Source organism: Allolucifera butyrica (genome assembly GCF_900476375.1).
Classification (GTDB): Bacteria; Bacillota; Negativicutes; order Sporomusales; family UPPP01; genus Lucifera; species Lucifera butyrica.
Window position 1 is genome coordinate 1 of sequence record NZ_UPPP01000054.1, and the last position, 57,671, is coordinate 57,671.

Annotated in this window: 48 protein-coding genes; 29 read left to right on the top strand and 19 right to left on the bottom strand. The window is 48.6% G+C overall.

Features of this window, described 5'->3' with window-relative positions; all coding sequences use genetic code 11:
• Both LUCIF_RS02000 and LUCIF_RS02005 read right to left on the bottom strand, forming a co-directional pair.
• On the bottom strand, positions 1 to 297 hold a 297-nt coding region (locus tag LUCIF_RS02000), incomplete at its 3' end, for a hypothetical protein (protein ID WP_207856847.1).
• A gap of 102 nt (positions 298 to 399) precedes the next feature.
• Positions 400 to 1,725 carry a YjgB family protein gene (locus LUCIF_RS02005; RefSeq protein WP_122626203.1) on the bottom strand — a complete coding sequence of 442 codons (1,326 nt, stop codon included), beginning with the start codon at positions 1,723 to 1,725 and terminating at the stop codon, positions 400 to 402.
• Positions 1,726 to 2,193: 468 nt separating this feature from the next.
• On the opposite strand from LUCIF_RS02005, the gene LUCIF_RS02010 reads away from it, so the two are divergent.
• The 12 genes from LUCIF_RS02010 (at position 2,194) to LUCIF_RS02060 (ending at position 11,502) form a co-directional block, all read left to right on the top strand.
• On the top strand, positions 2,194 to 2,793 hold the full coding sequence (locus LUCIF_RS02010) for a DedA family protein (RefSeq protein WP_122626204.1): 600 nt from the start codon (positions 2,194 to 2,196) through the stop codon (positions 2,791 to 2,793).
• Positions 2,794 to 2,936: 143 nt separating this feature from the next.
• Positions 2,937 to 3,158 (top strand): hypothetical protein, encoded by a 222-nt coding sequence (locus LUCIF_RS02015; protein WP_122626205.1) that lies wholly within the window; start codon positions 2,937 to 2,939, stop codon positions 3,156 to 3,158.
• 140 nt (positions 3,159 to 3,298) lie between these two features.
• Positions 3,299 to 3,607, top strand: coding sequence for an anaerobic ribonucleoside-triphosphate reductase (gene nrdD, locus LUCIF_RS02020; RefSeq protein ID WP_122626206.1), 309 nt, complete (start codon positions 3,299 to 3,301; stop codon positions 3,605 to 3,607).
• Between the two features lie 101 nt (positions 3,608 to 3,708).
• Positions 3,709 to 3,867: an aspartyl-phosphate phosphatase Spo0E family protein gene (locus LUCIF_RS02025; RefSeq protein ID WP_122626207.1), complete on the top strand. Its 159-nt coding sequence runs from the start codon at positions 3,709 to 3,711 to the stop codon at positions 3,865 to 3,867.
• A gap of 98 nt (positions 3,868 to 3,965) precedes the next feature.
• Positions 3,966 to 4,172 carry a hypothetical protein gene (locus LUCIF_RS25785; RefSeq protein ID WP_126720564.1) on the top strand — a complete coding sequence of 69 codons (207 nt, stop codon included), beginning with the start codon at positions 3,966 to 3,968 and terminating at the stop codon, positions 4,170 to 4,172.
• 378 nt (positions 4,173 to 4,550) lie between these two features.
• A complete protein-coding gene (locus LUCIF_RS02030) occupies positions 4,551 to 5,282 on the top strand; it encodes a FadR/GntR family transcriptional regulator (RefSeq protein ID WP_122626208.1) in 732 nt (243 codons plus the stop codon).
• A gap of 247 nt (positions 5,283 to 5,529) precedes the next feature.
• The gene (gene dcuC / locus LUCIF_RS02035; RefSeq protein WP_122626209.1) at positions 5,530 to 6,888 is read left to right on the top strand and encodes a C4-dicarboxylate transporter DcuC; all 1,359 of its coding nucleotides are present in this window, start codon (positions 5,530 to 5,532) and stop codon (positions 6,886 to 6,888) included.
• A 15-nt stretch (positions 6,889 to 6,903) separates the two neighbouring features.
• Positions 6,904 to 7,497, top strand: a complete 594-nt coding sequence (locus tag LUCIF_RS02040) for a DUF1847 domain-containing protein (protein ID WP_122626210.1) — start codon at positions 6,904 to 6,906, stop codon at positions 7,495 to 7,497.
• A 37-nt stretch (positions 7,498 to 7,534) separates the two neighbouring features.
• Positions 7,535 to 8,701, top strand: a complete 1,167-nt coding sequence (locus LUCIF_RS02045; RefSeq protein ID WP_122626211.1) for a MalY/PatB family protein — start codon at positions 7,535 to 7,537, stop codon at positions 8,699 to 8,701.
• Positions 8,702 to 8,715: 14 nt separating this feature from the next.
• Entirely contained in the window at positions 8,716 to 9,096 is a 381-nt protein-coding gene (locus LUCIF_RS02050; protein ID WP_122626212.1) for a RidA family protein, read from the top strand.
• Between the two features lie 40 nt (positions 9,097 to 9,136).
• Complete coding sequence (locus LUCIF_RS02055; RefSeq protein WP_122626213.1) at positions 9,137 to 11,104, top strand: methyl-accepting chemotaxis protein; 1,968 nt, start codon at positions 9,137 to 9,139, stop codon at positions 11,102 to 11,104.
• A 113-nt stretch (positions 11,105 to 11,217) separates the two neighbouring features.
• On the top strand, positions 11,218 to 11,502 hold the full coding sequence (locus LUCIF_RS02060; protein ID WP_122626214.1) for a hypothetical protein: 285 nt from the start codon (positions 11,218 to 11,220) through the stop codon (positions 11,500 to 11,502).
• 187 nt (positions 11,503 to 11,689) lie between these two features.
• On the opposite strand, the gene LUCIF_RS02065 is transcribed toward LUCIF_RS02060, so the two are convergent.
• Positions 11,690 to 12,298, bottom strand: a complete 609-nt coding sequence (locus LUCIF_RS02065) for a hypothetical protein (protein WP_122626215.1) — start codon at positions 12,296 to 12,298, stop codon at positions 11,690 to 11,692.
• 253 nt (positions 12,299 to 12,551) lie between these two features.
• On the opposite strand from LUCIF_RS02065, the gene LUCIF_RS02070 reads away from it, so the two are divergent.
• From LUCIF_RS02070 to LUCIF_RS02090, 5 genes are all read left to right on the top strand, one after another.
• Positions 12,552 to 13,421, top strand: a complete 870-nt coding sequence (locus LUCIF_RS02070) for a tetratricopeptide repeat protein (protein WP_165865850.1) — start codon at positions 12,552 to 12,554, stop codon at positions 13,419 to 13,421.
• 36 nt (positions 13,422 to 13,457) lie between these two features.
• On the top strand, positions 13,458 to 14,282 hold the full coding sequence (locus tag LUCIF_RS02075; RefSeq protein ID WP_122626217.1) for an LPP20 family lipoprotein: 825 nt from the start codon (positions 13,458 to 13,460) through the stop codon (positions 14,280 to 14,282).
• 207 nt (positions 14,283 to 14,489) lie between these two features.
• Complete coding sequence (locus LUCIF_RS02080) at positions 14,490 to 16,808, top strand: xanthine dehydrogenase family protein molybdopterin-binding subunit (protein WP_243638653.1); 2,319 nt, start codon at positions 14,490 to 14,492, stop codon at positions 16,806 to 16,808.
• On the top strand, positions 16,805 to 17,629 hold the full coding sequence (locus LUCIF_RS02085; protein ID WP_122626219.1) for an FAD binding domain-containing protein: 825 nt from the start codon (positions 16,805 to 16,807) through the stop codon (positions 17,627 to 17,629). The genes LUCIF_RS02080 and LUCIF_RS02085 overlap by 4 nt, the downstream gene beginning before the upstream one ends.
• An 11-nt stretch (positions 17,630 to 17,640) precedes the next feature.
• Positions 17,641 to 18,132: a (2Fe-2S)-binding protein gene (locus tag LUCIF_RS02090; RefSeq protein ID WP_122626220.1), complete on the top strand. Its 492-nt coding sequence runs from the start codon at positions 17,641 to 17,643 to the stop codon at positions 18,130 to 18,132.
• A gap of 10 nt (positions 18,133 to 18,142) precedes the next feature.
• Here LUCIF_RS02090 and LUCIF_RS02095 read toward each other — a convergent pair whose 3' ends face one another.
• Positions 18,143 to 18,457, bottom strand: coding sequence for a hypothetical protein (locus LUCIF_RS02095; RefSeq protein ID WP_306438781.1), 315 nt, complete (start codon positions 18,455 to 18,457; stop codon positions 18,143 to 18,145).
• Positions 18,458 to 18,647: 190 nt separating this feature from the next.
• Here LUCIF_RS02095 and LUCIF_RS02100 point away from each other — a divergent pair, with 190 nt between their 5' ends.
• Positions 18,648 to 19,202, top strand: coding sequence for a hypothetical protein (locus tag LUCIF_RS02100; RefSeq protein WP_165865851.1), 555 nt, complete (start codon positions 18,648 to 18,650; stop codon positions 19,200 to 19,202).
• A gap of 631 nt (positions 19,203 to 19,833) precedes the next feature.
• On the opposite strand, the gene fabG is transcribed toward LUCIF_RS02100, so the two are convergent.
• On the bottom strand, positions 19,834 to 20,586 hold the full coding sequence (fabG, locus tag LUCIF_RS02105; protein ID WP_122626223.1) for a 3-oxoacyl-[acyl-carrier-protein] reductase: 753 nt from the start codon (positions 20,584 to 20,586) through the stop codon (positions 19,834 to 19,836).
• Between the two features lie 539 nt (positions 20,587 to 21,125).
• Between fabG and LUCIF_RS26425 the strand changes: the two genes are divergently transcribed.
• The 7 genes from LUCIF_RS26425 (at position 21,126) to LUCIF_RS02130 (ending at position 26,605) form a co-directional block, all read left to right on the top strand.
• Positions 21,126 to 21,470 (top strand): DUF4172 domain-containing protein, encoded by a 345-nt coding sequence (locus LUCIF_RS26425; RefSeq protein ID WP_207856851.1) that lies wholly within the window; start codon positions 21,126 to 21,128, stop codon positions 21,468 to 21,470.
• Positions 21,431 to 22,231: a Fic family protein gene (locus LUCIF_RS02110; RefSeq protein WP_243638662.1), complete on the top strand. Its 801-nt coding sequence runs from the start codon at positions 21,431 to 21,433 to the stop codon at positions 22,229 to 22,231. The genes LUCIF_RS26425 and LUCIF_RS02110 overlap by 40 nt, the downstream gene beginning before the upstream one ends.
• A gap of 79 nt (positions 22,232 to 22,310) precedes the next feature.
• The gene (locus tag LUCIF_RS02115; RefSeq protein WP_122626224.1) at positions 22,311 to 23,333 is read left to right on the top strand and encodes a LacI family DNA-binding transcriptional regulator; all 1,023 of its coding nucleotides are present in this window, start codon (positions 22,311 to 22,313) and stop codon (positions 23,331 to 23,333) included.
• A 220-nt stretch (positions 23,334 to 23,553) separates the two neighbouring features.
• On the top strand, positions 23,554 to 24,333 hold the full coding sequence (locus LUCIF_RS02120; RefSeq protein ID WP_122626225.1) for a hydroxypyruvate isomerase family protein: 780 nt from the start codon (positions 23,554 to 23,556) through the stop codon (positions 24,331 to 24,333).
• A gap of 120 nt (positions 24,334 to 24,453) precedes the next feature.
• Positions 24,454 to 24,702 (top strand): Gfo/Idh/MocA family oxidoreductase, encoded by a 249-nt coding sequence (locus LUCIF_RS26940; protein ID WP_207856855.1) that lies wholly within the window; start codon positions 24,454 to 24,456, stop codon positions 24,700 to 24,702.
• Positions 24,669 to 25,463 carry an inositol 2-dehydrogenase gene (iolG, locus tag LUCIF_RS02125; protein WP_279386941.1) on the top strand — a complete coding sequence of 265 codons (795 nt, stop codon included), beginning with the start codon at positions 24,669 to 24,671 and terminating at the stop codon, positions 25,461 to 25,463. Before LUCIF_RS26940 ends, iolG begins: the two co-directional genes overlap by 34 nt.
• Before the next feature lie 38 nt (positions 25,464 to 25,501).
• Positions 25,502 to 26,605, top strand: coding sequence for a uroporphyrinogen decarboxylase family protein (locus LUCIF_RS02130; protein ID WP_122626226.1), 1,104 nt, complete (start codon positions 25,502 to 25,504; stop codon positions 26,603 to 26,605).
• On the opposite strand, the gene LUCIF_RS02135 is transcribed toward LUCIF_RS02130, so the two are convergent.
• The 3 genes from LUCIF_RS02135 to LUCIF_RS02145 are packed head-to-tail and all read right to left on the bottom strand — an operon-like array spanning position 26,602 to position 30,666.
• On the bottom strand, positions 26,602 to 28,494 hold the full coding sequence (locus LUCIF_RS02135; RefSeq protein WP_122626227.1) for an ABC transporter ATP-binding protein: 1,893 nt from the start codon (positions 28,492 to 28,494) through the stop codon (positions 26,602 to 26,604). The two genes, LUCIF_RS02130 and LUCIF_RS02135, sit on opposite strands and share 4 nt — an antisense overlap.
• A gap of 2 nt (positions 28,495 to 28,496) precedes the next feature.
• On the bottom strand, positions 28,497 to 30,218 hold the full coding sequence (locus tag LUCIF_RS02140; protein WP_122626228.1) for an ABC transporter ATP-binding protein: 1,722 nt from the start codon (positions 30,216 to 30,218) through the stop codon (positions 28,497 to 28,499).
• Complete coding sequence (locus LUCIF_RS02145; protein WP_122626229.1) at positions 30,211 to 30,666, bottom strand: MarR family winged helix-turn-helix transcriptional regulator; 456 nt, start codon at positions 30,664 to 30,666, stop codon at positions 30,211 to 30,213. Before LUCIF_RS02145 ends, LUCIF_RS02140 begins: the two co-directional genes overlap by 8 nt.
• 222 nt (positions 30,667 to 30,888) lie before the next feature.
• Here LUCIF_RS02145 and LUCIF_RS02150 point away from each other — a divergent pair, with 222 nt between their 5' ends.
• Positions 30,889 to 33,447 (top strand): alginate lyase family protein, encoded by a 2,559-nt coding sequence (locus tag LUCIF_RS02150; protein WP_122626230.1) that lies wholly within the window; start codon positions 30,889 to 30,891, stop codon positions 33,445 to 33,447.
• A gap of 94 nt (positions 33,448 to 33,541) precedes the next feature.
• Here the strand turns inward: LUCIF_RS02150 and LUCIF_RS02155 are convergent, their stop codons facing one another.
• From LUCIF_RS02155 to LUCIF_RS02170, 4 genes are all read right to left on the bottom strand, one after another.
• On the bottom strand, positions 33,542 to 41,851 hold the full coding sequence (locus LUCIF_RS02155; RefSeq protein WP_122626231.1) for a glycoside hydrolase family 94 protein: 8,310 nt from the start codon (positions 41,849 to 41,851) through the stop codon (positions 33,542 to 33,544).
• Between the two features lie 161 nt (positions 41,852 to 42,012).
• A complete protein-coding gene (locus tag LUCIF_RS02160) occupies positions 42,013 to 43,029 on the bottom strand; it encodes a Gfo/Idh/MocA family protein (RefSeq protein ID WP_122626232.1) in 1,017 nt (338 codons plus the stop codon).
• Positions 43,030 to 43,080: 51 nt separating this feature from the next.
• Complete coding sequence (locus tag LUCIF_RS02165; protein WP_122626233.1) at positions 43,081 to 44,067, bottom strand: sugar ABC transporter substrate-binding protein; 987 nt, start codon at positions 44,065 to 44,067, stop codon at positions 43,081 to 43,083.
• 376 nt (positions 44,068 to 44,443) lie between these two features.
• Positions 44,444 to 45,490, bottom strand: coding sequence for a LacI family DNA-binding transcriptional regulator (locus LUCIF_RS02170; protein WP_122626234.1), 1,047 nt, complete (start codon positions 45,488 to 45,490; stop codon positions 44,444 to 44,446).
• 213 nt (positions 45,491 to 45,703) lie between these two features.
• Here LUCIF_RS02170 and LUCIF_RS02175 point away from each other — a divergent pair, with 213 nt between their 5' ends.
• Both LUCIF_RS02175 and LUCIF_RS02180 read left to right on the top strand, forming a co-directional pair.
• Complete coding sequence (locus tag LUCIF_RS02175; RefSeq protein ID WP_122626235.1) at positions 45,704 to 45,940, top strand: hypothetical protein; 237 nt, start codon at positions 45,704 to 45,706, stop codon at positions 45,938 to 45,940.
• Positions 45,941 to 46,319: 379 nt separating this feature from the next.
• The gene (locus tag LUCIF_RS02180) at positions 46,320 to 47,633 is read left to right on the top strand and encodes an amidohydrolase (RefSeq protein WP_122626236.1); all 1,314 of its coding nucleotides are present in this window, start codon (positions 46,320 to 46,322) and stop codon (positions 47,631 to 47,633) included.
• Between the two features lie 393 nt (positions 47,634 to 48,026).
• On the opposite strand, the gene LUCIF_RS02185 is transcribed toward LUCIF_RS02180, so the two are convergent.
• The 7 genes from LUCIF_RS02185 to LUCIF_RS02215 form a co-directional block, all read right to left on the bottom strand.
• Entirely contained in the window at positions 48,027 to 48,332 is a 306-nt protein-coding gene (locus LUCIF_RS02185) for a carbohydrate-binding protein (protein ID WP_122626237.1), read from the bottom strand.
• A 210-nt stretch (positions 48,333 to 48,542) separates the two neighbouring features.
• Positions 48,543 to 49,517 (bottom strand): ABC transporter ATP-binding protein, encoded by a 975-nt coding sequence (locus tag LUCIF_RS02190; protein ID WP_122626238.1) that lies wholly within the window; start codon positions 49,515 to 49,517, stop codon positions 48,543 to 48,545.
• Positions 49,514 to 50,521: an ABC transporter ATP-binding protein gene (locus LUCIF_RS02195; RefSeq protein WP_122626239.1), complete on the bottom strand. Its 1,008-nt coding sequence runs from the start codon at positions 50,519 to 50,521 to the stop codon at positions 49,514 to 49,516. The genes LUCIF_RS02190 and LUCIF_RS02195 overlap by 4 nt, the downstream gene beginning before the upstream one ends.
• Before the next feature lie 12 nt (positions 50,522 to 50,533).
• Positions 50,534 to 51,439: an ABC transporter permease gene (locus tag LUCIF_RS02200; protein ID WP_442404494.1), complete on the bottom strand. Its 906-nt coding sequence runs from the start codon at positions 51,437 to 51,439 to the stop codon at positions 50,534 to 50,536.
• Between the two features lie 9 nt (positions 51,440 to 51,448).
• Positions 51,449 to 52,381, bottom strand: a complete 933-nt coding sequence (locus LUCIF_RS02205; RefSeq protein WP_122626241.1) for an ABC transporter permease — start codon at positions 52,379 to 52,381, stop codon at positions 51,449 to 51,451.
• Between the two features lie 72 nt (positions 52,382 to 52,453).
• Complete coding sequence (locus tag LUCIF_RS02210; protein ID WP_122626242.1) at positions 52,454 to 54,058, bottom strand: peptide ABC transporter substrate-binding protein; 1,605 nt, start codon at positions 54,056 to 54,058, stop codon at positions 52,454 to 52,456.
• A gap of 453 nt (positions 54,059 to 54,511) precedes the next feature.
• Positions 54,512 to 55,564, bottom strand: a complete 1,053-nt coding sequence (locus LUCIF_RS02215; RefSeq protein ID WP_122626243.1) for a hypothetical protein — start codon at positions 55,562 to 55,564, stop codon at positions 54,512 to 54,514.
• Positions 55,565 to 56,494: 930 nt separating this feature from the next.
• Here LUCIF_RS02215 and LUCIF_RS02220 point away from each other — a divergent pair.
• On the top strand, positions 56,495 to 57,622 hold the full coding sequence (locus LUCIF_RS02220) for a radical SAM protein (protein ID WP_207856857.1): 1,128 nt from the start codon (positions 56,495 to 56,497) through the stop codon (positions 57,620 to 57,622).
• The last annotated feature ends 49 nt before the right edge of the window (positions 57,623 to 57,671 follow it).

Below are 57,671 nucleotides of genomic sequence, written 5' to 3' on the forward strand. Positions count from 1 at the left end.
TAACACCGGAAATATCGGAGAAATATCATTAGGATAATCCCATAAAGTCAGTTCCCCGCCATACTCAACGATGCCCATGGCTAAAATTAAAGTCAGTACGGCATATAACATGATTTCGGGTAATCTTTTTTTATCGAGCAGTTTCCACCAGACAAGTATAAAGAATGTAAGCAAACCCAGTAGAATCCACCACTTGAAGTGAAACAGGTCTTCATCCAGCCATTCGTTAATCCGAACGGAGGTTAGTATTTTTTGTATGTTAACATCAACCGACACACCTGAAACGGTAAATAACATAGTTGTCTCCTTCAAGGGTTTGTAGCATAGTAAGGTTATTTTCACTCCATACTTTTGCCATTTAGGGGGTTTTCTATCCACGGCCCTGCCAGGCGAAGGGGGTTACCATTCTCGTCCGGGATCATCCGCCATTAAGTTGACGGTACCTTGCGGATATAGAACGGAATACTGTTTCAGCGAAGGAGCCGCACTGCCATTGGCAGGCTGCGAAAAAAACAGCAATAGTTTATAGTCTCGTCCGGCAGTATAACCGAGGGTTTCCTGGCCGTTAGATTTTGCATTATAGTTAGGACTTCCCAAAGTTTCTTTTACCATAGAAAGGGATATATTTTTCAATCGGCTGTCTAATGATATTACTTCAAAAATTTGCGAGCCTTTATTATAGCCAAAAACTACATTATGTTTTGAATAGGTGGCGTAAGTCCCTTTTGCCGCCGGTATCCAATTCGTTTTATCCGGTTTCCCCCATTTTTCTTCAACATCTTGGATTGTTGTAGTATTAGCCGGAAATTCACAATTGATAACTTTTCCTTCCCGGGCTAATTCCGTACTGTTTAAAAGGAGTGCTATGGGGGCATCCTGTTGGTTTTCCCCATAGCCTAAAAGCACCGACGAGACCTCGATTTGCTGGGTGGTCCATTTTTGATTCCTGTATTCCCAGATTGAATAGATATGGGCAACCGTATCGGCATTATATATTCCTGTCACCCGTTGCACGCCTTTAAGTTCGTATGTGCCGCCGGGGGTTACCTCGATAGAATCAAGCTCTTCCAGCGGGCTGACGGAAAGCTGCTGCTGGCGTAGCAGCTTTCCGCCGGTATTATAAATGTTTGCCTTAATATACATGTCCTTTTTGTTGCTTAAATCTATAATTGCTTTGCGTTTCGTTGAAGCCTCTGTGAGCTCGGCGCGAAACCCGTCTAGGAAACGGCCGGTTGCCACGATACCTTTGTTTTCGCTTTCGCCAAAAATTACTCTAGGTTCGCCAACAAATGTTACGATTCGGTGCTCAACATAACCGCCGCTACCGCCGCTCGGAATGGTAACGAATACGTCGGCAATTTTGTCACCGGTAAAATCACCCAAAAAAAGTTTGCTGTTGTACCCTCCAACATTAGGTAACTTCACCGTAAGTACATTCCGGGTTGTTTTATCTTGAACTAAGATACTTATATCGTCGGCAAAATTGCTATCCATGCCAGGTTTCCTGCCAAGCAAAAAAATGTCTTTGGGCTTTTTATCGCCCGTAACATCACCGGTTTGCCGGTCTAGAATCACATAGCCTGCAGGTAAGACAGGACCATAAAGCGACCCCGCGGGAGTTTGTCCATCACCGGAAGGAGCGGGAGTGGTTTTGCCCGGGCAACCGGCGGTGATTACCGGGATAAGTAGTAATGATAGTACAAAGTACAATCTTTTATACTTCAAATTAAAAACACCTCGGTTCAATGTTTGTATTTATAGTATTTATCCAAGGCTAACTATTTATTAGAGAATGGTCTGTTAATCTATTTAGTTTTATTTTGCAATAGGTACCGAAGTTTTTCATTTAACATAAGATATATAGGGGTTATTATTTAAAAAGGAGGAATTCATATGGGCTTCGATGGATTTGGTCGCGGTGGTGGCATAATTATTATAATAATTATTCTGCTGCTATTTTTCTGCTGCTTCGACAACAATAGTTTTTCCTCAAGCTCAAGTAGCTGCTCAATTTGCTAATCCGTTAATAGACTTTCCTTTAGTATCCCAATCTTCTTTTAAGATGCCCTTTATCTTTGTAAAGGGCATTTTTTATGGGGCGAGCCTGCAAAAAGCGCACTGCTTTTTGCATACGATATTTTACCCTGTGGGAAACTAAAGTGTCCAGTTCATGTACGCTAGGGAGGGAGCATTTTGTCTGAAAGGGTTCTTGAAATTTTGAGCAGCCTGGGATTGCCAGGATTGTTTGCAGGCGTTTTTTTAGAAGCAATCGGATTGCCATTTCCGGGCAGCGTGTTGGTAGCTCTGGCAGGATTCTTGTCAAAGCAGGGGCAGTTTAATATTATTATAGCCTGGTCCGTATCTTTGCTGGGCTACTTGCTGGGTTCAATCTCCGCCTTTATGATAGGATGTAAAATTGGAGAACCCTTTATAGAGAAATGGGGTAGATATATTAAATTAACTCCGGAACGGATTGACAAGGCGCAGGAACTTTTGCGGAAATCGACTCCGGCTTATGTTATCGGTGGGCGTTTCCTGCCGACAGTAGGTAATATTACCCCATACATAGCCGGCATCAGCGGTATTTCCATAGTTAAATTTCTTATTTACGACATGATACACGCCGTTTTCTGGCTAACAGCTTTTTTAAGTATAGGGGCTGTACTGGGCAGTGAATGGCATCGGATGATAAATAACCCGTGGTTTAAGTGGGTTGCTATTGGAAGTGGCTTACTGATATTCATTTATGTGTTTAAGGAATACCTTCCCGAACGAGGTAAAAATAGAATATAAATTTTATAATAGAAAGTTATGTAAGGCTGGTCTTATGGTTATTCAGTATCCGTGGCTACCGACCTTTTTTATGTGATGTAGTACAATCAATTTTAGGAAGAGGCATACGGGTTATAAGCCATTGCCGGAAAGGGGGGCGGGCCATGAAGATCTGGGATTGGTTTTGCCGCTTGGGGACGAAAGATGAAAAAGAAATGAATTCGGAATTTTGGCGTCGAAAGAGGGTCCAAACTTCTGGCAGCGCCAATACAGAAGCGGCGGATGGGACGGAAATGTTCTGCACCAGAATGTGTGGCGGCCGTTGCCAGTGCGGCAGTACGGTGAGAGGGATCCATTGCATTTGGTCTTATTACCGCAAAATGTAAGACCCTTTAGGTTGTTCTGAAACGATATGTTGTGATGTTTGGTGAAAATATATACCATATATTGTGCATTCGGGGAAGGAATTTAACTTTTCATAAAGAAATTAATAAAATAGATTGCAAAATGGAGGATGATCTTAATCATGATGATGGATGATGTACTGGTTGAATCTGCGGGAGGGTTATCCCAAGAAGAAATAAGATATTATGCTGCGGAAGAGATTGGCCGCTGGCGGAGTGAAGGGAAAGTACTGAACCGGGTGATGCTAACGTTAGACGGTAATGAAGTTGTTATCAAGACCTTCGAAAAATCACCAATATCGAGAGTTCGGCGTATCACCGGTTATTTGAGCAACATGAATAACTTCAACGATGCCAAGAAAGCTGAGCTGCATGATAGGTACAAGCATATGAGTGCAAGCCGGCGGGCAATACGGGAATATGCTGAATAAGTAAAAGCAGCGGGAATAGAGTAGTTTTCGAGTCTTTTTTTATGCAACCGGCTGTTCTAATGAAATAATAAACGAAAAGGCTGCTAGAAAGCAGGGGATTTATGCACGACCGGAAAAAATTGTGGCGGGAAATAGAACAGTTGCAAGAAAAACTTCACGAAATTGTTAGCAAAAAAGGGATTAATTCACCCGATGCAATGCGGGTCAGTCAAGAATTCAGGAATAAGATGAAAGAGTATAATGAATTAAAAATGATGTGAGCCGTGAGGCTCTTTTTTTTATTCCGCATTCATAAGAATTAACATAACATTTGTAATATGCATAAGATATAACAAATACAGATAAGGAGGTTAGCGTAATGGGATATGGCTGTTATAAGCCGTGCATGCCGAAATGTCACAGAAGATGTGTAGGAGAAATGATCGAGAAATATCGCGTATACGAAACATGCTGCTATAACGTAGTTAAAGTATGTCAGCGGTGCGGCTGCGAGTACGAGCATCGTTTTCATCCGGTGTGTCCCCGTTGTGGTGGGATGGATATGTACGACGATCCTGATATGTAGATGCAGGACTGAATTTCCAAACAAAGGCGCCCGGTTGGGCGTCTTTTACTTATTGTCTTGGAAAAATAGAGTCTCCGTTTTTATCCAAGTATTAAATATTTGACAAAGTTTTCTCTGATTTTTATAATTATACTCAGTGGGAAACGGTAAAAGAATCCTGACTACTTTCTTGCAGATTCAGAAATTATAACTTTTCGGGTTTAGTTTCACTAAAGAATTATATGTTAATATCCGAAAAGTCCCATGATTTCCTTCTGTTGTAAAACGCTTCGTGTTTTTCTTAGTATACCGGTATTCCGACTGATGGGCTGACGAAAATACTAAGATATTGAGGCTGAGCAGGCTTGTTTGCTGACGACGGCATAAGGGGGTGTACGGATGAATAATTTTTTTGTCGAAAAACCGTTAAATAAATTTGCTGAAGATTCGTCTGACGCTCTTTATGCGCAAATTGTAAGCCGCATTCAGCAGCTTATGCGCGAGGGTCATTTAAAAGAGGGGGATAAACTGCCCTCAGAGAGGGAATTGGCGGAGATGTTTGCTGTCAGCCGTGTGCCGGTAAGAGAAGCGCTAAAAGTTTTGGAATTTTTGGGCGCTATTCAGTACATACGCGGCCAGGGAGTATTTGTAAAAAAAATTGAACTGAAACGTATTTTGCATACCCTTGATTTTCTTATGACCGACCCGGCAGATCAACTGATGAACTTGTTTGAAGCGCGGGAGGCTTTTGAACTTCAGGCTGTCCGATTCGCTGCACAGCGGAGGACGGAAGCGGATATTGAAGCCATACAGCAGGCCTTGCTGGAAATGGAATTTTTAATTTCTAACGGGAAACCGGTTTGTGAAGTGTCAACCAAATTTCACACGGCGATTATTGCGGCTGCTCACAACGAAATTATAAGCGAGGTCAATGAATTCTTATCCGATTTGCTGACTTATTCGCGGCAAAAGTCATTAAGCGATTTTAGCAGACACCCAACCTCTTTACGGTATCACCAGCTTATTTTACAGCATATTATTGCCAAAGATGCCCAGGCAGCAGTTGCTGTTATGCAAGAACATTTAAACAATGCTAAGCTTGCCATTCAAAACATGATGCATGCTGAGTAATATAATTTGCCATGTTGCTGGATAGTTAAAAATCCAGCTATTTTAACTCATTTCATAAGGAAGAAATGTATTGCACCTGGTATACCAGCATGCCACTTTTGGTATACTGGTATACCAGAAACCGAAAGATTGATTAAAACAATTTGGTGAAATTCAAAAGCCAATTGAACATAGATGAGTGAAGCGGTTCTAATATGATGGGCAGCATTTAAAATTGTCACATTAAAAATTTCAACGGAGGGATACCATGGGGATTTTTATTACGATGTTAGTAGTTGCCTGGGTTATTTACATGATTGTAAAAAAATACTATCCGCAAGCTGTTCTTTTGACTGCCGGTATCATTTTGCTTCTTGCTACCTATTTTTTGGGCACGAATCCGGTCCTGCCCGCTAAAGAATCTTCCGGTTCCGCATTACTGGATATTTTTCATACAATTGAGGTATTGCTAAGTTCCCGTGTTGCCGGTCTGGGCCTGACGATTATGTCAATTGCCGGTTTTGCCAAATATATGGAATATATCGGAGCCAGTAAAGCGTTGTTTGCTGTGGTGGCCTCTCCGGTCAAACGGATTAAATCACCCTATTTGCTTCTGGTGCTTAGTTTTTTTGTGAGCCAGATTTTAGTATTATTTATCCCTAGTCATGCCGGATTGGCCTTACTGCTTATGGTTACAATGTATCCGGTTCTCATAAGGGCGGGCGTTAGCAAGTTATCCGCTCTTGGCGTAATTGGGTGTGCACAATATATGGATGTTGGTCCTGGTTCGGGCAATGAAATTCTGGCAGCCCATATCTGCAATATAAATCCGGCTGTATTTTTTGTTGAATATCAATTGCCGATTTTTGCCACAACCACATTGATCCTTGGCGGTGTGCACTATTTGGTACAAAAATGGTGGGATAAAAAGGAAGGCTTTACCGGCTATGATAATTCTGTTGAACTGATTAAAGAAGATGAAAGCCGTCCCCCTTTGATCTATGCTATTCTTCCGATTATCCCAATGATCTTTATTCTGGGTTTTAGTCCCATTTTCAAAAGCAAAATCCGGATGGACGTTGTTACGGCAATGTTTTTAAGCACTTTTATCAGTATGATGTTTGAATATATAAGGACAAAGGACTTTCGCTCCACTTTACAAAGTTTAAAATATTTATATGAAGGTATGGGAAATAGTTTTGCGACGGTTGTCAGCTTGATCGTGGCCGGTGAAGTATTTGCCGCCGGATTAATGAAGATCGGTGCGGTCGATGTTATGACTGCGGGTGTACAAAATCTGGGGCTGGGCATCAAAGCTTTAATTATTCTTTTTTGTATCGTAATTGCCTGCTGCGCTTTTTTGATGGGGTCAGGCAATGCCGCCTTCTTTTCTTTCGCGGCCCTTGCACCTAAAATCGCATCAGCATTAAACATTGAGGTTGTTACTCTGTTACTGCCCATGCAAATTATGACCAGCTTCGGTCGCGTTGTGTCGCCAATTACCGCAGCCATTGTCGCGATTGCCGGGGTAGCCGGTGTATCACCGGTTCAGGTGGTAAAACGGACGGCAATTCCTATGGGGGTAGCTGCCCTCGTAAATGTAGCGTTTATATTAGCAAAATCATAGAGGAGATGGTTTGTTTTGAAATGTGCAAAATGTACTCACAAAAAGTGTTACTTAGAAGGCCAAAACTGCACCCGGATGGATCTTGCCGAGGTCAAGGAAGCCTATGTGGACGGGCGTCTCAAGATTATGAAAGCGGCTGCCTGTACGGAAGGCCGTTTTTATAACAATCTTACCCGCCTGGAGGAGACGGTTGAATTTTGCAAATTGATGGGATACCGGAAAATTGGCATAGCCTTTTGCATTGGTCTTAGCCAGGAAGTCAAATTAATTGAAGAATATTTTGCTAAATTTTTAACAGTCGATTCGGTCTGCTGCAAGGTCTGCGGGATTGCCAAGGATAATCTGGAATTGGAGCAAGTAAAAGAAGGGGTGCGGGAGACGATGTGCAATCCCTTAATGCAAGCTAAAATCCTTATGGCCCAGGAGGTTGAATTCTGTGTGACCGTCGGTTTGTGTGTGGGACATGACGCTTTGTTTACCGGCGCCTGCACGGTTCCTGTATCTTGTTTGGTTGCCAAGGACCGGGTACTCGCCCATAATCCGTTAGGGGCAGTATACTCCCGCTACTGGCGTAAGAAGTTAGGGATTCATCCCAGTGATCAAGTGTAAGCATCCTTGTGTAATTTATAAAATGGAGGAGGTCGCAATGATGAAGCATGATTTTGACGAACTTGTCAATCGTAGAGGAACGGAATGTAAAAAGTGGGATACCTATACTGAAGATGTGCTGCCGATGTGGATTGCCGATACGGACTTCAAATGTCCCCAGCCGGTTATTGACGCAATGGTTAAAAGAGCGGAACATGGTATTTACGGTTATCCGGTGAATTGTAAAGCCTTTGAGCAGTCTGTTGTTAACTGGCAGAAAAAAAGATTTGGCTGGGACGTTGACCTTGACTGGGTGGAATATACGCCGGCAGTCATACCGGCTATTGTATATGCAATGCGGGCTTTTACGAATCCAGGAGACAACATCGTGATTCAAATGCCGGCTTACCATCCTTTTCATGATATCATTCCCAACAATGGCCGGCATATTCTGGGAAATAACCTTATTTTAAAAGCAGATGGCAGCTATGAAGTAGATTTTGAAGATTTGGAGAAACTGCTTAGCCAAAAAAGAACCACCATGTTTTTATTATGCAATCCGCATAATCCGGTGGGAAAATGTTTTACCAGGGAAGAATTAACGAGAATTTCCGAACTTTGTTTGAAACATAATGTATTTGTTGTAGCCGATGAAATTCACTCCGACATTGTTTATAAAGGCTATAAACATATTCCTTTTGGCAGCCTTTCCCGGCAGGCCGCCGACAACTGCGTGGTTTGCGTGAATCCGAGCAAAACCTTTAATATTGCCGGCGTAAGAACCGGGGCCGTAATTGTTCCCAACCGGAATAAGCACGATCTTTTTTATGCGCCGCTGGAAGATAATAAAGCCTACGGCAGAACCGTCTTTGGCACATTGCCGGTGGAAGTTTCCTATAACCAATGTGATTACTATGCAGATCAATTATTGGAGTATTTAGAAGGAAATCTTAGCTATCTGGAGAATTCTCTTTCGGCCAGAATTCCTAAAATCAAAGTAGGTAAAACGCAAGCGACCTATCTTATCTGGCTGAACTGCAAGGCGCTGAATATGGCACCGCAAGAGCTGCAAAGCTTTTTCCTGGAAAAGGCGAAAGTAGCCATGAATGAAGGTTCAACCTTTGGACCCGGCGGAGCCGGCTTTATGCGGATGAATATTGCGTGTCCCCGGTCCCGGCTGGCAGAAGCCTTAGCAAGAATCGAAACAGCAATTAATAATTTATAAAGGAGCTTGATACTATGAAACAAGTTATAAATACGGCGAAAGCACCACAGGCCATCGGCCCTTACTCGCAAGCAATTCAGGCCAACGGCTTGCTCTTTGTGTCAGGGCAACTGCCGGTAGTTCCTGCTACCGGAGAATTTGCCGCAGGGGGGATTGCGGCGCAAACGCGACAATCCTTGGAAAATGTAAAAGCGATTTTACGGCAAGCTGGAGCCACTCTGGATGACGTCGTCAAGACGACGGTATTTATCAAAGACATGAATGACTTTGCTGCGGTAAATAATGTATATGCCGAATACTTTTCCCGGGAGTTTCCGGCCCGGTCCTGCGTTGAAGTCGCCCGTTTGCCGAAAGACGCTTTAGTGGAGATTGAAGTCATCGCCGTTTGTCAATAGCTTTACATACTATTATTTCCAGAATTGGGGGCGTTGAAATATGGAAAGAAACACGTTGCAGAACCGGTTGATTTTACTGCTGGTTATATTTTCACTTTTTGCGGCAATTGTGATTGGCGGCGTCAGCTCCTATATGAATGTTGTCAACATAAAGGAAGAGGTCGCCAGGAATGACCAGGCCATAGCGAATCAGACCGCTCATGCAATTGAACAATTTATGAATGGCGACAAAATATTGTTAGAGGTACTAGCGCTGTCACCTACCGCATATTCCATGGATGCGGCCAAAATTCGGGAAATGATTATAACTGCCGGGAAAAAGAATCCCGAATTTGAGACAATTTACGTAATGAATGCAGCGGGTATGCAGATTGCAAAAACAACCAATTCAGCACTAAATAATAAAGCGGCGAAAGATTATTTTAAAAAGGCCATACGCGGCAATACTTTTCTTACCAACTCCTATATCTCGCAATTGACAAATGCACCGACAATTACCATTTCCACGCCGATTAAGGATGCCAAAGGGACGATTGTCGGCGTTTTGGCCGGAGATGTAAGTTTAAAAACAATTGGTGAGATTGCCTCCCGTACTGCGGTTGGTAAATCGGGCTATGTAGATGTAGTGGATGAGCAGGGAACCTTATTGGCCAGTGTAAATCAAGATAAGGTAACCAAGCAGGAAAACATTGGACAGGCGAAGTATGCGCAAAATGTTATGGCCGGTCAGGCGGGGAGTATGGAAGCCGTATCATCCACGGGAGTGGAATCCTTGATCGCATTTGCGCCTGTAAAAAGTTATAACTGGGGTGTTATTACCTACCTGCCCAAAATTGAAATTACCAGTCAAATTATTCACAGTTTGCTGGTGATGGCGGTATGGGTCTTCTTTGTTGTGCTTATTGCGGCGGGAACCGCAATTTTTGTAGCGAAGGGAATGGCTAAGCCGCTTAATGAACTAGTACGGAGCGCGGCGGAAATCTCCCGGGGTAATTTAACGCAACCCGTTCGGGCCCGGGGTGTGTCGGAGGTTGCTAAATTGGCTGTATCCCTCGATAAGATGCGGGAAGATTTAAAGAATATTATCCGCAATATTATGTCTTCGTCGGACCAGGTTTTTGCTGCCACGGAGCAACTTACCGCCAGTGCGGGGCAGTCGGCCCAGGCTGCGGGACAGGTGGCGGGTTCCATTACAGAGGTGGCGCAGGGCATGGAAGAACAAGTGGCTGCCGTCAACAATACTACCGCCGTAATAGAGCAGATGTCGGCCAATATCCGGCAAATTGCCGCCAATGCCAATGGGGTGGCTAAACAATCGGCACAGGCAGCGGATAAGGCCGGTGAAGGAAATCAGTCGATAGATAAAGCGGTAGGTCAAATGAACAGCATACAGCAGACGGTAACGGCTTCGGCTGCGGTAGTAGCTCAGCTTGGAGAGCGGTCAAACGAGATCGGCCAGATTGTAGATACGATTGCCGGTATAGCCGGACAGACTAATTTATTGGCTCTGAATGCTGCAATTGAAGCGGCCCGGGCCGGAGAACAGGGCCGGGGTTTCGCGGTTGTGGCGGAAGAAGTGCGGAAATTGGCGGAACAGTCCCAGGAGGCGGCCAAACAGATTGCGGATTTAATCCGGGAAATTCAGGGGGATACCGGTAAAGCGGTTGCCGCAATGAATAACGGAATGCGGGAAGTTGAGCTGGGGACGGAAGTCGTAACTATTTCCGGACAAGGGTTCCGGGAGATTACGGTTTTGATCCAAGAAGTATCCGGACAGGTTAACAAAATCTCCGCTGCTATTGAGCAGATGGCTGCCGGCAGCGAGCGGATTGTTGATTCGGCAAAACGGATTGACGAACTTAGTAAAAAGGCATCGGGAGAGACCCAGACAGTTTCGGCGGCAACAGAGGAACAATCCGCCTCTATGGAAGAGATCGCGGCGTCCGGTCAAGCTCTGGCAAAACTGGCAATGGACCTTCGGGAAACAGTGGGTCAATTTCAGGTTTAGCAAAAAGCACTACAACAGAAAGCCGGCCGGAAAATCATAATTTAAAAAATTTTTTTGACGGCCGCATAAAATAATCGGCTTTGTAAAGATACTATTCCCAGGAGGGATGCCTGATGCCGGATAGTAATCAGGAAGCATCTGCGGGCACTAAACAGAATCAGGTAACGCAGGCTGTCGACCAGCAGATACAGGGTTTCGAACAGCAATTACAGCAGAAGTCGAACTCTGAATTAAAGGAAGTTGCTACGAAGCTGGAAACGGTTGAGCGGAACATGCTTTTGCAGAAGATTGATAGTGAGCTGCAAACAATAAAGGAAACAGTTGTTAAGCCTGGTGACGGAGCCGCCGCGACCGCCGGGGCGGCAGCAACGGTAGTCAACCAAAAATCGAATACATAGCCGATTTTTCTTGCTTTAAATATAAAAGGAAACGATTCCGATTATCGGAACCGTTTCCTTTTATATTTAAACCGGAAAGAACGAGTTTTCGGTTAACCGCTGCCACTTAACCGCAGCTTATGACAAGGCGGTTCGTCTGTTAGGGCGGAAAAGGACTGTCAGCAAGAAAATTGCGGTTCGAGTGTATTTAACATAGAGGTGAAGATTCGGAGTCGGAACAGCAGCTTATGCTGGAAACGGAAGTGATGGCTCTGAGATTGATTACTGCCGATCTAACGCTTGAATTGGACAGGGAGGAACTGGAGCCGGGAACAAATATATCCTGGATTCTCAAAATGGCTAATTCATCGGGAACTTCAGCCAGTGTTCCTTCAAACAGGAACCCACCCAGCGTTGTCAGAGTGATCTCATCACCAATCATGCGTCGCAACTGACGGATTAAACAGGGGCTTTCATGGCGAGTCTTTTTGGTCTTTTTGCCGTCTGGACGGGAGGATGTAAATCCTCCTGATTGGATAGGATCGCTGACGATCCCCGTTCCCTTCCCGACTAATTGCCATAGGTCGACCCGCGTAAAATCCACATGGATGACCTCTCCGCCGGGAGTCAGGATTTCTACCTCATTGGATTCGGCTTCTGCGGCCGGTGTAAGAATAGCCAAGCGAGACTCCTCAACAGATTGCAAATTACCGAAATACACAAAACCGTCAAATCCAAACAATAACACATCCTTATTCAGTTCGCAGCAAAGTTCTCTGATAAGCCTCCTATTCCGGAGTTCGGAAAAAATAGGCAAGATAGACACCTCCTTTTCTAAGCTTCTCACTACATTATATGAATGGCAAGATATTATGTTACTGTAAGATTTTCCTGTCTTAGCCCAGCAGTGATAAAAAGAAGAAAAATGGGATTGTAGTCCTACAGGAATAAAGGGGACGAATGTTGAAATTTGTCAGCGAATGGTTGCACCAAAATGATTCGGGGGGGTTACAATTATTAGACGATGTACATTATTGACTGTACTGTTTTTTGCTGCCGGTATCTTTGCTATGCTATCAACATTTCCCGCCCCTGCTGCTGCGGAAATAAAAGAAATTATTGCGGAAGGTTCCTACAACATGGGCGACGGGGAAACCCCGACGGTAGCTGAAGAAAGAGCGCTGCTGGAGGCCAAAAGGACGGCCATCGAGCAAGCAGGTACGTATATCCAAAGCTATTCGGCAGTGAAAAATTTCCAACTGACCGATGACGAAGTCAAAACGCTGGCGTCGGGCATTATGCAGGTGACGGTGCTGGATAAAAGAAGAACCGTCGTAGGTGACGGGATTAATTTCTGGGTAAAAATCAAGGCGGAAGTGTCAACCGATAATATTGAGACTATGGCTAAAGAGGTCAAGGAAAAATCCAATCTGGAGGATTATCAGCGGCTGCAGGCCGAATATGATCAAAGCCAGCAGCAAATCGCCGACTTGAAGAAGCAGCTTCAGGCGGCCCGGAATGATCAGGAGCGTCAGCAGATCCGGGACCGTATTGCCTATAACGATAACCTGTTTCAGGCCCGCGTCTGGTTTGAAAGGGGCAACCGGCATGCAATCCGCCGGGACTATGAACAGGCGCTTGAAGCTTATAACCGGGCTATAGCGATCAATCCCCAGTATGGATATGCCTATGTAAACCGGGGGCGTGTATATGCCCTTATGGGCAGATTCCGTCCGGCTCTGGATGACTACAATACGGCCCTGGAGATTAATCCCGGCCTCGTGCGTGCCTATTTGCTGGAAGGACGGGCCTACGAGCATATGGGACGCAACCGGGAAGCCATAGAGTCCTACCGGTCATTTATCCGGTATGCGCCGGACCGGGAGCGGCTCAATGTGGAACAGGCCAGACGCCGTATCCGTTTCCTGGAACGATGGTAACCCGGAACTCACATTATAAACGGAGCGTGAAAAAGAATGACTAAATGGTGGAGCTTGTTATTGATTATGGTCCTGATGATAACGGGAATGAAAACGGTAGTTGCCGCCGAAGGCGCCGTCCAGTGGGACCAGGGAGTCGTCCAGGCCAGTGGTATGGGTGTGTCTCCGGCTACGGCGGATTCCCAGGCACAGGCAAGTCTGATGGCCCGACGGGCGGCAATCGTTGATGCCTACCGCAATCTGGCGGAAGCCATCGGCAGTGTGCGGGTGAAGGCGGACACTACGGTCCAGAATTTTGCCGTGACCGATGATACGGTCAAAACCAAAATTTCTGCACTGATCCACGGTGCCAGGATCGTCAGCGAGCAGCCGTTGTCCGACGGTTCATACAAAGTGGTCCTGGAAGTAAACTTATTTGGCAGTGACAGTGTCGCCCAGGCGATTTACGCAGGCCGGCAGGATAAACCAGAACCGTTGCCGCAGCCTTCAACAGATTATAAGCCGGCCCGGCTGCCGGCTTATACGGGGGTAGTCGTTGACGCCCGGGGACTGGGGCTGGAGCGGGTTATGTCGCCGCGGATCTATGACGATGCCGGACGGATTATTTATGGTGACAAGTATATTGATCCGGATTTTGTCGTTTCCCATGGTATGGTCGATTACGCAGCCACCCCGGATATGATGCGCAGCCTGGAAGCAGGTACAACCAGAGCCGGTGCGTCGCCTATCGTCGTTAAGGCGATTGGACTGAAACATTTTAACAGCGACGTGATAATCAGCCGGGAAGACGCCGACCGGATCCTGGCGGCGAATGCCGGGAACAACTTTTTAGCCAGGACAGCGGTTGTATTTGAGCAGTAAGGTATAACAAAAACAAGTGGCGGGATTACTGTAAGGGAGAGAGGCTGAGGCCTCTCTTCCGTTTTTTTATTCTTTTCACGGTTTTTCCTGGCTTTGCTGTGCGGAACCAATTTTGCAAAAATTACCCGGCAGGGGTATAGCTTTGATCTTGGAGGAAAAAACTAAAGTCAAGTCTGGATACCTATGGAGGGTCGCGTATTGAACGTAGTGGGAAAAGACATTTCGCGAATTGAATCCAATGATAAAATCACGGGAAATGCGAAATATAATGCGGATTATACGGCGCCGAATCTTTTATATTCAAAAATAGTGACCAGTCCCTATGCCCATGCCGAAATTATCAGCATCGACACTGGGGACGCGGCGAAAGCACCGGGAGTGCAGGCCGTATTAACGGGGGAATATTTTACAGGGCTTTATGGCCAGATTTTAGGCGACCGGCCGGTTCTTGCCGCGGGGAAAGTGCGGTATTATGGTGAACCGGTCGCTTTGGTAGTGGCCTACAGCGAACTAGAGGCCATTCAGGCAGCCTTACGCATCAAAGTTGAATACCGGCCGCTGACGGTGGTGAACTCGTTGGCCGCGGCGCTAAAGCCGGATACTCCGTTGATTCACGAAAATTTAGGTTTCTACAGCCATGTTGTGCCGGAAGTATACCCGGAACCCGGTTCCAATATAGCGCACCGCGTGAAAATCCGCAAAGGGAATATGGAACAGGGCTGGGCAAAGAGTGAGGTGATCGTAGAAGGACAGGTTGTGTTGCCGCAATCCGACCATGCGGCCATGGAAACCCGCTCGGCCATCGTGGAAATTTTACAGGATGGCCGGATCATTGTTCACTCGGCAACGCAAGGGCCTTTTGCCGTGAAGCACCTGATGAGCACCCTGTTTTCACTGGATATGGGGAAAATTATCGTAAAAACCGGCCTGGTTGGCGGTTCTTTTGGCGCCAAGACCACGGTCCAGGCCGAGCTGCTGGCCTATTTAGGCTCCCGGGCCGCCGGCGGACGGCCGGTGAAAGTCACCAACACCCGGGAAGAAGATATTATAAGCGCGCCGGGACATATCGGGGTAGAGGCCATTATAAAGCTGGGTGCAACCAAGGCCGGCAAGATTATGGCCGCCGAAATGATCTATTTTCTCGACTGCGGGGCCTATACGGACAGTTCCCCTACCATGGCCAAGGCGATCGCCGGAGCCTGCACCGGTCCGTATAAAGTCCTAAATGTTCAGTGCGACGCCGTAGCCGTCTATACGAATCATCCCTATGTCACGGCATACCGGGGATTTGGGCACGGAGAACTGACCTTTGCCGTCGAAAGAATGATGGACAAGCTGGCAGCGGCTTTAGAAATGGATCCCTTGGAGCTGCGCCTGCTCAATGCCATTGCCCCGGGCGATTCTTCGCCGACCCGGGAAAAGCTTTATGCCAGCAATCTGGGCAACGTGACCGCATGTATCCAAAAATTAAAAGGATTAATTCGCTGGGAAGAAGGCCAGGTAACCCGGGTGGGCAAAAATTTGATCAGAGCCAAGGGATTGGGCTGTTTCTGGAAGACTTCGAGCAGTCCCGTGAATGCCATTTCCGGCGCCATCCTGTCGATGAACCGGGACGGCAGCATTAATCTCAACTGCGGCGTGGTCGAACTGGGGCAAGGGACAAAAACGGCGCTGGCCCAGATTGCCGCCGAAAAGCTGAATATGGATATCGACAAAATTCATGTGGCTATGGAAGTAAATACGGAAGTCTGCCCGGAACACTGGAAAACGGTGGCCAGCAAGAGCACTTATATGGCGGGCCGGGCGGTTTTGGAAGCGGCTAATGAGCTGATTAGGGAACTAAAAAGCGTCGGCGCCATTGCACTAAGGTGTCCGCCGGAAGACCTTGCCGTCGGCAACAGCCGGGTGCACCTGAATTATGACCCCGGATTCTACGTTGAATTCAAAGATATCGCCCATGGCTTCCGGTATCCTAACGGGAACGCCATGGGCGGACAGATCATGGGGCGCGGCAGCTATATCATGACCCGGCTGAGCACGCTGGACCCTAGTACAGGTTACGGAAAACCGGGACCGGGCTGGACGGTCGGCTGCCAGGCGGTGGAAGTGGAACTCGACAGCCGGGATTTTACCTATAAAATCCTCCGGGCCGCTACCGTGATTGATGTGGGGAAGGCGATCAACCCTAAGAATGTCCGCTGTGTGCTGCGAAGCGGCATGTGTATGGGCCTGAGTCTGGCCAGCCGGGAAGAACTGGTCTTTGACCAGGATGCAAGGGTGCTCAATCCCCAACTGCGCACCTATAAGCTAATCCGGTTTGGCGAGCAGCCGGAATATCTGATTGAACTGGTCGAGACCCCGCAGCTTGACGCTCCCTATGGTCAGCGCGGGGTGGGTGAGCACGGTCTGATTGGCATGCCGGCAGCATTGGCAAACGCCCTGTCGGCGGCTGCCGGAACAGACCTTGACCGGTTGCCGCTAACGCCGGAAGCCATCTGGAAAGCGAAAATAGGAGGCAGTCAATGATTCAGTATGATTTCGAGTACTACAAACCGGAATCGGTGCCGGAAGCGGTCGAGATCTTTCAAACCCTTATGTCCCAAGGAAAACAGCCGGTGTATTATTCCGGGGGAACGGAAATTATTACTCTGGGCCGGCTGGGCAAGCTGAGTACCGGTGCGGTTGTGGATATCAAAGGAATTCCTGAGTGTAATGTCCTGGATAAACAAAATGGCCGGCTGATAATGGGTGCCGGGGTATCCCTGACCCGGCTGGCGGAAACCAATTTATTTCCCCTGCTGACCGAATCGGCCGGCCGGGTGGCGGACCATACGTCCCGGGGAAAGATCACCCTGGGCGGCAATCTCTGCGGCAGCTTTATCTACCGGGAAGCGGTTTTATCCCTCCTGGCAAGTGACAGCAGCGTGATCATTACCGGCAGCGGGGGCACCCGAACCGTTCCGCTCATGGAAGCCTTCCGGGAACAACTGCAATTGGCGGCAGGGGAATTTTTGGTTCAGGTGACCACTGACGAAACCTATCTTAACCTGCCCCACAAGGGCGTTAAAAAGACCCGGCTGGACCGGATCAATTATCCGCTCGTTGCCATTGCGGTGTTAAAAACCGAAAACAACCGCCTGCAAATCGCCGTTTCCGGGCTGTGCTCGTTTCCTTTCCGCTCTCTTGCGATGGAAAATGAACTGAATAGCGAGGGTCCTCCGGAACAAAAAGTAACCAACGCCCTGCAGCATATTCCCGCGCCGGTTTTGGACGATGTCGAAGGTACAGCAGGCTATCGGCAATTTGTCCTGAAAAATACCCTGCTGGATGTGTTGGCTACTTTTTAGGAGGTGGGACGATGTTTCAGATGCTGACGAAAGGCTTGATTGAGCTGACTGTAAACGGCGAGAAACGAAGGGTTGTGGCCAACCCTTCGGACACGCTGCTTTTTGTGCTAAGAACCCAGCTCGGCCTGACCGGAGCAAAACCGGGCTGCGAAAATGGCGACTGCGGAGCTTGTACGGTTCTGGTCGACGGCTGGCCGCAAAAATCCTGTCTGGCGCTGGCGGTCGAAATGACCGGCCGGGATATTGTGACCGTGGAAGGACTGAAGGATGCGCCTGCCCAGAAAGCCTTTTTGGAGCAATGGGGGTTTCAATGTGGTTATTGCACTTCGGGGTTTCTCATGGTGTGTCATGCCCTATCCCGGATTCATCCCAATGCCTCCAATGAAGTGCTGGTCGACTGGCTGCAGTCCAACCTTTGCCGCTGTACCAGCTATGAAGAAATTGAAAGGGCCGTCCGGTCAATTATTCAAAACAGCGAGGAAATGCCCTCGCTGCCGTCCTGAGGAATCTATATTAAACCTTATTTTTGACCGCCGGTTTCACCTTGTAGCCGATATAAAGGCATATTAGCCAGGCCGGCGTAATGTACAGGGAGAAGCGCAGATCCGGCATCAGGCTCATAATACCGACAACGGCCGCCAAAAAAGCCAGACTGATGTTGGAGGTAAACGGATACAGCGGCATTTTAAATAAAATCTGCTTATTTTCCCGTTCTTTTTGCCGGTGAAACTTCAATTGCACGATTAAAATAATCGCCCAGTTGATAATGATGGAAATTGTGGCCAGCGCCATTAAATACATAAATACCTTTTGTGGATTACCTATTATCTTTTACCAATTACCGAAAAACCGCGTCAGCGGTTTTTCTCATTGTCATTCATTTGTCACAAAATTAGCGTACTCTTTTAAAAGAAATAATTTCCATAGAACCCACATTTCTCACCCTGAACTTATCGCGGCAATATTTCTCCCAATTTATAGCCGCAAAGTAAATAATGAATTTATATTTCGAAAGGTCGTGCTAAATATGAAAACCGGCTTCCGCCGCATGGTACAATCCATGACTATACTAATCGGTCTACTTGGGGTCTTTGCCTGGGCATCGTGGGACCAACTGGGCAATCTGGCTCATATGTATCTGCCGGAAACAGCGACAAGCCTGCGGGGACAATGGGTCGGCATTCTGGACGTTGAGAAACCATCGGCTTCTCTGGCGAAGAAGTCAGAGAAGGCTGTGATCCGTATCGATTTCCGCGGGTCTAACGCCGCTCTTGGCATCTATGAAGGGAAAGGGGAGCTTTTTATTGAGGGGGAGAAGAATCCGCGCCCTCTCAAACTTACTTTCGTTCGGGAAAAGGAAAATGGAACCGTAAACGCTATGGTTGAATGTGAGGGGATCAATTTCTTTGATGGAAAAAAGAGCGCCGGCATGATGGCGGTAAAATTGCAAGGCATCGGCGCCTCGCCGCTAAAAGTCGTCGGAATGCTTTACAAAGGAGATGATGCGGAATATCAGGCTCTGCGTATGGGTCTCGGTGAGAGTGCGCTGCCAACCGATACGGGTGAACAATAAATTGTGGCTGCCGTTCAGTTCTTTTTATAAATTTTTATACGAAATGTGACAAGATATAATAAAAACTAACAAAAATGTGTAAAAAACAAATCGATTTCTAATGATTGAGTAGTAAACTATTCAATGTACTACCAAATTATTTTTGTCCTCATTTCGGTGAGGACCATTTTTTGAAATCAGTCGCACCAAATATAACTGCTTGGTAAAATAGCGAAATTTATTTCCCCCTCCCGCTATTTTGTCAGCTAGATTTCACAGTCCTCTATTCATGCCCTTCACTTTTGTGAAGGGATTTTCTTACTTATTCCACTTTTCGCGGCCCTCTGTCATTCGACAATCATTGTGAAATGTGGGACTCACGTTGTTGCGGCCAAGCGTTTTCATTCAACGTACGCCTTAGGTGAATGCTCGCAGTGCCTAGTATCTGCATCTTTTTAAGCAGGGCTCTATTAACATTAGCAAATTCCTCTAAAGCGCGACAGGCAGAAGCGAAAATTAAGGTTATATTTTGATATAGTAATGACCGCTAATATGATTAGCGGTCATTACATTGAAGCATGAAAAGACAACTGCTTTTGTATTATTTAATCTAAAAATATTAGCCTGATTTGATACATGAGGGGCAAGAATACTACATGATCATGCCGCCGTCTACATTAAGAACCTGACCCGTAATATATCTTGCCTTATCGGATACCAAAAACAGGACTGCATTGGCAACGTCTTCCGGGTTGCCGTAGAATCCCATTGGTATCAGAGACAACATTTTTTTTGATATGTCGTCAGAAAGTGCTTCCGTCATGTCTGACAGGATATAGCCAGGAGCAATTGCATTGACGGTAATACCCCGTTCCGCCAATTCCTTGGCGGTTGTTTTAGTTAACCCAATTAGCCCCGCTTTAGATGCCGAATAATTTGCTTGTCCAATATTTCCCATGAGCCCTACCACACTAGTTATATTTATGATCCTGCCGGAATTCTGCTGCAGCATCCGCTTAGAAATTAATTTCGTACAATGAAATGCGCCGGTTAAATTCGTTTTTAATACGGCTTCCCAATCTTCCGCCTTCATCATCATAAGTCGGGCGTCTTTCGTAATCCCTGCATTGTTTACAAGAATGTCAATTCTACCAAATTTTTTGACAATGGAATTCACGACTTCTTTCACGGAACTCTCGGCGGTAACATCGATTTTAAAGCCATCCGTTTCAATTTCATAAATCTTCGCAATCGATTCCGCAACCGCTTTCGCTTTTTCTTCATTGGTGCCGGTAATAATCACTTTTGCTTTTTCTTCGGCAAGCTTTTCAGCTATCGTTCTGCCTAATCCGCGAGTACTGCCGGTAATTAGGGCAATTTTATCTTTCAATCCTAAAACAGCCATAATTTTTCTCCTTATAAGTTTGGTTGTCAATTCTTCAGTATGATATTATCCAAATGTTACCACACCCCTGAGTCTTCAGTCAAATTAGGTGAGAAACATAATCCTTTTTTGAAAGTATGGCAACCGTTAACGGCATGCCTGAGTGGACATTTAAAATGATTCTCTGGTACATTTTTCCTAAACTATTGAGTCCTAGTCCTGCGCGGATGGACGAAAGGCCGCACGGCGGTTTTATGCTTGCGTTTTATTTGACATTATCGGAACTAAGAAATCGATAGATACGGAAATGCTCTTTATTAAGAATTTGAAAACAACTCCCAAGAAACCGTATTTGTGTAGGAGTAAAACGCAGGATGGTTATCAAGGAGAGTGCTACGGAGTTTACTATCAATCTCAAAAAGAAGTGCCTCGAATTCTAGAAATGATTAATATGAAAATGTCTGTTAAAGAATGAGTAAATAGCCGGCGGCCTCGACAATCATAATATATAGTAAAGGTTGCGGAGAATAATAATATAATATCCGCAGGAGGTGCGGAGAATGCTGGCGGTTTACATACATGAATTACCAGATTGGCCAAATTTTCAATGGGATTATAATGCCTTGGTGGTAAAATTAGCCAACGTTCGTTTTAAACAAGGTAAGCTAATTGGTGAAATGAAGTCTATTGGCTTTTCTCTTCAATTGGAAGCAGTCGTACAAACGATAACCCAGGATGTTGTGAAATCTAGTGAAATAGAAGGGCAAATACTCAACCCGGATCATGTCCGTTCATCCGTAGCGCAGCACATGGGGGTAGATAACGGAGGATTGCCACCTGCAGGAATACCGATGGCGTGGTTGAAATGCTTTTGGACGCAACTCGTAACTATAACGACAAATTGACTAAAAAACGGTTATTCGGCTGGCATTCGGCGTTATTCCCGACCGGTTACAGTGGACTTAACCATGTTACGGTTGGAGCATGGCGGAAAGGTCCAATGCAGGTATTATCCGGCCCCTATGGCCGGGAACGCGTACTCTTTGAGGCTCCGGAAGCCGAACGCCTTGAAAAGGAAATGTCGGCTTTTATTAAATGGTTTAATAACGAAAACGACGGTATTGATCTTGTACTGAAGGCCGGGATTGCACACCTTTGGTTTGTCACCATTCATCCATTTGATGATGGCAACGGGCGTATTGCCCGTGCTCTCGCCGATATGTTGTTGGCGCGGTCAGAGAATAGCTACCAGCGATTTTATAGTATGTCTGCGCAGATCCGACAGGGACGCGATGATTATTATAACTGTTTAGAAGCTGCTCAAAAAGGCGCGTTGGATATAACCGAAACTTTAGACTGGTTTTTGGCGTGCATGGACAGGGCATTGGATCAGGCTAGAGACTGTTTGATTAACGTACTTCAAAAAGCCAAGTTTTGGGATTCAATTGCCGATCAGCAACTTAGTGAACGGCAGCGGAAAATTATAAGGATGCTTTTAGAGGATTTCAAGGGAAATCTAACTTCCAGCAAGTGGGCAAAATTATGCAAATGTTCTCAAGATACGGCAAACCGTGATATAAACGATCTTGTTAAGCGGGGTATACTTTTTAAAGGTCCGTCAGGAGGCCGTAGTACAAATTACCTGTTGATTAAGGAATTAATTTAAAGATATCTTTACAAGTAGTCTGAAATTTCCTATAATGATTATTGGGTACGTATGCAAGAATAAATAAAAGGATAATGCTATGTCAATTACAACCAAGGATATTGCCAGAATTGCCAATGTCAGCCAGTCAACCGTATCGCGTTGCCTGAACAACAGCCCGTTTGCCTCGGAAAAAACGAAACAGCGGATACTAAAAATTGCGGAGGAACATGGTTTCCAGTTTAATGCGAATGCAAGAAGTCTAAAGGTAAATAAAACGTATACTATTGGCCTGATCCTGCCGCAAAGCATGGTGGATCACGGCTTTGACGTACACTCCCGGGCCTGGCAGGATACATTAATCGAGAACTTAACGCAACTGCAGTTTGATGTCATCGTATCGCCCTCTTTTGGGCAAAGCAATATTCGAAAACTCATCGCTTCGCAAAAAGTGGACGGCTTTATTATTTTACAACCGGAACTCGATATCGAAACGATGGATTATCTGGAAAAGTCTGATATTGCGTATGTCTTTTGCAAGTATTTGCCGGATGTTTGCAAGAACAGAGATGTGGACTATGTCCATGCCGATCAAATCAAAGGCGGGTATTTGGCCGGCGAACATCTGCTAAAACTGGGACATAAAAAGATACTGTGCATTTCGGCCGATGTTGCCGGCGGTGAATTCAAACTGCGGACGGAAGGCTGTAAGGGTGCCTTTTATGATCATAATGTACCCTTTAATGACAAGCTGCTGTTTTTTGGTGACAGTACATTTACTTCGGGTTTTCAGTTGATAAAGAAGAATGTGGATCTATTGAAAAGTATTACTGCTATCTTTGCGCAAAATGATTTGATGGCTTTGGGCGTTCTGTCGGCGTTGAGGGAATTGCATATTAAAGTGCCGGAAGACATCGCGGTAGTAGGGTATGACAATACGGAATTGTGTACGTACTTTTCACCCAATCTGACTTCGATTCACCAGCCATACAAGGAAATTGCACTTTTGACTTGCAAGCGCTTAATTGAATTATTGGAAAATAAAGGGGACCATGTGAAACAAAAGTTAGCAATTCAGCCGAAACTAGTCGTTAGGGAATCAACCGGCAATATGCTGCCATAACAATAATTTTTTTTATAACTTTTTGCATACGATTCCAGGAAACATGATTGAAATACAGATTTGTAGTTATAATGATTCAGTAATGTCAGGGGTTGTTACACTGGTAACGAATCCAATGATTTTGTAGAATACGGGTGAAAAGGGAGGAGAGATTTTATGCTGACCTAATCGGTTGTCTCGGCAGTTTCATCTTAATAGTAAAAGATAGGAGTTGGTTACTATGCTAAAATCGGCGTGTATTGAAATGCTTTTTACCGAAGTTCCTTTTTATGAAAGATTTGCCCTGGCCAAGGAAGCCGGTTTTGACTATGTGGAATTTTGGTCATGGACCGACAAAGACATTGATACGATTAAACAGTTATGCGATCAATACAGTCTGAAGATCGCCAGCTTTTCCGGCGACAAAGATTTTTCCCTGGTAAATAAAGCGGAAAAGGAAGCTTATATTGATTTTATTAAAAAATCGATAAAAACAGCGCAGCGGCTACATTGCGGCCATTTGGTGATTCACTCCAATGCTCTCGGTGAAGGCGGCGTGGTTGTAAATCATTATAATGAAATAAGCGATTACGAGAAGTTTGCCAATATGTACGATGTTTTAAGACAACTGGCTCCTATGGCGGAGGAAAATAAAACTGTTCTGGTATTGGAAGGGTTAAATATATATCAGGACCATGTGGGCAATTTTCTGGCCTATACAAAGGATGCCGTTACTTTGATACAGATGGTAAACTCCGAATATATCAAGGTTTTATATGACGTTTACCATATGCAAATTAATGAGGGAAATATTATGGATACCTTGACGAAGTGTATCGACTCTATTGATTACATACATATTGCGGATGTTCCCGGCCGGCATGAGCCTGGGACCGGAGAAATTAACTTTAAAAATGTTATGAATCAATTGCGCAAACTAGACTACCGCGGTATTGTCGGTTTTGAACTTTCTCCTTCCCGTGCCTCCCTGGAAGTCGTGAAAGAATTGATAAAGCTGTAAAAGTATTATTATTTTATTTAAAAAATACCGACGATTGATAAGATTCAGTCAAGTGCTTGTTAAAGACCCTTTGGGTCTTTCTAGGAAGTAGAAGTTTTTGTTGAAACAGGAGGGCTTACAATGGATAAGAAAATGAAAGTCGGCATCATTGGTGCAGGCCGGATTGGTCAACTTCATGCCACGGCGATTGTGAAGAACTTTCCGGCAGTGGAAGTGGTTGCGATCGTTGATATTTATGCCGATAAAGTGAAGGAATGGGCGCATAGTCTGAGAATCGCCAATGTTTATGATGATTATAAGCAGTCATTTACGATCCTGAAATCGCGGCGGTCATTATCTGCTCTTCCACGAACACCCACTCGCAAATGATCATCGAAGCGGCCCAGGCCGGTAAACATATCTTCTGTGAAAAACCGATTGATTTCAGCATCGACCGGATTCAGGCCGCGCTTGACGCAGTAGAAAAAGCGGGAGTTAAGTTGCAGATAGGATTTAATCGGCGGTTTGATCATAATTTTAAAAGAGTCAGAGAACTGATTCAAAATGGAGAAATCGGTGATGTGCAGATTGTTAACGTCATTTCCCGCGACCCGGCGCCACCGCCAATTGAATATGTGAAAGTTTCGGGCGGGTTGTTCCTGGATATGACCATCCATGATTTTGATATGGTGCGTTATTTGACCGGCAGCGAAGTGACCGAAGTATATACCAATGCGGGCGTACTCGTAGATGAGCGGATTGGCGAAGCTGGCGATGTGGATACTGCTTTGATCAGCTTAAAGTTCCAAAATGGCGCCATCGGTACGATTGACAACTGCCGCCAGGCCGTATTCGGCTATGACCAGCGAGTGGAAGTACTGGGGTCGAAAGGCGGCATAACCGTAACGAATGATATTCCCACCAACGTAGTTTTGAGTACTGATTCGGCGGTAATTGCCGGCAAACCTAAATATTTCTTTCTCGAACGGTACCTGGAATCCTATGAAGCGGAAATGAAAGAATTTTTCCGTTGTATATTGAATGATACGGAGCCTGTAGTCTCGGGAATTGACGGACTAAAACCGGTACTCATCGGTCTGGCGGCCCAGGAGTCCTGCCGGACGGGAAAACCGGTTAAATTAGAAGGGTAAGTGCAACAAATTTTGAATATTGAGGGGGGAAATAATTTATGAATCGTGAACAGCTTACCTTGGATGTGATTCGCCGAAAAAATACAAACTATCTTCCCAGCCAGATTGAGTTCACTAATCTGCGGAAGAAAATGGAGATAGGAGAGTATTTGGGGCTGAAAACGGAGGCCGAAGTTGATTCCTATCTGGGAAATCATATAAAATGGACAACACATCTGGATGATGTACCGACCAAAGAGCTATATAATCAGGAAAAAATGGTTGAAGCGGAACGGGAAGGCCGTGTTACGATCCATCGAGATAAAGGAACTGTCGTCGACGGCTGGGGAATGGAATTTGAGCTTACGGCAACTACTTACTTCAATATGGCGCATCCATTAAAAGAAGTAAGCGAAAAGCCGGAACTGCTTGCTAATTTCAAAGCACCACCCCTTCCGGTGGAAATCCGGGATGTTTTATTTCGCAGTGCGGAAGCGGACCTGAAAAAGTATTCCGGAGATTTCCTTGTCTATCTCAGTGGTTATAACGGTATATGGGAAAAAGGCTATAATTTGGTCGGAATCGAAGATTTCATGTGTTATCTTGCTGCAGAGCCGGAGATTGCCTGCCGGATTATGGATGTAGTTTGCGACTATAAAGTTGAGATGGCCAGGGAGTGTGGAAAACGCGGTTTTAAAATCGGCCACTTTGGTGATGACCTTGGGACTCAGATATCTACTTTAATATCAGAAGACATGTTTGTAAAATATTTTAAACCGCGTTATGCAAAAGTTTTTGCTGCTTTTAAAGAAGCCGGCATTCCTGTGCAGATGCATTCATGCGGCCGGATTACACCCTTTATTCCTCATCTTATTGAAATTGGCCTGGATGTGTTAGAACCGGTTCAGACCTGTATGGATATTCGCTTCCTTAAACGGGAGTATGGCAATGACTTGATTTTTTATGGCGGTGTCGATACGCAGGAGTTATTGGCGTTTAAAACACCACAGGAAGTATATGATGAAACGATGCGTACAATTGAAATATTGGGGAAAAATGGCGGCTATATTTGCGGTCCGTCACAGGAAATAATGAATAACGTGCCGGTTGAAAATACGATCGCCCTGGCCAAAGCAATTAGAAAAAGCCGGGGAGAAGATTAGACGGATACGGCTTGATTTTCCTGGCCGGCAAACTGGCTGTTGTAAAGGTCGGCGTAAAAGCGGCCCTTCGCCAGCAGTTCGGCATGGGTGCCTTTCTCAATAATGCGGCCGCTGTCCATCACCAGGATTAAATCGGCATCCCGAATGGTGGATAACCGGTGGGCGATGACGAAACTGGTTTTTCCCTGCAGCAGGGCGGTCATCGCCTTTTGGATCAAAAGCTCGGTCCTGGTGTCAACACTGCTGGTAGCCTCGTCAAGAATCAGGATGGCTGGATTGGCCAGGATAGCCCGGGCAATGGTTAGAAGCTGTTTTTGACCCTGGGATATATTAGTGGCTTCTTCATTGAGGACGGTAGCATAGCCGTCGGGCAGGGTTCTGATAAAGTGGTCGGCGTGAGCCGCCCGGGCCGCCTGCACAATCTCTTCCTCCGTGGCATCCTTGCGGCCATAGGCGATGTTATCCCGGATCGTGCCATGAAAGAGCCAGGTGTCCTGCAGCACCATGCCGAAAATCATACGCAGACTGCCCCGCTGTAAATCACGGATATCAACGCCGTCCAAGGTAATTTTGCCGTTGTTTATTTCATAGAAACGCATTAATAAGTTTACCAGGGTGGTCTTGCCCGCTCCGGTAGGGCCCACGATCGCAATGGTCTGTCCCGGCTCGACATCCAGATTCATATTTTCAATCAGGATCGTGTCTTTTTTGTAACCGAAGTTAACGTTATGGAAGCGGACCGCACCCTGTGGTGATTCAATATTCAAGGCTTCTTTTTTATCCGGGATTTCTTCCGCGGCATCTAAAAGTTCAAATACGCGTTCCGCCGACGCGGCGGTGGACTGGATGATATTGGCGATATTAGCAGTTTGCACGATAGGCATGGTAAACTGCCGGGAATATTGAATAAAAGCCTGGACATCGCCGATTTCAAGCTTCTCTTTGGCGACCAGAATTCCACCGGTCACGCAAACCAATACATAGCCGATATTGCTGATAAAATTTATGAGCGGCATAATCAGGCCGGACACGAACTGAGCCTTCCAGCCGGCAGTATATAACCTTTCGTTAATCCGGTTGAACCGGTCAAGCGATTGTTTCTCGTAGCCAAAGGCCTTAACAATTGTATGTCCCCCGTACATCTCCTCCACATGGCCGTTTAGCTCGCCCAATTCCTGCTGTTGAGCGGCAAAATAATTCTGGGAACGTTTAGTGATATTCGCTGTCAGCAGAAAGGAAAGAGGCAGGATTATGAAAGCGATGAGACTCATTACCGGGCTGATGGTCAACATCATAATGACTACGCCGGCAATGGTAATTACGGAGGTGATCAGCTGGGTCATACTCTGCTGCAGCGTGGTGGCGATGTTGTCAACGTCGTTGGTAACCCGGCTCAAGATTTCGCCGTGGGTATTGGCGTCAAAATAGCTGAGCGGCAGACGGGCCAGCTTTTCATTAATATCGTTACGCATGGCGAAAACGGTTTTTTGGGCAATGCCTGCCATGAGGTATTGCTGGATATAGCTGAAAAATGAGCTGAAAAGGTAAAGTCCGGCGAGTAGCATAATAATTTGCAATATATAGTGATAATCCACCTGGGCGCCGGGCACATGTTTTAATTTGAGCAGGATGCCGGCAAATAGACGGGTGGTGGCCAAACCCAGAATTTTTGGGCTGACCGTGCTGAAAGCCATACTGAAAACAGCCATGAGAAAAACTGTTAGAAGCTGAAGTCTGCGGGGTTTTAAATAGCTTAGGAGCCTTTGCAGGGTGCCCTTAAAATTCTTCGCTTTTTCAACCGGCAGTCCCAACTGGCCTCCCAGGGGGCCTCTGCCGAAAATCGGGCCGGATCCTCCGCCCGGTTTCTGCTCTTTCGCTGCTCCGGTCATGCCTATTCCCCCCCTGACAGCTGCGAGGCTACAATTTCACGATATACTCCGCAGGTTGCTAAAAGTTCTTCATGGTTTCCGCTCCCCGCAATGACGCCATTGTCCATAACGAGAATCCGGTCGGCATTGATTACAGTGCTTACCCGCTGGGCGATGATGATTACGGTGGAATTCCCGGTTTCTTCTTTTAACGCTGCCCGCAGCCGGGCATCCGTTTTATAGTCAAGCGCCGAGAAGGTATCGTCAAAGATGTAGATTTCCGGTCTTCGCACCAGGGCACGGGCAATGGCCAGCCGCTGCTTCTGTCCACCTGAAACATTGGCGCCACCCTGAGCAATTACAGAATCGAAACCATCTTTCATGGCAGTGATAAATTCGGTGGCCTGGGCGGTTGCTGCTGCCTGCCTGACCGCCTCGGCGGGGGCCCCTTCGCTGCCGAACCGGATATTGTCGGCGATGGTACCAGTAAAGAGCACCGCTTTCTGGGGGACAAAACCGATTTTGGCCCGCAGGCTTTGCTGCGAGAGTTCCCGCACATCCACTCCGTCAATCAGAATGCGGCCGCGGTCAACATCATAAAAGCGCGGTATCAAATTGACCAGCGTGGATTTACCCGCGCCGGTACCGCCAATAATAGCGGTAACCTCATCCGGGCCGGCCTGGAATGAAATATTGTCAATAGCCGGTTTTTCGGCGCCGGGATAACGGAAGGTTACATTTTTAAACTCCACCAGGCCTTTTTGCTTGCCGGTGCTCTTGATTTGCACTGCATCCTTTATATCCGGGACCGTGTCCAGTACCTCGTTGATTCTCACCGCGGAAGCCTGGGCACGGGGAATCATAACAAACATTATGGACACCATCACCAGGGAAAACATAATTTGCATGGAATACTGAATAAAGGCCATCATATTCCCAACTTGCATATCACCATAGTCGACCCGGATACTGCCGAACCAGAGAATCGCAATGGTGGTAAAATTCATTACCAGCATCATAAGAGGAAACATAGCAGCCATTTGCCGGTTCACCCGGATGGCGACGCCGGTAAGATCGTAGTTGGCCTGGCCGAAACGCTTCTTTTCATGGTCAATGCGGTTAAAGGCACGGATTACCCGGATACCGGTGAGGTTCTCCCGCAAAACAAGATTTAACCGGTCCAGTTTGGCCTGCATGGTCCGGAACAGCGGGATACTTCTGCCGGCAATTAGAAAGATAGCCGCAGCCAGGAGGGGAAGGACCGCCACAAAGACCAGCGACAGCGTGGCATCGGTGGAAACCGCCATGATGATTCCGCCGACGGCCATCATGGGTGCACTGATCATCAGGCGTAGAATCAGAAGCAGCACTTGCTGCACCTGGTTTATATCATTGGTTGTTCTGGTAATAAGCGAGGCGGTGCCGATTTGGTCAAACTCATGGAGGGAATAACTTTCTGCCCGGGAGAAAACGCTGCTGCGCAGGTCCTTGCCGAAGCCGGCGGACGCCTTGGCCGATAAATAACTGGCCAGTACGGTACAGGCGGCGCTGCCGGCAGCGACCAGCAGCATCAAACCGCCAATGTGGAAAATGTACCGGCTATTCCCATTCACGATGCCGCGATTGACAATGTCTGCCAACAAAGCCGGCAGATACAGCTGGGCCATGGATTGGAAAAACATGAATACCAGTACAGCGGTCACAGAAAAGGCATAGGGTTTCAAAAAACTGAACAATTTAATCATTTTTATTATTCTCCGTTGTTTCCAATAGCCGCCGCAGTATTGCGAGCCCGTCGAGTATTTTTGTCTGTTCTTCCGGCGTTGCCTTCTGAAAGGCTGAGACAAAGTCTGAAAACATAGTCTGATGCAGCTTGTTTTTCCAGTCGTCGCTAACCGGGCCGGATAGTTTTACTTTGGTAATCCGGCGGTCTTGCGGGTGCTGGATGCGTATCGCCAGTCCCTTATTTTCCAGCCGGTCTATGATTCCTGAGACGGTACTGTGGGAAAGTCCTACTTTTTGACTCAATTCTTTCACGCTCAGCTCGCCGTAATGAAGCAGCAAGCCCATAACAATTCGCTGAGGAATGGTAAAGCCGTCTTTGGCTGTCTCGGGGTCCATACCCCGCCGCATACTCCGCAGCAAAAAAAGCATATTTTCCAGTAGTTTCTGGATTGCCGGGTCTTCATGCAAAGTGGCAGCCTCCTTAAAATATGTTCGAACGCGACGCGTCGTGCATGAACATATTTTATTACCAGCGCGAACTACTGTCAAGCTGCTTTTCGCGGTAAGGCGGAAGATTTTTGTTATACTTTTGCAACAATTTTCCTGTATTATATAAAGTGGTTCAACATCCTCATTAACCTTACCACTACAGCAAATAGGCCCTTGGTCCCGCAACTGGGGGTCTGTTTGATGTTTAAAATGATAAAGGAGGTTTGTGTGGAAATGGGTGATCCATTTCAGTTTATCAAGAGAAACTGCCTCATTCTTGTCTATTCAGCAATAATTTGTTTTGTACTATGGGGAATGACGTTCGCCGTAATTCCTCCCAAGGTCGCTAAGGCCAGGCAGGGGCCGGCGACGACGGATTTACAGGCCCTGGCCATGCTTGATTTGAATGCGCCGGGAATGGAACAAGTGAAAGCGGCCGCCCAGGCAAACGATCTGGCGGCAGTAAAGCGGAGCTATCTGGAATATCGCCGCTTGGTTTCAACGGCCAAGTGGTTGGTCATGCCGGACTCCCGGCCGGCCAGGGCGGCTGCTGCCGGCGACCCGGCCAGCGATCCGGCCGGCGACCGGATTTGCGCCCACCTGATTCAAAATTCGGTTTACCATTCTGCGCCGAAGTTTGTGCCGATGGGGCAGGAGTTTAATTGGACCTTCAATCCCGCTTCCCGCACGGACCCTGCTTATACCAATGAATGGACGTATTGTACAATTGGCCGTACTCCGTTTTGGAAAACCCTGGCGGATGCCTACTGGAAAACCGGCAATGAAAAGTACGCCGGCGAATGGGTGGCGCAGTTGGAAGATTTCGCGGCGAAAAATCCTGTTAATGCCAGGCTGGCTCCGGGAGAACCTTCGTTATGGCGGAGTCTTGACGCCAGCGAGCGGATGAAAGATTCCTGGCCCTACGCCTACTATCATTTTCTCAACAGTCCGGCCTTTACGCCGGAGGACCAGTGGATTTTTCTCCGCTTACTGAATGATCATGCCCAATTGCTCCGGCGGGCGCTGGAGAAGCCTGACCGCACCGGCAACTGGGTGACTTCGGAGTGTTTCGGCCTTTATACAATTGGCGTCTTGTTTCCCGAGCTGAAAGAAGCGCCCTTATGGCGGGCGCTGGCCATGAGCCGGCTGACACAGGAGTTGGACCGAACGGTCCCGCCGGATGGGTTTGAAGCGGAACTGACCCCCAGTTATCAGTACGACTCCCTGAATAGTTACACCGGGCCGCTGCGCCTGGCAAAGCTCAATCACTTAGCGGTGCCGAAAGAATTTTATGCGAAATTGCTAGCCATGTATCAGGCGCCGGTTCTGATGATGGACCAAAGCGGCCGGGATGTGCCGACGAACGATTCAGCCTACATGGATGTGACCGGCAAAGCCCGGGAGGGAATGGAACTTCTCGGCAACGATCCTTTATTAGAATGGGCTGTCTCCGGGGGGAAAGCGGGCCGGCAGCCGCCGGACTCCACTATGCTGCCTTATGCCGGTTTTTACGCCATGCGCGGCGGCTGGAAGAAAGACGACGTATTCCTGTTCTTTCGCGGCGGGCCCCCAGGGATTGGCCACCAACACGAAGACATGCTGGAAGTGGTGCTGCGAGCCTGGAACAAAACACTGCTGCTGGATCCGGGAACATACAGTTATGACCACTCCGACTGGCGGCGTTTCACGACTGGTACGGCCTCGCACAACACAATCATTGTTGATGGCAAGTGGCAGCATCGCGGTCCGGGGAAAGGGCCGGTGTCTGAGCCGGTCCATAATCAGTGGGTCACGTCACCCTTCTTCGATTATGTGGCGGCGACCTATGACGGCGGGTATCAGCAAAATGTCTACGATCCTACCCGCGAATTCGCGCCGGAAAAATGGGTGGGAGACCTCGACCGTTCCATCAGCCATACCCGCCGGGTATTATTTCTTAAGCCCTATTATGTGCTGGTTCTGGATACATTGGACGGAACCGGCAGCCATACTTTTGATGCTCATTTTCATTTGGATGCACCGGCGGCCTATTTGGATACTGAGACCCAGGCGGCGTTCAGCCGGAATACCGGTGATGTGCAACTGGCGCTTTATCCATTGGCACGGGACCACTTGACGGCCGAAATTATCCAGGGTCAAAAAGAACCGCTGCTTGGCTGGTTTCCTGATCAGCACCGGACAATTCCCACAGTGCGCTATCGGAAACAGCAGGAAGCCCCGGCTGTTTTTGCCACCTTTTTGTATCCCTACCGGGGAAGGGAACCGGAGTTTGCGGCCCAGCCGGCGGCCGTAGAAAGTACCGGGTTATGGGCGCAGCAAATTCGGACCTCCCTGGAGCAGGCGGAAGTAGTTATCGCCACAGATAATACGGCGAAAGATTTTAGTCTGAATTCCCAGCAGCTAGGTTTATTGCAAGCCCGGGCGGCAGGGATGGTCATCCGGACTCCCGAGGCGCGGAAGGATGCCGGACCCATGCTTGGCGGCTGGCTGTTAAGCGCTTATCAAGACCGGCAATGGAATTTCACCTTAGACCTTCCCGCCGCCATTATGTGGAGCGAACAGCCCGGTGAACTATTCATTTATAACGCCGGCAGCCAGTCTTGCCGGCTAAAAATCACGGCTCCATTTTTCCGGGAAGTCACGCTGGCGCCTCAGACCTGGACTCATGTGACTGGGAAAGCGGCAGAGCCAGTCAGTCAGCCGCCGCAGTGGTTCACACCGCTGGACAGTGCGCCGGCCGCCCCGAACCTCGCTAAATAGTTTACAAAGCATAAAAAATACCCATAACCTGCATTGGTTATGGGTATTTTTGGTAAACTCTTATGCCCTGAGACCTGCACTGCGAGCCGAATGGCTACAGTATCAAGATAACCGGATGGGTTTTTCCGTCATCGAGCAACGGAACGCGGGGACCTTTCTTACGGTCTTCCTCCGTAAGGGGAACATCCCGTCCGTCAACTTGGAGAGCCGTGGCTCCCTCCGGTTGGTGCGACGGATTTTTGACCGTAATCAAATAGGTGGCGCTGCCAAAGCGGTAACTGACAGAAAACTCCGGCCATTCCCGGGGAATGCACGGGTGAAGGTGCAGCCAGTTGCCGCGGCGGCGAAGGCCGAGAATCCATTCGACGCCTGCCTGATACATCCAGCCTGCGGCTCCGGTGTACCACGTCCAGCCGGCCCGTCCCTGGTGCGGCTCCGCCGTATATACGTCGGCGGCCATGACATAAGGCTCACCGGCATACTGCCGCACTTCCTTGGCAGTGCGGGTGTGATTGAGCGGGTTTAACAGCTGAAATAATTCAAATGCCTTGTCGCCGTTACCAAGCCGGCACCAGGCGATAATGCTCCAGATAACACCGTGGGTATACTGGGCGCCGTTCTCCCGGATTCCGGGCGGGTAGCCCTGAATATAGCCGGGACTCGGTTCCGTATGGTCAAACGGCGGCGTTAAAAGACGGGCGACAGCAAGGTCCCGGTCCACCAGTTCACGGTCAAAGGCCTGCATTGCCGGCAGCGCCTTCTCCTGCGGCGCTGCGCCGGAGATGACGGACCACGACTGGGCGATCGCATCAATCCGGCATTCCTCATTGTAGATAGAACCCAGCCATTGCCCGGCGTCGGTGAAAGCCCGCCGGTACCACTGGCCATCCCAGGCATGTTCGTCAAGGGAAGCAGCCAGTTGTTTGCCTAGGTCCCGGTAGAGCTCTGCCTGTTTCGACGCACCGTGCTGCCGGCATAACTCTGCGAACCGGTTCAGCACATCACAGAGAAACCAGCCGAGCCAGACACTTTCGCCGCGGCCTGCCGCGCCGGCCAGATTCAGTCCGTCATTCCAGTCGCCGATGCCGATCAGCGGCAGTCCGTGCTCGCCGAAGCGCCGGACCGACCTGTCGATGGCCCGTAAACAGTGTTCCAAAATAGTACCGTTCTGGGGGGAGACTTGGATCGGTTCGTAGCGTTCGTATTCATTTTCCGCTAACGGTTCGCTATGAAGAAAGGGGGCCACTTCGTTAAGGATGCTGCTGTCTCCCGTATGCTCGATATACCGCCCGACGGCATACGGCAGCCACAGCAGGTCGTCGGCGAAACGCGTGCGGATACCGCGCTGTGTTTCCTCATGCCACCAGTGCTGCACATCGCCTTCTTTATATTGATGCGCGGCGTGCAGTAAAATTTGCGCCCGGGTCAAGTCGGGACGGGAGTGCAGGAGCGCCACCGAATCCTGCAACTGATCGCGGAAGCCGTATGCGCCGCCGGCCTGGTAAAAGGCGGACCGCGCCCACATCCGGCAGGCAAGGGCCTGATACAGGAGCCAGCCGTTTACCATTAAATCCACCTCCGGCGCCGGTGTGGAAACAGAGATTTGACCCAGCGTATCTTCCCAAAATTGCCGTACCCGTTCCAGAGCCTGGTCACAAGCCCGAGGCTGACTGTACTTTTTGGCCAGTTTCAGGGCGGCATCCCGGGAATGCTCCGCGCCGAGCAGGATATAGAGGGTCCATTCGGCTCCCGGTTCAAGTTTTAGCTTGGCTTGCACTGCGCCGCAAGCGTCAAAAAGAGGACCAGTCTGACCGGACAGGCGTTCCCGGGTTAGCGCCGCCGGGGTTTGCCAGTTGCCGTTGCGGCCGAGAAATTCGCTGCGGTCTGCTGTCCAGGTTAGACCGTCGCCAGGTTGTTCGCCTGCTTCGTCCGGTGAATATATGCCCAAAACGCCCCAGGCATCGCGAAATATTTCCTGATACGCGTTGCGGGCCAGCAAAACCCGGGACGATTCATTCCATTCCGTGACCACGAAAGAGGCATTTGCCTGGCGCTGTACGCCCAGCACCCATTCTGCATAATAGGTGACGGACAGGTGCCGTTGTTCGGCCGATTCATTCTTTAGCCGTAATTGAACGATCTTGACAGGATCTTTGAGCGGGACAAAAATAGTCATGTCCTGTCTGATTCCCTGACGTTTATGGGCAAAAGAGGTGAAACCCCGGCCATGGGTAACGGCATAGCCCGGAACAGCGGAGCCATTTTCCCGGGTGGCATCCCCCCGTCCGGGAGCGGCAGACCATAGTTCGCCGCTTGCTTCGTCCCGTACATAACATATTTCACCCGGTGGATCGAGTACAGGATCGTTGGACCATGGGGTTAGCTTGCATTCCCGGCTATTGCGCCACCAGGTATAGCCCGTGCCGAGTTCGGACACGAGGCAGCCGAAAACCGGGTTGGCGATTACGTTGATCCATGGCGCCGGCAAGTGATTGCCGTCTTTTAGCAGGATCTGGTATTCCCGGCCATCCGGCGAAAATCCGCCCCAGCCATTGAAAAATTGCAAATTGGGTCCGTCATCCGGTGTGGGACAGGGAAACCGGTTGAGGGGTGCCGTCGTCTGAAGGGGGTCAGGCAAGATGGCAGTCCGCCGGGGCGGTCTGGACTGCGCCTTGAAACTGGGGCCGTCTGAACGCAGTATAACCCGGGCCGCGGCCAACAGGAGCGTTTTGTCTTCGTCCGGCAACTGGCTGGCATTGACGATAAAAACCCCGCCCGGGCCTGTGCTATGCCACGGAACGACTTGTTCCACTGCCCGCCGCAGCGCCTCCCGCAAATCTTCCTGGTAGCCTCCCGCCGATTCGTTTAGAATAACCAGATCAAAAAGCAAGCCCAGCCGGCGTAAGTATTCATGGCCGGTTAATAAATTGACTACAAACGGTAAGTTGGTCCGGTCCCCGATGCGTACCAGGATTACCGGTATGTCGCCGGAGATTCCGTAGGCCCAGAGACCCGACTGGCCTTTTTGGTTGACAGTGATACTTTGTCTGCGTTCGGGCCGCAGCGGCGGCGTATACAGCGCCCGGCCGGCAAAGGACTGAAATGCCGCGGCCTGGGCGGCGGTCAGGTGTAAATGCCGCAATTCGATTTGACTGCGATTCCAGGCCAGTTGAAAGGTTCGTTCCACGACCAGGCTTCCCGAGAAACGGCGGACAATATCCATCGCTTCTTCTTTAGTGCCGGCTACTGCCGTGACGGCGAACAATTGCGTTTGCTCACCGGCCTCGATGCTGATCCGTTTTCGCATAATAAAAGCGGGGTCGGCTACGGAGCCCACCGTTCCCCGCAGACGGGAACGGATTCCCTGCGGCAGGGCGAGGGTATGGCCCCGGCCAATAAAGGCGGCCCGGTCGGTTTCGTATTCTACCGGTCCAAGGGTTTGATCCGCGGCCAGCAGGGAATGGGCCGCCCATAACGGTTTTTCGTCTTCCCGGCGGGGCCGGCGCCGGGCCAGCAGGCAATGGGCCTCTTCCTCGTAGGCCGTTTTGATGAACAATTTGCTGAAAGCCGGATGGGCATCGTCAGCCATGGGAGGCGCCAGAGCCAGTTCGAGGAATGTTGTGACTTCAAGGATACGGGTTTCATGGCCCGCATTCGTGAGCGTCAGCCGCCTGACCTCCGCGTTCCATTCCGGGGATATACAAATTTCAAGGCTTGTCTGGATATCACCGTCCACCCGCATAAAGGTGGCCCGGTCAAGGGAAAATTGCACCCGCTGTTCATCGGACGGGACACGGCACGGCTGAAACGACGGCGACCATACCTTATCCAGGGTAACGTCCCGGATATACAGGTAACTTCCCCAATTATCCAGGACCGGGTCCTCACGCCAGCGGGAAATGGCCAGACCTTCATAGCGGCTGAGCCCGCTGCCGCTGTTGGTGACGATGGTCATAAAAACCCCGTTGGACAGGACACATACTTCGGGGGCCGGCGTGTCTGCATTGCGGTATTCGCGCAGGGACACGGGGGTCGCCGGTCGCTTATACGGTGCGTAGACAAAGGCAAAGGCCGGGTGTTTAATGATTCTTGGCCGCGCGGGAATCCGTTCCTGCAGCAGCAGTTCCGCAGCCTGCACATGCTTGTCATGGTGAAAGCGTGCCGTTATTTTTTTCGGCGCCAGCAGGTTGGCGAGGGCGAGTAGGCTCATTCCCTGATGATGGGCCATAAAGCTGCGTATGGTTGCACTGGTCTGGTTCTTTGGCAGGCGTTCCGACGTGAAATCAACAGCCTCAAAATAGCCGTATTTTTCCCGGGCGCCCAGTTCCTCCAACCGGTGTAAAGCAGTCAAACCCTGACGCTTGACAAAGGGGAGGGCCAGGATGGTTGCGTATGGCGCCACCACTAAATCCTGTTCAAGGCCGCGCTTGAATCCAAGGCCGGGAACCCCAAAAGCTCTGTATTGATAGTTCATCTGATAATCGAAGGCATAGTAGCCGGATTCAGAGATGCCGAAGGGAATTCCCCGCTGGCGGGCGTATTCCATTTGCCGCCGGACTACCGCCTGGTAAGTGCTGTCCCAGATGGTATGACGGTAGGTACGCGTAAACAACCAGGGCATTAAATATTCAAACATGGTTCCGGACCAGGAGAGTAACGCAACCTTTTTTCCTACCCGGGTCATTGTTCGGCCGAGCGCATGCCAATGCGACACCGGCACCTGGCCGAGAGCGATGGCAATAAAACTGGAAAGCCGCGCCTCGGAGGCCATCAAGTCATACAGGATCGGGTCCGGCTCATCCACCCCGGCTTTATAACCCAGGTGAAACAGTTTCGCCCTCGGGTCGTAAAGTGGGCGGAAGTCTGTTTTTTGGATTAGTTCCTCCAGTCGGTCAAGTAGTTTCTGGCCACGCGAAAGCCAGTCCCCCTCTCCGTTCTTGGGTGGTATCCGGTATTTTCCGGCGGCTTCGTCGTTCATTGCCGGCGATAATTCTTCCGCAAAAGCAACCTGCAAAACCTCCTTGTTGTCAACTGGTTCGGAACCGGGCTGCCCGTCCCCGGTGAAGCCTGCCTGGAGCCATTCCGCCAGACCTTCTTTGACGGTGACCAAACAGACGACAAAGTTGCCGGAGTCTACCGTTGACACATACAACGGCGGCAGTGGTTCCAGCGTGACCGTATTGTACCAGTTGTAAAGATGGCCTTGCCATTTCGTCATCTGTTCCACGGTGCCAATGGTACGCTCCAGACGCGCAATCAAACCGGGCGTATCAATAAAGCCGAAGTCGCGGGCCGCCAGCACACAGGTGAGATACAGGCCGATGTTCGTAGGGGACGTACGGTGGGCAATTCCGTTGGGAGGTTCCCATTGAACATTGTCGGGTGGCAGCCAATGCTCTGTCTCGGTAACGTAGTCTTCGAAAAATGTCCAAATCTGTTCTGCCAGTTGTCGCAATTCTTCTGTTTCAGCCGGTGCAAGTGATTTTTCCGGCCGCTGCACGGGTTGGTTCAGCCAGTGGATTGCAAGGGGAGCCGCCGTCCAGAACGCACAAAGCGCGAAACCTGTCCACCGCAATACGGGAGCGGTACTGGCCGCCGCCAGGGCAAAAAGGAGTACCAGCGCATATCCCCAGTACATTCTCAACAATACGGGATAGCGTCCGCCGTGGTTACGGCGTTCTACTTCGGCAGCGCTGATCCATTCGAGAAAGTGACGCTTAGACACGGATAAACGATACAGGGTTCTACCAATTGCATCCAGCAACAGAATGCTTTGAAACGGCAGGATCATTAGGTTGAGCAAAGTTTGCCCAAGCGTACCCAGTAAATTTCGTGGACGCCGGATAACCCAGCGGATTGCCACTACCTGACGGAACAAAGGTAAGAACAAGGTGGCAAGCACCATTGTAACCCAGCGGCCGGCAGCGCCGGGTAAAGCGGTCAGTCCCAGCAGCAGTACGGCAAATAGGGCCGGTGGGAGTAAACTGCGCCGCAAGTTATCGATCATCTGCCAACGGGTGAGAGGGGATAAATCAACCGGCAAGGGTGTTCCCCGCCGGTTGCGGACACGGTGAAACAGCCAGGGAAGCAATTGCCAGTCACCCCGCACCCAGCGGTGCATTCGCAACTGGTAAGCGCTGAAGGTGGAAGGCTGCTCATCAATGAGTTCGATATCCGACAGCAGGCCGGCGCGTAAAAATCCGCCTTCCAACAAATCATGACTAAGCACCCGGTTCTCCGGTATGCGCTCACATAGAACCTGCGCAAAGGCGGCAACATCAAATATCCCTTTTCCGGAAAAAATACCTTGGTCTAATCCATCCTGATAGGGGTCAGAGGCAGCAAATACATACGGGTCGATTCCCGGGTCCACCGACCACAGGTAAGCAAACCGGGAACGTAAAGCAGCGTCGTGGCTAATGCCGATACGCGGCTGCAATACGCCGTAGCCTTCACTGACCCGTGTACGGGCAGGGTTCAGCCGGGGGCGGTTATAGGGAAGATGCATAGTACCGATCATTTGCCGGGCGCTGCCGATCGGCAGCTGGGTATCCGCATCCAGGGTAATGATATAACGGATCTGGGGTAAGACGGCCGGATCGCCGACTACAAAGTCGTATGTCGTATCAGTCCGTCCCGAAAGCAATTCGGCGAATTCCACCAGTTTGCCCCGTTTGCGCTCCCAGCCCATCCATGCCTTTTCGGAAGGGTTCCAGAGCCGGCGACGCTGGAAGAGATGAAAAGTGCTTCCGCCCGGACGGGAATAGGTGCGGTTTAATGCCTCGATGCTTGCACGGGCAGCGTCAAGAACGTCCTTGTCACGGGAGAGAATTTCCGTATCGGCGTCAACAAAATCGCCCAGGAGCGCAAAATGGATATTGGCATCCCGGTTAGCTAAATAATGGAGTTCCAGACGGTCCGCTAATTCCTGCACTTCTCTGGCAGTTGACCAAATGACAGGAATGACAACCATTGTGGCTGCTTCCGGTGGGATTCCGCGCGAGAAATCGTAGCGCAGCAGGGGGCGCGGCTGCCGGGTGCATTCGATAAGCCAGTGGGCCGCGGTAACGGCCCATTCGCTTGCCGGCAAGGATATCGCCAGTATAATGATTAGCCATTGCGCAGGGGAGAAACTTGCACCGCCGGCAATCCAGCCGGCGAATCCGAGCAGAGCGGCAGCAAACAATCCGGACAGGAGAGAAAAATAGGTGCCCGCAGGGTGGCGTAAAAGTTCTAATTCCGGCAGATGCCGGGGAGTACTGCATAATTTTAAAGTATGCCACAGTGTTTTAACGCCATCTGCTTCGAGCAGGTAGTAAGCGGCAAAGGAGCGGCGCGGCGGGTTGGCCGGCACCGGCGGAACACCGGTGTCTTTATTTTCCCGTTCCGTAGAGGACTGCTCGTATTCTTTTGCCGCGAGCCCCACGGCCTGCTGCGCCACCAGATTCTCCGGCACCCGCAGGCGACGGGCCAATTTTTCAACCTGTTTGCGCAATACATCGCGGCTGGGAAAATCAAGCCGTGCATAGATACCGGCGCTTTCCTCGCGTAACGTATGTTCCACCATGCAAATTTGCTCGAACGGCTCATACCAGTCCAAACGCGAAATTTGGCGCAGGCTGCCAATGAGGTTGCCGGTAGAGACTTGATAAGCGGCCTGAAGCTGATACTCGTAAGAGACGATCCGGTCAAGGCTCTCAGGGCCATTTTCCAGTTTGCACATTAACCATTCCCGTACGGTTGCCGAATCATCCGCCCATTCCCGCAGATGCCGGGCCAGGTGGACAATCAGCGGCCCGGAGAGGGGGATGTCCTGGCCGGCTTTTTCCAGAGCGGCCTTTAGTACTTCCGGATTTAACTTCGGTGCTTCCAGGCGCGCCAGCAGCTGTTCCACAAAGGTACAGATATCCCGCCGCTCGCGGACTGTTTCCATGACTTCGGCCAGACGCCGGATCAGGGCGATACGCAGGATAACCGGAACCGCCCACGCTTCGGCAATGGTCAGAACCGCTACTTCCTGGTAAAAATTGATGTAGGCAGTGAGCGAGTCCTCAGTCAGGTTTCCATCTACCTGTTCGAGATAATCGGCGCAGACCGATAGGATTCTTAGTTGGCCTGTCTTGCGTAAGCCGGGCAAATCATGCAGGAAGGCGCCGGCAAGCTGCTGGCGGATGACTAATACTTGTTCTTCGATGAACTCCGCATGATCTAAAAGCCATTCTTCCGCCGGCTGGGAACAGCTTACATTGCCTCCCTGCAGGGAGCGAATAAAGGACCGTAATTTTTTGATATCGGCATAAAATTCCCGCCATAAGCGCTTTGAGGGCCAGCGCCTTATATAAGGGTCGTGGGTCAGTGCCAGTTCATGTGCTTTTTGTCGGAGTTGTTCAGTATTTGGAATCATAGTCCTCCTGAAGAATATTCAGAGATTGAAAAGTAATAAGAAAATTTTTGTACTGCGAAAAAGGCGACAGTAAAAATATTCCCCTTTAGGACCTGAATTATTAGTTGTGATTTCTCGGACAAGGAACTTTATTGCCGACCGGTGGAGACGAACCCTCCTGTTTAATCTAAATATACTACTTTGCCGGTATGGAAGGACTCCGTCGCGGCATAGGCCATTGCCGTGGATTGAACACCGTCAATTACACCGACGCCCGGCTTTTTATCCGTCAAAATGCAATTTACAAAGTGCTCCATTTCGTTCAGGTAGGCAGTTTCAAACCGTTCTAAAAATCCGCCCACACATTCATTGGTTACGCCATTTTCATTGGCAAGGGTAACCAGATTCTTATAAGGAACGGTGCCAATCCGCAGGGAGCCTCTGGTGCCAATCACCTCCGTTTCGACATGATAGCCGTGGGCGCACATCCGCCCCGCATAAAATAAACCCATGGCCCCGTTTTGAAATTGAAGCATGGCGGCGCCATTATCCACATCGCCGTATTTGGCAAATTCTTTATACTCAAAGCAGGCGCCGACCGCATAGACGCTTTTGGCCTCGGCAGCCAGCAGCCACCTGGACAGGTCGAAATCGTGGATGGCCATGTCCAGGAAAAGGCCGCCGCTCTTTGCCGCAAAGGCAATGGCTCCGTCAATTGCACTGACCGGATCGATGCCATAACAGCGGATAAGCACCGGTTTGCCGATATAACCCGCTTCGATTTTTCTTTTAGCATAGACATAGGAGGGATCAAAGCGCCGCATAAATCCAAGCTGAAAGATTTGGCCGGGATATTTTTCCACGATCTGCCTGGCCGATAGCACTTCTTCCATCCCGATTCCCAGCGGTTTTTCACTGAATACATGAAAACCGGCTTCTAACGCCTGGGCAATCTGCCGGCAGTGCTCGGTTGAAGAAGAACAAATACTGATAGCGTCTAAATCCTGGTTTTTGAGCATTTCGGCAAAGTCATTATAGCCGTAGGGAATGCCCCATTCTTGTTGGACTGCATCCACTTCCGCCGGGATAATGCTGCAGACGGCAGTTAGTTCCGCGCTGGGAAGCCGGAACGCAATATTTTCGGCGTGACGCCGGCCTAACCGGCCTAATCCCACCGTACCGATTCGAATCTTTTTCATAAATAAGCTCCTCTCTATTTTTCTGTGCCATTATCGGCAAGAACCTACTGGCTACAAAATACTTCTGCCAAGAGCTTTACTTAATTCGTCGATCTTTTGGTCAACATTATCTTTATTAATTACTTTAGTGCCGGTATTAATCCGTTTTTCAACCGGTTCTCCTTTCGCCGCCTTCATGGCAGATTCAACGCTTAAATACCCCATTTTAATGGCGTCCTGGGCAACCGACGCATCCAACTGGCCTGCTTTGATTGCCCGCAAGGCGTCGGGACTGGCGTCAAAACCAACTACGGGAACATGGATATTAGCTGCTTCCAGCGCTTTGATAGCACCTAACGCCATTTCATCGTTTGCCGCAAAAACGGCTTCAAACTCTTTCTTGCTTTGTATAATATTTTCCATAACCGTTAAGGCCATGGCGCGGTCACTATTAGCGGGCTGAACTGTTGTAATTTCTAATTCATTTTCCTTTAAGGCTTCTTTGCAGCCGTTAACCCGGGTATCCATATTCGGGTCGCCCACGTTGCCTCCCAGAATGACAACTCTAGAGCCCTTAGGCAGTTTTTTTGCCAAATAGTTGCCGGCATCTTTGCCCCCTAAAAAGCTCTCAGTACCTACATAAGAAACTTTAGAATCCCAGGGAATATCCGTATCCACAAGTACTACCGGTATTTTGGCGGATTTTGCCTTGTTGAGAACCGGAATGGCACTGGACGGCTGGGAGGTAGCAATGACTAAAGCATTTACCCTTTTGGCAATTTGGTCTTCGATCATCGCGATCTGACCGGTTACATCCGTTTCGGAATTCGGGCCAATTACAGTGACATCAAGGCCAAGTTTTTCGCCCGCCTGCTTTGCTCCGTATTCTACCAGTTTCCAGTAATCGCTGTTTAGAGCCTTTACGACAACCCCTATTCTCGTTTTTTCCGGAACTTTTTTGGAGTGAGTTGGTTGATTTTCCTGAGAACCGCCGCAACCTGTCAGAAGTAAGGAAATGGTAACCAGTAAACATACCAGTACAGTGAACCCTTTTTTCATCCAAATTTCTCTCCTTTTTTAATTAATAGGAAATTAACGGTGCTCGGCGTATAAAGTTTTTTTGCTTTCACCCCTAACTCTGTCGGATTTATATCCTACTTTTCGCAGTCCTCTGTTATTCTAGTTCAGGATGCGAAATGCGGGAAACATAGCAAATCTATAAATATTGTTAAGTTTAGGCTTGACAGATTTTATAGATTTGTGCAAGCGTATGCATTTACGGTTATTAGTATAGAAATGTTGTAATCTTGTAAATATATGGCGATTTTCTGACCTGTATGGAGGTAATCATTTATATTCATCAGAAAAAAACGATATTTATGCAAGCGTATGCATAAGCGGACATTTAAAAACCAAGGATTGACTTTTCTTCCACTTAAAGACCCCTTGGTTTTTTTTTGCTACCGCATGATTCTCTAATAATCAGCTTTGGCTGGACTGCCAGTCTTTGTTTAACAGATGATTGCCCACAGGTCAGAGATTCAATCAGGCGCTTACAGGTTAACAGGGCAACTTCTTCAAAAGGTTGATGAATCGAAGTCAGATACGGCTGAAAATAGGTGCACAGTTTAACATTATCATAACCGACAACGGCGATATCTTCGGGCACGTTAATCTGCATTTCCTTTAACGCCGAGATTGCGCCTAAAGCCATTAAATCATTCTGTCCGAAAATTGCCGTAATCCCTTTTAAAGCATCCCGGTTATCTTTGATTAATTGATAACCGGAATGAAAGGTAGCGTCCCCAAAAAGAACGGGATTCGAACTAAAAGATAGAGTATTATCCTGAAAAGCCGCCTTATACCCTTCCGTCCGGCGCTCAAATTCGCCGCCGGAAACGTTGGCGGAAATGCACAGTATTCGTTTGTGTCCGAGGTCAATCAAATGCTGGGTCGCCAAATAGCCGCCCTTAAACTGATCGACGTGCACGTAGTCTACATCTTTTGTGCGGCATAGGGTCGGCAGATATTTGCAGAAGATGTAAGGGATGTTGGCTTCCTCAAGGATAGCCATGCTTTCCGTGTCTAATTCCTGTTGTAAAATAATGAGACCGTCAATTTTTCTGGCGGTTATTAACTTGCGAATATTGTTTTGTCCGGTAAACCGGTTTTTCAATAAAGAGATGATAACATCATATTCCAAGTGCTCTAAATTTTCAATCAGCGCATCCTGCCAGGCTAAATAATGCACATCATGGTCATGGTCAAACATTCGCTTAAGGCAGATGATCCCAACAGTACGAGTCTTACTGGTACTTAAACTCCGGGCACTGGCATTAAATTGAAAGCCCTGTTCCTGCGCAATTTTCAGTACGCGCTGTTTTGTTTTTTCCGAAATCACCGGACTGTTATTTAGACAGCGCGACACGGTGGACTGGCTTACGTTAGCGAGTTTGGCAATGTCTTTGGTTGTGATTGGCATATATTCGTCCTTTTATAAAATTAATGCATACGCTTGCTTAAAATAAGTATAGGATATTTCTTTTTTACTGTAAAGAGTCCGGAAGTAAAAATTCCCTATTACCAATTACCGAAAAAGCACGCTAGCGGTTTTTCTTACATTCCAATATAAAAAGGCCTCAATTTATGATATAATTAACATAATATCAAATTGTTAAAAGGGGAGGGGCCGGTTATGAGAAGGGCAACCTTTATCCGTATTTTAGCCGGTATTAAACTGGTTTCAAATAATGTAAGCATTGTGGAAAATTTCAATAATAAAGCACTGGTAACCATTCGGGTTCCTGAAATTGTCGGAGAATCGCCCAAGCAGTTCCGGTCCCTGAAAAAAGTTCTTTCCTATTGTTCGTATTACAGCATCAGGCCGGATGACGATGAATTAGTTATAACCCTGGAATTTGAGTGGCAATAGAGAGTACCTCGTAGGGATGATGCTCGTAAATTATAAATCATAAACATAAGGAATCTTTCCGAAAAGACCGCACTGCCGGTCTTTTTTAATAGGTATTTCCTCTGGCCGCCGCATATACTGTAGGCAGCAATGAAATTGCAGGGAAGTGATTTTGAATGCCGTTGACGCATGATTTTCATGGCAATTTAGTTTATACCGGAGCAAGCCGGATAATTGGTTAAATGTTGATTCCGGTGATTCACCTGTTTGAGCGGACTTTAAAATACTATGCCGGTAGAAATAGATTCGGACGGATTTTTCCGCCGTATACCTTGCGCTAAGGGACTTTTTTTTATTATGCTATTGGTAAGAGAGATTACTATGTAACGGAGGGATCGGGATGAGCCGAAGAATGTTGGAGCTGGCCCGGGCACAGCGGGAATTTCTTATCCGGTGCCGGCGGGACTTTCATAAATTTGCCGAGGTTGCCTGGAGCGAATTCAGGACGGCTTCGATTGTGGCGGAAACATTAGCCGGACTGGGATATGAGGTTTTAGCCGGGAAAGAGGTAATGGATTTTCAAGCCAGGATGGGAGTTCCATCGGCGGCCGAATTGGCAATACAGGAAAAACGGGCGTTGTCTCAGGGGGCCAGGCCGGAATGGATGTCCAGGATGAGCGGTGGCCAAACCGGGGTTGTGGGAGTTATGAAATTTTCTCAGCCGGGGCCGACAGTAGCCTTTCGTTTTGACATGGATGCCAATGATATTGTCGAGGCTGACGATGAACCCCACCGTCCTTGGCAAGCGGGGTTTGCTTCCGTTAATAACGGCGCTATGCATGCCTGCGGCCATGATGGACATACCGCGATCGGGCTGGCGCTGGCGAAAATTTTAGCGGCTGCCAAGGAGAGTCTGGAGGGCTGCGTGAAGTTGATTTTTCAGCCGGCCGAGGAAGGGGTGCGGGGCGCCAAAGCCATGGTTGCCCGCGGTGTTGTTGATGACGTAGATTATTTGATTGGTATGCATCTGGGGATGGGCCTCAAAAAAAGTGGAACCATGACCTGCCGTACGGAAGGATTCTTGGCGACGAGCAAACTGGATGCCGTTTACACGGGTGTTCCGGCTCACGCCGGGGCGGCTCCGGAAACCGGACGTAACGCATTATTGGCCGCGGCGGCGGCAGTGCTTAATCTGCACGCTATTTCCCGCCACAGCCAAGGAGCGTCCCGGGTTAATGTCGGGGCCCTGCAGGCCGGGACAGGCCGTAATGTTGTGCCGGCGAAGGCGGTGTTGAAATTGGAGACGCGTGGTACTACCACTGAAATTAACGAATATATGTACCAGGAAGCGGAGCGGATTTTAAAAGCTGCCGCCGCTATGTACGGTGTGACGGTAAGCCTGAAGGAAATGGGCGGCGCGGCCGGTGGTGTCAATGACCCGGAATTGGTGGAGCGTCTTCAAGGGATCGCTGAAAAAAGCCGTTTTTTTGAAACTGTTTTACCTGCCGCCAATATCGGCGGCAGTGAAGACTGCACGTGCTTTATGGAACGAGTCCGGCAAAGGGGCGGAAAGGCCGCTTACTTGACTGTGGGGGCAGATCTGACGGCAGGGCATCACGATTGCCGGTTTGATTTTGACGAGGAAGTGCTGGTCACAGCGACTGCTTTATTAGGGGAATTCGCCGCCGATCTTTTACGGATAAAACAAACCTAGCCGGTTTTTGCCGGCAAAGAAAAATCCCCCTGTGCAGACAAGGGGTTAAAGGGGTAATAGGTAATAGTGTCTAAGGGGAACTGATTTATTGTTACACACCCGGTTTGGATGTGACGTTTTCATTTTCTTGTTTTTATCATACAGCAAACCGGATCGCAGGGTGTTAAGACCAGATTAAGATTTCGTTAATTATATAAGAAAGACCGCTGCGCAGTCTTTCGGCTCATGGCGCAGGAAGAAAGTTCTCCATAAAAAAAGTCCCTGTAAAAACAGGGAAAAGAAATGGATAGTTACTATCAGAAGGGACAGTTAGAATTAAAGACCATGGAGAGGATGACCATTACAATTTGATTATATAATGGATAAACGAAAGGTTTGTTATGGGAATATTAATTATTGGTAAATTTCAAAGCTGTAATTGTGACCGGCGTTGTTATCCCAATTATTGGCGCAATCTTTAAAGGCCATATTGAGAGTGGTGGAATGGTTTACCGGGATGTCAGCCTCGAAGCCCTGGGACGTTCTCAGCATCTGATGGTCATAGGTTTCGGACCAGTGATTGCCAAAGCCGGTGTGGGCGTAGATGTGTTCGGCGCCGCTTTGAGCCAGCAGCCCGTTATAGACTACCCGCACCCTATTGGAACCGGAGTGAAGAATTACGCCATGGTTCTGGTATTTGTCGGTATTTTTGGTTAACATAGTATGACCTCCTTTATATAATTAGGATATAACTTAGGATGTCCTTTTTTTTATGGGTTCATGACTGTTAATATATGGGGTAAATGCGGTGTAATATTTTAGTTTGATTTATTTTTAAACGTTGTAAACTAAGAAAATCCAGTCAAATATGCATAAGAAAGCAGCCTGCTTGCGAGACTCTCGTAAGCAGGCTGTTGGCCGAAAGACGCATCAGTGATCTTTTAGATGGCACGCAACCAGGTGGCCGTTGCCTAAATCCTTCAGGATCGGTTCCTCTTCGGCGCAACGGTCCATAGCATAAGAGCACCGGGTCCGGAACCGGCAACCCGAGGGTGGATTCACCGGATTGGGCACATCTCCTTCCAGGCGGATTCGTTCCCGCTTACTCTCAATGTACGGATCCGGAATGGGAATGGCTGATAAAAGCGCCAGGGTATAAGGGTGTAAGGGTTGAGTGTAAAGTTCTTCCGTTTTGGCCAATTCCACGATTTTGCCAAGGTACATGACAGCAACCCGGTTGCTGATATGCTTGACCATTGCCAGGTCATGAGCAATAAACAAATAAGTCAGACCCAGTTCCCGCTGCAGTTGTTCCAATAGATTGACAACCTGTGCCTGGATGGAAACATCTAAGGCCGAGATGGGCTCGTCGCAAATAATAAAGCTTGGATTTACGGCCAAAGCGCGGGCGATGCCGACGCGTTGCCGCTGGCCCCCGCTGAATTCATGGGGGAAGCGGTTGGCGTGCTCGGGATTGAGGCCGACCAGTTTTAACAGGCTGATAATTCGTTCCGTCCGTTCCGAACCGGCGGCCAGACGGTGGATATTCAGCGGTTCGCCGATGATATCACCTACGGTCATGCGCGGATTCAACGATGCGTAAGGGTCCTGAAAAATCATCTGCATTTCCCGGCGCAGTGTTTTTTCCGCAAAGCCGGTGGCTAGCGATTTTCCCTGAAAAATGATGTCGCCGGCCGTAGGGGTATATAAGCGGATTAGCGTCCGGCCTGTTGTCGATTTGCCGCAGCCGCTTTCTCCCACGAGTCCCAGGGTTTCACCGGGATAGATATCAAAACTGACATTGTCGACGGCTTTTAGATAGGCTGTGGGGCGGCCCAGAAAATCCGTGCCGGCGGTAAAATATTTTTTTAGATTGCGAACCTTTAGGATCGGTTCCTGTTTCATGAACCAGCCGCCTCCCTCCATACCTTGGGTGCGCCAGGATGTTGCAGCCAACATTTGACGCGGTGCTCTTCGCTGATTTGGGTAATTTGCGGGTCCATTTCGGTGCAAACCTGCATCGCGTAGGAGCAGCGAGGATGGAAGGGACAGCCTGCCGGCGGTTGCAAAAGGTCGGGCGGCTGCCCGTCAATGACTGCCAATTGCTGCTTTTGCTGAGCGTCCAGGCGGGGGACTGATTTTAGCAACCCCCAGGTGTAGGGATGCTGCGGGTTATGAAAGACATCGCGAATCGAACCGGCCTCACACACCGTACCCGCGTACATAACGACGATGCGACGGCATAAACCGGCCACAACCCCGAGGTCGTGGGAAATGAGGATAATGGATGTGTTAAACTGGGATTTGAGATTTTTCATTAAATCCAGAATTTGAGCCTGAATAGTAACATCGAGGGCTGTCGTCGGTTCGTCGGCAATCAACAGTTTAGGGTTGCAGGACAGGGCCATGGCAATCATAGCCCGCTGGCGCATACCGCCGCTGAATTGATGGGGGTAGTTCCGGACCCGGTCCTCGGGACAGGGAATGCCCACCAACCGGAGCAGTTCCACGGCTCGCGTCAAGGCAGCCTGACGCGGCAGGTTTTGATGCAGTTGCAGCGCTTCGGCAATTTGCAGGCCGATGGTTAAGACCGGATTGAGAGAGGTCATGGGGTCTTGGAAGATCATGCCGATTTCATTGCCGCGAATCGTTTCCATTTCTTTCGCCGACTTTTTTAATAAATCTACTCCGTTAAACAGGATTTTTCCTTGGACAATCCGGCCGGGCGGTGTAGGAATCAACCGCATGATCGAATGGGCCGTCACGCTTTTGCCGCAGCCCGATTCACCGACAATGCCCACGGCTTCCCCCTGTTGCACATCAAAGCTGACCTGGCGGACGGCCTTGACTTCCCCGGCGTAGGTGTCAAAGGATACGGCTAAATCTTCTATTTGTAATAATGGTGTCATATCTACTCCTCCTTATCGCCGCATGCGGGGATCCAGCGCGTCGCGCAGACCGTCGCCCAGAAAGTTAAACGCCAGCATCGTGATACTGATAGCCAGGGCCGGGAAAAACAGCTGGAAGGGATAGGAGCGCAGGCTGGTAACCCCTTCGGAGGCCAGAACCCCCCAACTGGCCATGGGAGCAGACACGCCCAGGCCGATAAAGCTTAAAAAGGCTTCGGTGAAGATGGCCTCGGGGATGGCCAGCGTCATAGTAATGATAATGGGGCCCATGCTGTTGGGGAGCAGATGACGGAACAAAATGCGCCATTTGCCGGCGCCGATGGTTCGCGCCGCCAGTACATATTCTTGTTCCTTGAGGCTCAGAATCTGACCCCGCACAATGCGCGCCATCCGGAGCCAGTAGGCAATGCCCAGGGCTATAAAGATGTTGGATAAACCGGGTTTTAAGAGTACCATTAATAAAATAACGTACAGTAAAACCGGAATGCCATATAAAACGTCGACGATATTCATCATGATCTTATCCACGCGGCCGCCGAAAAAGCCGGCGATGCCGCCATACAATACGCCGATGGTCAAATTGATTAAGCTGGCCACAATGCCGATGGAGAGTGAGATGCGGGCGCCATACAGGACGCGGATGAAAAGGTCCCGGCCCAGATTATCGGTGCCGAACCAGTGTTGACTGTCAGGCGGATGATTGGCGAGAGCCAGATCCTGGTCCGAGTAGGATATATGGCTGAACCAGGGCCCCGCCACGGCAATGAGCGCAATTACCAGGATGGTATATAAACCGGCCATGGCCATTTTATTTTTTTTCAGACGCCGCCAGGCATCCTGCCAGTAGGTGGTGCTGGGACGGACGACGGTGTCGGCGGGACCGCTGCGGACAACGGGCTGAAACAGGTCCGGACTTATTTGCATCGTTTATCCCTCCTTCTTTCCGTCCAGCTTTATGCGGGGATCAAGCAGCGGATAGATTAAGTCAACGGCCAAATTAAGGCCGACAACCAGAATGCTGTAAAAGATGGTGACACCCAGGATGGTGGTATAATCCCGGTTGTAAATACTGGTCACATAATAGCGTCCCAGGCCGGGAATGGCAAACATCGTTTCCACCACGAAGCTGCCTGTCAGGATGGCGGCGGCCATGGGTCCGATGTAGGTGACCACCGGGATCAGGGCATTTTTTACGGCGTGCCGGTACATGACAAGATATTCGGGCAATCCTTTGGAGCGGGCTGTTTTAATATAATCCTGTCCCAGAATTTCCAACATACTCGAACGGGTCAGCCGGGCAATGAAGGCCGTAGGCATGCCGGCCAGGGCCAGGGAAGGCAGAACCATATATTCCGGGCCGCCCCACATGGCGGCGGGAAACAGTTCGAGTTTAATGGCAAAGAAATAGATTAAAACGGCAGCGATCACAAAATTGGGCACGGCTACGCCGATGGTGGCAAAAAACATGGTGGCGTAATCTTGCCATTTATTTTGCCGCAAGGCGGCGACAACCCCGGCCGGGATGCCGATAATGACGGAAATGGCAATACTGATCATGCCTAATTCAAAGGATACGGGGAAGCTTTCGCCGATAATGTCGTTGACCGTACGGCCCTGATATTTGAAAGAAGGGCCAAAATCCCAGTGAGCCAGATGAGTCAGGTAGTCCGTATATTGCTTCCACAAGGGATCATTCAGCCGGTAACGGTCCTGAATATTTTTTAAAATAGCCGGCGGAAGATCTTTTTCTCCCGTAAACGGTCCTCCGGGAATGGCATGCATAAGGATAAAGGTGATGGTAATAATGACGAGTAGAACCAAAAAGGCGCTGACAAGATGTTTCAATGTATATTTCAGCATGGCTTCGCTCCTTTCCGCGCCGGAACAGAAGAGGTATACGACCCCGTATACCTCTTCGCCGCCGTATTGCGTTTATTTTTGGATGTAGGCTTCCTTGACGTTGACCCGGCCGGTGGCCGACAGGACAAGGCCTTTGACATACGGTTTGACACAATAGTTGTAATTGTAAAAATAAATGGGCGCCACACCCATGTCGTCGATCAGAATTTTTTCCGCCTCATGCATATTCTGCATGCGCAATTTCTGGTCGTTGCTTACCTGGGCGGCTTCAATCAGCTTGTCATAGGCCGGATTGTCATACTTGCCCCAGTTGTTGCCGCCATAGGAAAGAAAGTAATCGCCGAAGGTCATAGGGTCCGTATAGTCGCCGATCCAGCCGGCGCGGGCCACCTGGAAATTGCCGGCTCTACGGTTTTCCAGGAATACTTTCCATTCCTGGTTTTGAATAGTTACCGTTACGCCCAGGTTCTTTCTCCACATTTCCTGAACGGCTTCGGCAATGGCTTTGTTATTGTCATTGGTATTATAGATGAGCGTAATGGGCGGCAGGCCCTGACCGTCCGGATAACCGGCCTCGGCCAGCAATTTTTTCGCCTGGGCCACATCCGTTTGGAAAAGAGCGCCTTGTTCTTCCCGGAAATCCTTGTCGGTAAGCGGGTCGGTGAATCCCGGCGGGATCCAGGCGGTGGCCGGCGTGGCAGTGCCTTTCAGAATATCCTTGGTAATAGCATTCCGGTCAATGGCCAGGGCAAAGGCTTTGCGGACCTTGGGGTTGTCAAAGGGGGCCTTGCGGTTATTAAACTCGTAATAGTAGGTGCCCAGGTATTTGCCCAGCTTAAATTTGCCTTCCTTTTGCAGACGGGGAACTTCCGTCATGGGCGGATCCCACATAAAATCGAGTTGATTATTTTCAAACATGGACAGACCCGTCGTAGTGACCTCCACCAAGTCCCATTCCAGTTTGTTCAGTTTCACTTTATCTTTGTCCCAGTACTGGTCGTTTTTGACCATTTCCAGTTTGCTGTTATGGACCCAGTTGACCAGTTTGAAGGGGCCGTTGCCGACAAAGGTTTTTACATTATTGGCCCAGTTGTCGCCGTCGGCTTCCACGACTTTTTTGTCCACCGGGTAGGTCGAATTGTGGGCTACCACAGCCAGGAAGTAAGCTGTCGGTTTTTCCAGGGTCACTTCCAGGGTTTTGTCGTCCAGAGCCTTTACACCGACCTGGTCGGCCGTAGCCTTGTTGTTGTTGTAAGCCTCAGCATTTTTGATGGGGTACAGCATATAAGCGTATTGCGCCGCCGTGGCCGGATTTAAGAGCCGCTTCCAGGCAAACTCAAAATCCTGGGCTGTTACCGGGTCGCCGTTGGACCATTTGGCATTGGGACGGATATGGAAAATATATTTTAACCCGTCTGGCGAAATTTCCCACTTTTCGGCCGCCGCCGGTACAGGCATATCTTTGTCATTCAGCGCCGTCAGCCCTTCAAATAGTGCCAGTTGATAATTGGACTCCGGCACGCCGGTGACTTTGGCCGGATCAAGACTTTCCGGCTCGCCGCCGACCTCGATGCGAAGGGCCTGTTCTTTCGTGCCGGCGGAACTGCCGCAGCCCGCCGCCAGGAAGCCGGACAGGGCTATAATCAGCAGCAGGGCCATCCCCTTTTTCCAATTCATTACCTCTCCTCCTTATTTTTTTGGATCTTAAAGACCCCTTTGGGTCTTTTTTGTGGGATCAGAAAGTATAACTTTTCGGATTGTTTCCAAATAACACATTCTTCTTAAGAAAGCCGAAAAGTAAAATACTTTCTTTCCATTTAAAAACCCTTCGGGTTTTCTTAAATAAAAAATATAATTCGGGTTTTATGCGCCAAATACCTGCCGTGTCAGCATCTGGAAGATATTTGTTTTTTTATACAGCGAAAAGAGTTCTTGAGTCCGTTGAGGAGATATAAGGCGATGATTTGTGTTTTTATGTTAGACAATTTTGTGGATTGGACATTACAATAGCGCTGCCGTTATGGAACAGGTAAAATTTTCCTGTTTTGTATAATTATTAACGAAACATAGTTTTCAAACAAAAAAATAGGCATCGACCCGTGATGCCAAAAAACAGACCGCCAGTCCCGGTTAAAATGTTACTGTCATGGTAGTGTAAAATCTGTTTCTGTCTCCTGTCGCTCCGCTATCGCCGACACTGGTATCGTTAATTTTTTGGTAGTTAAAATCAGCAACGGAGAATTTAATATTTTTATTAAGTTGATGAGTATAAGACACCAAATAGCCTTTGGCATTGCTATTAAGGCCTGTTGTCATCGCAGCAATATTGTAATCAATGATGCCTGCTTGATCTTCGATATAATAATAGCCGGCCGCCAAAGAATTTTTCCCGTCCAGTTTATAGCTTACAGTTGTCTGAAAGCCATTATTATCAGATGCTGAGCTGGCATGGGAAAATTCGGCGGAAATGGCGGCTTTGTCCGATAGTTTGTAAGTTCCGTAGCCGCTATAAAAATTAACGTTTCTTTTGGGTAAGGAGTACTCCGCCACGGTGCTGTCCCCATAAGAGACATGGGCAAACATCGCACCCATGTTTAATTTTGGACTGAGGTCTGTGCTTCCCTGCAGAGCATAAAACGTATCATTTTTCAGGCCGTCCTGATAATCGGTCTTAGCGGCCATTATGCTGATGTCGGTCGCGCCGACTTTTCCGGTGATATTAACTGCATACGGGGCGGAATGCCTGCCGATATAACCGTTGCAGTCATAGATTAGACCTTGGCCGATAGTCAGGTATTGCTTGCCGAGAGTATAGGTAAAGCCGGCATTTTTATACTTTACTCCGTAGGCGTCGACAGCAGCACTTTCCTGGGAGTTATTGTCTATATAGTCGGCCATAAAAGTACCCCAGTCATGTTGAAGCGTTTCATAGGTCGCGCGGGCATAGACATCCATATTCTTATTCAATGACGCCTCTGCATTCAAAGTAAGGAGAGCTTTGAAGCCGTTTCTTGTATAATCCGGATGTCCGCTGCTAAGGTCGCTGTCCCGCTGTGAACGCCATTGTGTATAAAGACTCCCGTCTATTTTAATGCTTTGGTCGGGATCTTCCGCCGCGAATGCGGTATTTACTGCCGATATAATTAAACTTGCTGTGAGCGCTATCAATATCTTTTTTTTCATTGGCTAGTCCTCCATCTCTATATTTTAGTTAAACATACTGGGCTGAACATGAAAGCATATAATGAATCCACCTCCTTCCCGTATCTTCCCGGCTTTCCGGTAACCATGGTGAGTAAAAGCCGGGTTACATTTTAGTAATTGTAAATCGGGCCGGTTACATTGATTTAGCATGAATAATAAAATAGCTTAAAGGGTAAATTTTTAACCTTTAAGCGTCATTGCTAAAATAGTTTATGGTAAAAAATGGTAAATCACAGTTATTAATATAACATACTAGTATAAATTGATCAACAATAATTTGTAAATTTATACCATTTATGGTTAATGGTAATTTACTGTTAAAATATAAATAAAAATCTCTGCAACTTTGCAGAGATTTTTATTTATATTTTGGCTTGCACAGGGGCTTATTCCGGGAATCCCATTTTTTTCAGCAGAATCCGGAGGAGGACGACGAGAAGGTATTTTCTCCCCCAAACCAAAAGAGAAGAATAATAATGATGATGATAATCCAGATCCACCAACTGTTACCGCGAAAATCCATTGTGATTCCTCCTTATTCGTAGTTAACAGATTCAGGCTATTATATCGTATGCTTAGGCCGGTAAATGTGTTATTACTGTTACTAAGAGAATAAGGCGGATCGGCCCGATTAAGCTAAGCTAGTCCTGGTAGGCCGTCAACAGAAAATAGAGCAGGGTAAGGGAAAGCAGCCAGGGGGTAATCGCCGACACGGAACATAATAGGTCGGCTATATGGGCGACGTCCATGTTTTCACTCCTCTAAAAATAGAATACATAACATTCTATGAAGGGCCGGCGGAAAATATGCCGGGTCTTTCTTGGCCGATACAGATTTTTCCGCCGAGTATTGTAGACCGGGCAGTGATTCGGTATACTTAAATAAAAATAGGGTCTTGGGAGAATTTTGATGATGAAGATCGGAATCGTTGATGCGGACCTGCTCGGTCACGGTACGCGCCATCCCAATATTGCATTAATGAAAATCAGCGCATATAAAAAGGCGGCCGGTCATACTGTACAATTAGTGAAAAGTTATGAGGAGCTGGGGTTGGATTTTACGGCCGGCTTTTTTAGTCCGGGAGAGGTGATTGGTCTCTATGACGAAATCTACTTGGGAAAGGTGTTTACTTTTACGCCAATTCCGCCGGGAATTACCGCCGGTAAAAATGTCATTTACGGCGGCACCGGTTTTCTACCCGAGGAGTGCCCGGATTTGGCCTATGAAGTGGAACACCACCGGCCGGATTATCACTTGTATGATGACTACGTGCGGCAGGAAATTGCCCGGGGCCTTAAAAAGAACCGTTTTGCCGATTATATGGAGTATTCCATTGGTTTTGCCACGCGGGGCTGTTTTCGCAAGTGCGCCTTTTGTGTCAATAAAAAATATGATAAAGTCTTTTTTCATGCCCCGGTAAAAGAATTTTTCGATCCGTCCCGCAAATATATTTATCTTTGGGATGACAACATCCTTGGATATGAAAAATGGCGCCATGTATTTGACGAACTGGAGGAAATCGGCAGACCGTTTCAATTCCGGCAGGGTATGGATATGCGGCTTATGACGGAGGAAAGGGCGGCAGTGATTTCCCGGGCCAGGTACCGCGGCGATTATATCTTTGCCTTTGATCACCTGAAAGACCGCGAGTTGATTGAAAACAGACTGAAAATCTGGAAAAAATACTGCACTGGTACGACGAAGCTTTATATTCTTTGCGGTTTCGAGTCGCAGGATGCGCAGGATATTGAGGGCGTGTTTGAGCGGATTGCCATCTTGATGCGGTATCGCTGTTTGCCTTATATCATGCGTTATGACGCTTATAAAACAAGTGAATGGCGGGGTATTTATATTAATTTAGCGCGTTGGTGCAATCAACCGAACTTTTTTAAGAAGAAAAGTTTTCGGGAATATTGTGAAGTGAATGGCGGGGGAAGTTCAACAATGCGGTATTTGCAGGACTTCGAAAAAAAATACCCCCGTATTGCGCGAAAGTATTTTGACCTGAAATATGAAGCGGCACCAATATGTTTTTAAAAGACAGGGTCTTGACAAATTGACAGTTTTCGTTAAAAATGATACTGAG

Excerpts from the sequence above, each read along its gene's own strand:
- LUCIF_RS02015 (WP_122626205.1), top strand. The coding sequence starts at position 2,937 with ATGAAGATCTGGGATTGGTTTTGCCGCTTGGGGACGAAAGATGAAAAA.
- nrdD (WP_122626206.1), top strand. The coding sequence starts at position 3,299 with ATGATGATGGATGATGTACTGGTTGAATCTGCGGGAGGGTTATCCCAA.
- LUCIF_RS02025 (WP_122626207.1), top strand. The coding sequence starts at position 3,709 with ATGCACGACCGGAAAAAATTGTGGCGGGAAATAGAACAGTTGCAAGAA.
- LUCIF_RS25785 (WP_126720564.1), top strand. The coding sequence starts at position 3,966 with ATGGGATATGGCTGTTATAAGCCGTGCATGCCGAAATGTCACAGAAGA.
- LUCIF_RS02030 (WP_122626208.1), top strand. The coding sequence starts at position 4,551 with ATGAATAATTTTTTTGTCGAAAAACCGTTAAATAAATTTGCTGAAGAT.
- dcuC (WP_122626209.1), top strand. The coding sequence starts at position 5,530 with ATGGGGATTTTTATTACGATGTTAGTAGTTGCCTGGGTTATTTACATG.
- LUCIF_RS02045 (WP_122626211.1), top strand. The coding sequence starts at position 7,535 with ATGATGAAGCATGATTTTGACGAACTTGTCAATCGTAGAGGAACGGAA.
- LUCIF_RS02050 (WP_122626212.1), top strand. The coding sequence starts at position 8,716 with ATGAAACAAGTTATAAATACGGCGAAAGCACCACAGGCCATCGGCCCT.
- LUCIF_RS02055 (WP_122626213.1), top strand. The coding sequence starts at position 9,137 with ATGGAAAGAAACACGTTGCAGAACCGGTTGATTTTACTGCTGGTTATA.
- LUCIF_RS02060 (WP_122626214.1), top strand. The coding sequence starts at position 11,218 with ATGCCGGATAGTAATCAGGAAGCATCTGCGGGCACTAAACAGAATCAG.
- LUCIF_RS02070 (WP_165865850.1), top strand. The coding sequence starts at position 12,552 with ATGCTATCAACATTTCCCGCCCCTGCTGCTGCGGAAATAAAAGAAATT.
- LUCIF_RS02075 (WP_122626217.1), top strand. The coding sequence starts at position 13,458 with ATGACTAAATGGTGGAGCTTGTTATTGATTATGGTCCTGATGATAACG.
- LUCIF_RS02085 (WP_122626219.1), top strand. The coding sequence starts at position 16,805 with ATGATTCAGTATGATTTCGAGTACTACAAACCGGAATCGGTGCCGGAA.
- LUCIF_RS02090 (WP_122626220.1), top strand. The coding sequence starts at position 17,641 with ATGTTTCAGATGCTGACGAAAGGCTTGATTGAGCTGACTGTAAACGGC.
- fabG (WP_122626223.1), bottom strand. The coding sequence starts at position 20,586 with ATGGCTGTTTTAGGATTGAAAGATAAAATTGCCCTAATTACCGGCAGT.
- LUCIF_RS26425 (WP_207856851.1), top strand. The coding sequence starts at position 21,126 with ATGCTGGCGGTTTACATACATGAATTACCAGATTGGCCAAATTTTCAA.
- LUCIF_RS02110 (WP_243638662.1), top strand. The coding sequence starts at position 21,431 with ATGCTTTTGGACGCAACTCGTAACTATAACGACAAATTGACTAAAAAA.
- LUCIF_RS02115 (WP_122626224.1), top strand. The coding sequence starts at position 22,311 with ATGTCAATTACAACCAAGGATATTGCCAGAATTGCCAATGTCAGCCAG.
- LUCIF_RS02120 (WP_122626225.1), top strand. The coding sequence starts at position 23,554 with ATGCTAAAATCGGCGTGTATTGAAATGCTTTTTACCGAAGTTCCTTTT.
- LUCIF_RS26940 (WP_207856855.1), top strand. The coding sequence starts at position 24,454 with ATGGATAAGAAAATGAAAGTCGGCATCATTGGTGCAGGCCGGATTGGT.
- LUCIF_RS02130 (WP_122626226.1), top strand. The coding sequence starts at position 25,502 with ATGAATCGTGAACAGCTTACCTTGGATGTGATTCGCCGAAAAAATACA.
- LUCIF_RS02135 (WP_122626227.1), bottom strand. The coding sequence starts at position 28,494 with ATGACCGGAGCAGCGAAAGAGCAGAAACCGGGCGGAGGATCCGGCCCG.
- LUCIF_RS02140 (WP_122626228.1), bottom strand. The coding sequence starts at position 30,218 with ATGATTAAATTGTTCAGTTTTTTGAAACCCTATGCCTTTTCTGTGACC.
- LUCIF_RS02150 (WP_122626230.1), top strand. The coding sequence starts at position 30,889 with ATGTTTAAAATGATAAAGGAGGTTTGTGTGGAAATGGGTGATCCATTT.
- LUCIF_RS02155 (WP_122626231.1), bottom strand. The coding sequence starts at position 41,851 with ATGATTCCAAATACTGAACAACTCCGACAAAAAGCACATGAACTGGCA.
- LUCIF_RS02160 (WP_122626232.1), bottom strand. The coding sequence starts at position 43,029 with ATGAAAAAGATTCGAATCGGTACGGTGGGATTAGGCCGGTTAGGCCGG.
- LUCIF_RS02165 (WP_122626233.1), bottom strand. The coding sequence starts at position 44,067 with ATGAAAAAAGGGTTCACTGTACTGGTATGTTTACTGGTTACCATTTCC.
- LUCIF_RS02170 (WP_122626234.1), bottom strand. The coding sequence starts at position 45,490 with ATGCCAATCACAACCAAAGACATTGCCAAACTCGCTAACGTAAGCCAG.
- LUCIF_RS02175 (WP_122626235.1), top strand. The coding sequence starts at position 45,704 with ATGAGAAGGGCAACCTTTATCCGTATTTTAGCCGGTATTAAACTGGTT.
- LUCIF_RS02180 (WP_122626236.1), top strand. The coding sequence starts at position 46,320 with ATGAGCCGAAGAATGTTGGAGCTGGCCCGGGCACAGCGGGAATTTCTT.
- LUCIF_RS02185 (WP_122626237.1), bottom strand. The coding sequence starts at position 48,332 with ATGTTAACCAAAAATACCGACAAATACCAGAACCATGGCGTAATTCTT.
- LUCIF_RS02190 (WP_122626238.1), bottom strand. The coding sequence starts at position 49,517 with ATGAAACAGGAACCGATCCTAAAGGTTCGCAATCTAAAAAAATATTTT.
- LUCIF_RS02195 (WP_122626239.1), bottom strand. The coding sequence starts at position 50,521 with ATGACACCATTATTACAAATAGAAGATTTAGCCGTATCCTTTGACACC.
- LUCIF_RS02205 (WP_122626241.1), bottom strand. The coding sequence starts at position 52,381 with ATGCTGAAATATACATTGAAACATCTTGTCAGCGCCTTTTTGGTTCTA.
- LUCIF_RS02210 (WP_122626242.1), bottom strand. The coding sequence starts at position 54,058 with ATGAATTGGAAAAAGGGGATGGCCCTGCTGCTGATTATAGCCCTGTCC.
- LUCIF_RS02215 (WP_122626243.1), bottom strand. The coding sequence starts at position 55,564 with ATGAAAAAAAAGATATTGATAGCGCTCACAGCAAGTTTAATTATATCG.
- LUCIF_RS02220 (WP_207856857.1), top strand. The coding sequence starts at position 56,495 with ATGATGAAGATCGGAATCGTTGATGCGGACCTGCTCGGTCACGGTACG.